Source organism: Exilibacterium tricleocarpae (assembly GCF_007004655.1).
In the GTDB taxonomy this organism is placed as follows: domain Bacteria; phylum Pseudomonadota; class Gammaproteobacteria; order Pseudomonadales; family Cellvibrionaceae; genus Exilibacterium; species Exilibacterium tricleocarpae.
Window position 1 is genome coordinate 153,730 of sequence record NZ_ML660096.1, and the last position, 57,671, is coordinate 211,400.

A 57,671-nucleotide genomic window follows, 5' to 3' on the forward strand; every position below is an offset into this window, starting at 1 on the left:
TCAAAAAAAATCTTTGTGAACGCATTCAAAGTAACCGCCTTTGAAATTCGGTTTCATCCGCACATCACTTCACTGTGAGCTGACTTATCTTTTGATCGTCAACAACACCTTATCTCAAAAATTCAATCCACAACCCAATCAATAATACTAAGGAGGTCCCATGAGGTGCTATTCGCAACGCAGAAGTTTGTGCGGCAACTTTATGCGATATGTTTCACTCATCGGCATGACCGGCATCTTGGCATTGTCTTCCTCTCTCGCGACAGCGCAGACCGACGACAATGTATTCAATTCAAGCGCAAGGACAATACTGGACGCCAGGGCTCTGGAGTTCAGTGAACCGGCTGCCGCCCGCTCGATCGACGGCGCCGCTGACAGCGTGCGGGTGGAGTTTTCCGCCTACGATCAGAAATTCTCGCTGGTGCTGAAAAAAAACACCCGTTTAGTGCGAGATATGCAAGGTGCCATGGGCTCAAACGTGCAACTTTACAAAGGCCGGCTCGAGGGTGTCGACGACTCCTGGGTACGCCTGACCCGCAAAAACGGCACCTTTAACGGCGCCATCTACGACGGCAATGAACTCTACCTTATCGATGAAACCGGCGATGCCAAAAGCGACATGGTGCCGTGGCTGCAAAGCAAGATCAGCGCCGAACAGCCGCGCTCGGTGATCTACAAGTTTTCAGACACTTCGGACACGGCGACCTGCGGCGTCGAGGACGACAAAAGCAGCGCCTATCAGCGCCTGGTCAACGAACTGAAAAACAGTGCCGCCAATGCCGATGTGGCCATGGCCGCAGACCTGCAGGTGAACCTGGCGATCGTTGCCGATACGCAATATGTCGCCAGCAGCAGCGGCGACACCAACGGCCAGATATTGTCGCAGATGAACGTGGTGGACGGGATTTTCTCCGAGCAGGTGGGTGTGCAGTTCGGCATCGAGCGAATCATCGCCCTGTCCAACAACGGCACGCTGACCTCCACCAACCCCTCCACCCTGCTCAACAGGTTTCGCTCCTACGTCAACAGCCAGGTCGGCAACCCGGGACTGGCGCATCTGTTTACCGGTAAAAACCTCAACGGCAATGTTATCGGCATCGCCTACCTCAGGGCCCTGTGCACCAGCAACGGTGTCGGCGTCACCCAGGCCGGCGGCAGGGGCAACCGGGGCGCACTGACGGCGGCCCACGAGTTCGGCCACAACTTCGGCGCACCGCACGACAACCAGGGCGGCTCGGCCTGTGCCAGCACCGCGGGGCGCTTTCTGATGAATCCCTCCATCAACGGCAGCGACCAGTTCTCTCAGTGCAGCCTGCGCCAGATTGCACCGATCGTGGCCAACGCCGGTTGCCTGGTGCCCGGCAACGGCGGCCCCAACCCGCCGCCGCCGGCACCCGACTGTGTTGCCGGCGCCCTGGACCTGCGCAATGTCACCGCCTACTCCGGCAACAACACGGGTAGTTTTTCCGTGGCGGACAACGGCTGCTCCATCACCCTCAACGGCAATATCTGGCGCATCACCGAAACCGGCTACGATATAACGCCGGAAACCGAGGTGACGTTCGAGTTTACCGCCAGTGGTTCAGGTGAAATTCAAGGCATCGGCTTCGACGGCGACCGCAGTGCCAGCTCCAACCGCGTGTTTAAACTGGCCGGTACCCAGAACTGGGGGATCGGCGGTTTCACTTATACCGGTAACGGCTCGCCGCAGACTTTCACCATTCCAGTCGGCGATTTCTATACCGGTGTCAACTTCGGCCTGGTCATCGCCAACGATAAAGACAGCGGCTCGGCCAACAATTCGGTGACCGTCAGCAATGTCGTGTTGTCCAACGGCACCTCGACGCCGCCCAGCGCCTGTATAGAACTCGAAGACGTGGTCCCTTTCTCCAGCAGAAATACCGGTTCTTTCAACGCCTCAGGATGCAATATGACGTTGAACGGCAATATCTGGAGAGCCACCAACCAAAACTTCGAGATCACGCCGGATACGGTGCTGACGTTTGATTTCTCCAGCAACGGCACCGGTGAAATTCACGGTATCGGCTTCGATGGCGACAACAGAGCCAGCAGCAATCGCATCTTCAAACTGACCGGCTCGCAAAACTGGGGCATCGCGGATTACTCTTACAGCGGCGGCAACCAGTCTTTTGAAATTCCCATCGGCCAATACTACACCGGCAGCAATATGCGGTTGATTCTCGTCAACGACAAAGATCGGGGCAGCGGCAACAACCAGAGCGTCTTCAGCAATGTGAAGCTCGTTACCCCGTAGGAAAGTGTTTATTAAATACCGATAACGGGTTACCCCTCGGTAAAATCGCGCACAGGGAAGTGCATCAAATACAACAGTTCATCGCCCTTCAACACAGCCAGGCACGTTGACGCAGGTTACTCATTCCTCGTTCAAAAAAAACGCTCCGGTAATCGCAATGATTCCCAGTTGCTCTGCGCACTGCGTCGGTTCTCTTGACGCGCGTCAATAAAATTCACGTTTGTGTTTGTATCCGAAATTTATAAAACACTATAGTAACCGGCGCCTTGGCCGGTCGCAGAACCGGCAGGTTTGCAGACAACAGGCTGGCATCCTGACGTTCATCTTAATATCCGAGGTCATCCATGAAGTTCAAAGCCTTTATCGGTAAACTGTTTTCAATCACACTTGTCACTGTCTCGCTATCGAGTTTCGCCAGTGAGCCCATCCAGCCGATCGAGCGCCCTGCCGATATCGATCAGTCCAAGGCGGCGCTCGGTATGAAACTGTTTTTCGATCCGCGCCTGTCGAAGTCCGGGTTTCTTTCGTGCAATTCATGTCACAACCTGAGCATGGGAGGATCGGATAACCTGAAGACCTCGATCGGCCACAACTGGCAACAGGGCCCAATCAACTCCCCCACAGTACTCAACGCCGGCCTCAGTCTCGCCCAGTTTTGGGACGGCCGGGCGGCAACGCTGAAAGAACAGGCGGGCGGCCCGATTGCCAACCCCGTTGAAATGGCATCCAGTCACAAACTGGTCGCCGACGTGTTAAAAACCATCCCGCAATATCGGGCGGAATTTCAGCAGGTATTCGGATCACCCGGCATTGATATAGACCGCATCACCGATGCCATCGCAGAGTTCGAGAAGACCCTGGTCACCCCCAACTCGCGCTTTGACCGCTGGCTGCTCGGCGATACCAAGGCAATCACGGCGCGCGAACTGGCCGGCTACGAACTGTTTAAGAGCAGTGGCTGCACGGCGTGTCACAGCGGCCCCGCCGTCGGCGCCAACAGCTATCACAAACTGGGGTTGGTCAGACCCTATAAGACGGAAAATGCGGCCCGGGGTCGCATTGCGGTTACCGGCAATAAAGCGGACGAGTTTGTGTTCAAGGTGCCCACGCTGCGCAATATTGAACTGACCTATCCCTACTTTCACGACGGTGAGGTCGCCACGCTGAGGGAGGCGGTGGCGCTGATGGGGCAACTGCAGTTGGGCAGGGACTTCACCGCCGACGAAGTGGATAAAATTACGGCATTCCTGAAGACGCTGACCGGCGATCAACCCACTTTTCCACTGCCACTGTTGCCGCCGTCAACCGAGCAAACGCCGCAGCCAGAACCCTTTGGCTAAGTAGAACCGGATGCGCCAAAGGACTGGCCTCCCAAGATAAAGGGGGCTGCGGTAAACCGCAGCCCCCTTGCACTATCGAAGGCGGGATTCGGGCGACGGCAGATGCCGCCGGTTCTAGGAACCGATAATCCCGCCGTCCTTTCGGGTAATCACAAACGTCGCATCCCGCGGCACAGTCACGCCATCCAAAGGCGCCGGGAAGTTGGTGACACTGGGATCGCCGTTGCCCGGATGCTGGGTGTTGATAAACATGGTACGCCGATCCGGGGTTACCGTAATACCGGTAATCTCATCGCCGGCGACCCCTGTAAACAGGCGGCGCAACTCACCAGTGCGGGTGTCGGCCACCAGCATCTGGTTGTTCAGACCGTCCTTCTGCCCGCCGTCAGTCTGGATAAACAGCCGGCCGGCAGGGTCGGCCCAGAGACCGTCGGGATCACTGAACGTGTCTTCGGTACCGTGGGTGTCGGCGGCGATCAGGAAAATCTCCCACTCAAAAGTGAGTCCCGTATGTTTATCGCTGTCGCGCCACTTGATGATATGACCGTCGGGGTTGGGTGCCAGCGGGTTGGCGGCATTGGCCTCGGTGCGGCGGCTGTTGTTGGTGAGCGTACAGTAGACGTCACCATTGGGCGCCACCGTCGTCCACTCCGGGCGATCCATGGGCGTGGCGCCGAGAATATCCGCCGCCATGCGCGCATAGGTCAGTACTTCCGCCTGGTCATTGAATGCCGCGGCCAGCTGCGGGTTATCGATGGTCAACTCCAGCCATTCACCGCTGCCGTCGTCGTTGAAGCGGGCCACGAACAACTGGCCCCGATCGAGCGGGCTCTCGCCCTGGTGCAACATATGCCGGTAATCGTCCGCTGATACAAACTTATAAATGTAATCAAAGCGCTGATCGTCACCCATATAGGCAACTGCGCGGCGGCCCTGGCCGATCGTCAGGGCGACGCCCTCGTGCTTGAAGCGCCCCAGCGCCGTGCGCTTGACCGGCTTTTGCGTGGCATCCATCGGATCGATTTCAACGACCCAGCCAAAGCGGTTTTCTTCATTGACATAATCGACGTCGGACAGATCGAAGCGGCGATCAAAATTGTACCAACCGTAGCCAAAGCCGGTTTCACTGAAACCGTAGCGCTCCTGCGCCGCGGTGGGCATCCAAACCGTATCCCGGTTGGTGGCGCCGAAATAACCATTGAAGTTCTCTTCGCAGGTCAGGTAAGTACCCCAGGGCGTATGCCCATTGGAACAATTATTGACGGTACCCAGCGGGATATTGCCATTGGGTGTCTGCAACAGCGGATGGCCGGCCACCGGACCGCTGAACGTGACCGGCGTATTGACATGAATACGCCGGGCATTGTGGCTTTTGACGGTTCTCCAGACGCCCCTGGACTTTTTGATTTCGACCACGGAAACGCCGTGGGCGTGCTGGGATACCCGCACATCTTCCAGGGACTCCGGGCTCTGTTTGCCGAGGACATGTGGGTTGGTGCCGAACTCGTGGTTGATCACCAACATACCGTGCCAGTTGCCGCGGCGCCAGCGATAGCGGCGAAAGGGATGCCGATCGTCATCCCAGTCATCGTCGCGATAGCCCCTGAAACGGTCGATGGGAAAATAGTGCATACCGTCGTGGCCGATGCCGATCTGCTTGGTTTGGTCGTCGGCATTGGGCGGATAGTTGAACTCGGGGCCGCCGGGCTCCAGAGGGTCGCCCCAGGGAATCAGTACCTGGTACTCGTAGTCCGCAGAGATAGTGGGCCAGGGTCCGTTGCCGTCGGCTACCGCCACCGGTTCAAAATCAATCAACTTTCTATGCCTTCGAAAGCCTTCCCGGTGCTCGCTCTCTCCCCAGCCCCCGGCCAATACCGTGTTCGAGGCAAAGAAACCGGTCGCTGCCAGACCGAGGCCGCCGGCCAGTACCTTTCTTCTGGAAGTGGCGGCATCCAGAATATCGGCAAACGGGCGATTGTCGGTTTTATTACAGATTTCATTATCGTGGTCATCACTCATATACTTATGCTCCAGGCTAGGCAATACACGCAGCTCTGGACTTTACCAAGCGTATATTTCACCTACATGTACGATATGTGACGGCGTACCACCTTTGGCGCAGCCGGTACAATCAGCGTTGTAGTCGCCCCAAAAGAGGGCGGCGCCGCACTTTCGATGAGGACAGAAAAATGAGGACAGACAATGAGTAGCGAGGTTGCATTTATCGGACTCGGGGTGATGGGATACCCGATGGCGGGACACCTCGCCAAGGCCGGGCATCAGGTTACCGTCTACAACCGCACGACGGCCAGGGCCGAACAGTGGGTGGCCGAACACGGCGGCACCCTGGAGGCTACACCGGCTGCGGCAGCCAAGGCCGCCGATGTGGTATTTGCCTGTGTCGGCAATGACGACGACCTGCGCCAGGTCACCAGCGGCATCGAGGGGGCTTTCGGTACCCTGCGGGACGGCGCCATCTTCGTTGATCACACCACCACCTCTGCTGAGGTTGCCCGCGAACTGTCGGCCGCCGCCGCCGAAAAATGTGTAAGCTATCTGGACGCACCTGTCTCGGGCGGCCAGGCCGGTGCCGAAAACGGCGCCCTTACCGTGATGCTGGGGGGGGCGGCGGGACCTTACGAAAAAATCGTCCCGCTGCTCAACTGCTATGCCAAGATGCACAGACTACTGGGGCCTGTCGGCTACGGCCAACTCACCAAGATGGTCAACCAAATCTGCCTGGCGGGCACGCTGCAGGGACTGGCCGAGGGCATCCATTTCGCCCGCGCCGCCGGCCTTGATGCCACCGATGTGATCGACGTTATCGCCAAAGGCGCGGCCCAGTCCTGGCAGATGGATAACCGCGCGGCCACGATGATCGAGGGTAAATTCGATTTTGGTTTTGCCGTCGACTGGATGCGCAAAGACCTGGGACTGGTGCTGGACGAGAGCCGCCGTGTCGGTGCGCACCTGCCGGTGACGGCGTTGGTGGATCAGTTTTACGGCGCAGTGCAATCACTGGGTGGCGGCCGCTGGGACACCTCGAGCCTGCTCACGGTGTTGGAGAAAATTCGCAACCACAGCGACGAAGAGTAAAACCTCGGCACCCGGGAGGCGCCGGCGGCATCTCACCGCTGCAAAGGCTCACCGGGTTGCAGGCCGCAGCCCGCACGGCAGTTTGTGTAAATGTAGTCAAACTACTCAGCGGGGTAAATAACCAGAATCTCACTTAACCCGGCAGCCACTTTGTTCAACCTTTTAACAGTATCGTGCAGCTGGCTATAATCATTCGTTACTTCAATCAGGCGATACTGGCCTTCGAGTTCCGCCAACTCACGCTGCAGATTGCCAAGTCGCATCTGAATGGCATTGAGCGAACTGCCGCCGGCCGAGGAGTTTTCGTAATGCTGGGCCACCAACACACTCACCGACCCCAGAAATGCCAGCAGCGCCATGTACAGCGCCGCATGGGAGAGTCCCTGGGTAATCACCGCCAACAGCCCCGCCGAGGAAGCCGCGGACACTACACCACCGGCCAGTCGAATTCTGTTGGCATAGCGCAAACGCCCGCCCACCAGCGCCACCAGCCCCGCCATATCGGTTCTTGCCAGCGCCATGGTCTGCGCCGCCAGCTCCATCAGCATCGCGGTATCGGGCTCGGCAACGGCACCGAGTCGCTTGCCCGGGGCCAGGGAGGGTTGCGAGCCCGGATAGTTGAGATTCAATGTATCGAGAACAGCGCGGTGACAGTGTGCCAGGTAATTAACGATGGCATCGAAACCCGGTAGTGTTTCATTTTCAGACTGCACGCTTTTTATCCTTGTACTGATAGTTTTTATACTGATACCTATGGAAGAACAAGCCGAGCAGGCCGACCACGCAATAGTCGACGACCTTCAAGGGAAACAAAAAACATCGGGAAAAGTAGTCGGCAAACCAGTTTCCTTCGCGCCGTTCACGCCACTGCAAAAACTTTACTACAGCCCAATAATAGAGTATCAACAACCCGAGATAAAACACATTCAGCCAGTCGTAGTCGTAACTCAGGTAGTTCTTAATCACTAAGAAGGCCGCAAACACCGGCAGGTGCCAACAGGCAATCTGAAAAGTTGTCAGCCACACATCGGTGATGTCACTGTAAAACGTAAATCTGACGGGTACCGACCTCCTGGCAATAACAGCAACCATTATCGCAGTCGGCAGGCAGGCAATTGAAGCAACCAGGGGCAAAAAGGCGCCTATAATAACCGCAAAAATCACCGCTGTGGCCAGCGGCGTGGCAATCGCGAGAAAGGCCAGAGCGCGAAATACCCATACCACCGCGGCAAACCCGCGGTTTCTGTCGGAGATATCGACAAACGCATCCCGGTAGTTCAAAAACGGCACCAGAGCAATAAAATAAAACAGCGACATCATAAAACTGACCAAGTAAAGCTTCTGGACGCCAACCGGAATAAAGAACACTAACCGCTCATCCATTTCCTCCGCTATCTTTCTGTTCAAAAGCTTCAGCCGTACCGACGCCACCACCGACGCACCGGCACCGTCCTTCAGCAGTGCGGAGCCCTTGATCGCCACCCGCTCGATGAAAATTCGGGTATCGGTCGCCACCGCCAGTTTCCTCGGCACGTAATACATATCGCCGCTGGCGCGGGCCAGAGCGGATAACGCCATGCCCATCGACCGCTGTTGTATAGCCGCCTGTAGACCCCGCGATACCGCCGCGGCATTGACATCATCCAGGTATCCGGTGGACGCCGACACCCGCCCGCTGGTGCAGCCGAGCAACATAAGCTCCGATTGGCTGCGCGCAGCAATATTTTCCAGATCGGCGATAGCGACACTCTTGACCAGGTTTCCCGCAGCATCCCGGGTAACAAAACGACTGCCTTCTATATGGCCGACCACAAACAGGTACTTTCTGCGTTCTTCGGCAACAGACGCCAAGATTTCCTGCTCGGAAAGTCGGCGGGTGGAAAGGTGTCGTTTACCGAGTCTGGTATCCAGATCGCGGTTTACATACACATCGTCATCATGAAACAGCGATATCACTCGCGTCCTGTCGGCACTCATGGTCCGGTTTATTGTCCATTCGAAGTCACCGCCGCGCCCCGACCCGATGTCGACGAATACCCGGGGAAAGTATTCCACGGCAATGGCAGTTCCCGGTCCGGCCCTGTTTGCCACCACTCTTCCCAGGGTGTTGTCTGACCTGAAAACATGCACCGATACGCCGTCAGCCAGCAATTGCTTTATCACCGGTTTAAAAAAAGGCAGGTGTTCCTGAAGCAAGACAATCGGGGAGGCAGCGGCGAAAATCGGCTGCAGCGTACCCCACCCCCGGGTATTGACGGTTTCAATATCAATGTCGAGAACCCGGTCGCCGCTGCGCAGGTGTATAGTCGGACCGTCGCGGTAGAGAATCCGGGCGCCGCCGAGGGCTGTTTCACCGCCTTCCAAAACGGCCCTGAGGCTATCCGCTCTCTGCAGGCTTTTGGAGGCGCCTTTGCCGGCGCCGGAAATCAGTGAGGCCAGGTCTTCCGCCCAGTGGGCGGCGGCGACAGGTGACCACAGGACTAAACCCGATAATATCAGACAACCGAGAGCCCGCCATGTCATCGCGGGGGGGAAACTTTCCTTAGTATTCATAATGGTTGTTATTATTTGCGCCGCTTTCGCCGCACCGCTTCAACAACCCGGTTACGTTACTTGATTAACCGGGTTCCGGGTCTTGCCACAGCGGTGTGAATGTGCACCTAGTGTTTCGACCAGAAAATGATTTCATTCGGTGGCACTTAGGTCTCGATCCGGGTATAGCCCTTCGGGACCTTCGCCGGCAGGGATGCTGGCGCAGAGCCTACAGGGATGTACTGGCGGCGTGTCCCGAAGGGCTATACCCGGATTGAGGCCGGGCTGGTTAAGGGGACCAAAACCCGTTTTGGGGTGAAAAGATTTCCTGGTCAGAGCACTAGGGCCTGTTAACAGGCCCTAGCTTAGCCCAGCCAGAAAATTTGTCCACCGGATCAAACGGCGGAACTGGCCTGCGTGCCGGACTTAAAAAGACAACCCCAGCGTCAGGAAGTACTGTATTTCATCCAAATCCACGACACCCGAGTCTTTGAAATCCAGCTCGCCCTCGACCCGGCGCGCATTGGCGCCGACAATAAAACCATTGCTGAGAATAATATCGAAACCCACCCGGGCATAGAGGCCCGCATCGACATCAGTTTCGCGGCCATCTGGGTCAAAGTCGATATCATCGCGGTTGCCCTCCACATCGCCATCGTCGATGGACATGGTGCCGAACATCACCGCCGGTCCGGCGGAGGCGTAAACCCTGAAACCCGGCCAGGGCCGGTAACTGACAAAACCGCCGAGCGCAAAATCCAGCAGCAAAAACTCGTTGTCAACTTCTATCTCTGCCTCCAAGCCGTCTTCGTCGGAGCGGCCAAAGACACTGGCATCGGTTTGAAAGGAAATCAGTCCGCTGGTTTCCAGGCCGTATTGCAGGCGGCCGCCGTTGCTGCTCAGTTGCACCGCCACGCCGCCGTAAATCAGTTCGTTCCAGTCGGTGCTGACGATGTCACCGGCACTGTCGGAGATGGTCCAGGCCTCGCTCGTATCCAAGGTACCTAACATCACCTGTAGATAACGCACACCGAACGCGTCGGTATCGGCGTTAGGTTGCGCGGTTGTGGCGGTGGCAACGGCCAGCCAAGTCGATAAAAAAATCAGGGGAAGTGGTTTCACAATCTACATCCTTAAAACCCGGTTCGGGAAAACTGAGATACATCTGATAACGGCAATCCGCACCCGCGCTAAAACGCCAAAAATTAGTGTTGCGATTGAAACTTGCAAGGTTCTGTCACAATGTTCTTTTACGACGTCCTGTCACAACGATCTTGTATCAAGACCTTCCACGGCGAGCTTTTGCAATAGACTTTCTTGACGGGCTTTCGCAACACGCTTTTGCCCTGGACTTTCCCAGTGGACTTTCGCCTCGGCCGCCTCGGCTTTTCATACCGACCGCCGGTACAGCGATCACAGGCTATTCACGGCTGTCCGGGCGCGATCGCCATTATATCTTAGTGAGTATTCACATTACTACAATCGACGTATTGCTGAGACATAATGACACAGGCGCAGGAAGTTGGATAATCCAACCACTGAGGGGAAACCTTTACCGAACGTCTCAGACAAGCGGGTTTTATTTACACCGCAAAAGTCTGTCACAATAGGGCACCCTTTCACCGGAATACAAGGAGGCACACCGAATGAATAAAACACTTTTTTACATTATCCTGGCAAGCACCTTCACCCTGGGCGCCTGCGCCGGCAACACGCCCGCCCCCGAGACCAAGACTGCTGCCGCCACTGCCGAAACCAGTGCAGCCGAGCCCAAGCAGGCGGCGGCTCCAAAAAGAAGCAAGCGGATTTGCAAAAGAATGGCGCCAACCGGTTCGCGGCTGGGGAAAAAGGTCTGCGGTACCCAGGAACAATGGGACAGAGCCGCCCGCGATAGCGCGGAGGCCCTGCGCGGCGTCACCCGCAAATCGGCACAAGGGGGTTACGAAGAGTAATCCCTTTTGCCATTGCGACAGATTATCGCACCCCACAAGTAAGGACATTGTGATCGCCGCCGCCCGGCGTCACAGTGGGCCTCTTCCACCGGAATACAAGGAGGCACACCGAATGAACAAAACATTTTTTTACATCATCCTGGCAAGCAGCTTCGCCCTGAGCGCATGCGCCGGCAACACGCCCGCACCCGAGGCCAAGGTCGCTGCCGCCAATGCCGACACCAGCGCCGCCGAGTCCAAGCGGGCAGCGGCCGAAAAAAGCGAAAAACAGATTTGCAAAAGAATGACGCGAACCGGCTCGCGGATGGCACAGAGGGTCTGCGGTACCCAGGAGCAGTGGGACAGAGCCGCGCACCAGAGCGCCGGAGCCCTGGGCAGCGATGCCACCCGCCGAACAGCACAGGGAACTTACCGGGAGTAGTCTCTTGTGCCATTGCAATGCTTTACCACACCCCGCAGGCCGCGACATTGTGACCGCCATCACCCGGGCGTCACAATGTCGTTGCCACAATACCCTCGTCATAAGGCGACAATCTTCAGACTGTAATTACAAGGTGTAGTCGCAAAGCGTTAAACAAATCCGTAATAAAGACAACACAGTATCTACACCGCAGTAACAAGCCCACAGCAACAGCACCGGCTTAGCAAGCAGGAACACTTTTTTACATTTGCCGATTCACCGCCCGCGGCGTCCCAACCAACCGCCACAATGTGGCAGGCGCCAGCCGGGTTCATCTGCACGCGATAAAAGTTCAAAAACCGGTAAATCTGCCGGCGATACCAAAATAGTCGTCAACAAAGTCGAAGCCCGCCTGCAACTGCTCCATATTTTATGCCGGCTGACGGCCGGACCAACACCGCGCCGCCAAACTGTCGGAGCGACAGCTCGCCTGTTTCCCGACGGCTCCCCGCCTATCCCCTGGAGACAGACAACCATGCAACCCAAACACTTATTACACGCAATCGGTCGGCGGACGACCCGGCTCGGTCTGGCGCTGATTGTCGCCGGCGTCCTCACATCGGCCTCAGCAGCGGAGCTTTACGAAAACCGTTTTACTGAAATTCGCAATGAAATATATGATCCGGCCAACGGCTACCTCAGCGCCGATGGCGGTCCCTACCACGCCATTGAAACATTTATCGTCGAAGCACCGGATCACGGTCACCAGTCCACCTCCGAAGCCTACTCCTATATTCTCTGGCTCGAAGCTCTGCACGGTAAACTGACCGGCGACTGGCAGCCCCTGGCCGACGCCTGGAACATTATCGAAACGCAGATTATTCCCACCACCCAGATGCAACCCACCGCCGACGGCTACAATCCGGCGGCACCGGCCACCTATGTACCGGAGGGCCCGCTGCCGTCGAGTTATCCACTGCCGCTGACCGCCAGCGCCGCCGTCGGCAATGACCCCATATCCCAGGCGCTGGCACAAGAGTACGGCACCTGGGAAATCTACGGCATGCACTGGTTGCTGGACCTGGATAACGTCTACGGCTACGGCAACCTCGGCGACGGCGTCAGCACCCCCTCCTATATCAACACCTTCCAGCGCGGCGAACAGGAATCGGTGTGGGAGACGGTGCCCCACCCCTCCTGGGACGATTTCTCCTGGGGCGGCCAGACCGGCTTTCTGGACTTGTTCGTACAGGAACAACAGGCGCCGGCGCAGCAGTGGCGCTACACCAATGCGCCGGATGCCGACGCCCGCGTGGTGCAGGTCATGTACTGGGCGCTGCAGTGGATGAAAGCGCAGGGCAAAGACCCGGAACAGGTGGCGCCGGGCCTGATGGCAAAAGCCGCAAAAATGGGTGACTACCTGCGCCTGGCCATGTTCGACAAATACTTCAAGACCCTGGGCGCCCAGAGTGAAAGCGGCGGCGCCGGCAGCGGTTACGACTCCGCCCATTATCTGATGTCATGGTTCTACTCCTGGGGCGGCCCGCTGGTTCCCCAGGGCTGGGCCTGGCGCATAGGTTCGAGTCACGTGCACTTCGCCTACCAGAACCCGATGGCCGCCTATGCGCTGTCACAGGTACCCGAGCTGATCCCCGCCACCCCCGGCGCCCGCCGCGACTGGGAAACCGGGTTGGAGCGCTCGCTGCAGTTCTTTCAATGGACCCAATCGGCGGAGGGTGCATTCTCCGGCGGCGCCACCAATAGTTGGAACGGCACTTACGATACCTACCCCCACAACCGCACCTTCTACGGCATGGTCTACACCCCGAACCCGGTCTACGCCGATCCCGGCTCCGGCACCTGGTTCGGCTGGCAGGCCTGGGGCACCGAAAGGTTGGCCGAGTACTATTACCTGACCGGCGAGCCCCGCACCAAAGCCATCCTGGACAAGTGGATCGGCTGGGTATTGGCGCCCTCCCCGGCGGTGGGCAAGGCGGTGCTGGATTTCAGCGACAATGATGTCAAGCTGGCGGCGGAACTGGCCTTCACCGGCCTGCCGGCAGCCTGGAATCCCGCCAACCCGCAACCGAATAACGATTTACACGTAGAGGTAATCACCCAAAACCAGGATGTGGGCGTGGCTCACAGCCTTGCCAAGACGTTGATGTACTACGCCGCCGCAGAGCAGTTGCACCAGGGCGCAGTGCATGTGGGCGCCCGCGATGCCGCCCAGACCATACTCGACCGTTTTTGGACCAACCACCGCACCGCCAAGGGTGTCGCCACACTGGAAACCCGCGGCGACTATAGCCGGGTCAATGATCCCGTGTACTTCCCGCCGGGGTGGACCGGTACCAATGCGGTAGGCGCCGCTCTCGGTGAGGGCACCACCTTTATCGGCATGCGGCCTTTCTACCAGAGTGACCCCGGCTACCAGGAAGTACTGAATGCGGCGGCCGAGGGTCGCGACCCGGCCTTTGTCTACCACCGCTACTGGGCACAGGTGGAAGTGGCCACCGCCAATGCGTTGTTTGCCGATCTGTTTCCGGTGGTGTGCCAGACCGACTGCCCGCCGCTGGCTCAACCGCAGGCGGTCAGCACCGCGGTCGACACCCCCGTCGCCGTCACCCTGGCGGGCACCGACAGCAACGGTTCGATCGTCAGCTATAACTACACCCAGCCCGCCAATGGCAGCGTCACCGGCACCGGCGCCACGGTCACCTATACTCCCGCCGGCGGCTTTAGCGGCAGCGATGCCTTCACCTTCACCGTGACCGACGACGAAAACCTCACCTCCGCGCCCGCCACCGTGTCGATCACCGTTACCGACCCCGCCATCAACCGGCCACCGGTGGCACAGGCAACGGCCGATCCCGACACCGGAGACGCACCGCTGGCGGTGAACTTCAGCGCTGCCGCCTCCAGCGATCCGGACAACGATCCGCTCACCTACAGTTGGGACTTTGGCGACGGCAACAGCGGCACCGGCATCAGCCCCAGCCATACCTACACCGGAGCGGGTAACTACACCGCTGTGCTGACCGTCGGCGATGGCGAATTCACCGATAGCACCAGTCTGGCAATCACTGTCACGGCCGCACCGACCGGTGTCAGTTGCGACTACGTCGTACAAAACCAGTGGAACACCGGCTTTACCGCAGTTATCCGCCTGACCAACAACGGCGCCACCGCCGTCAATGGCTGGCAGGTGGGCTGGCAGTACAGCGAGGGTTCGCAGGTGAGCCAGGTCTGGAATGCCGTTGTCAGCGGCGGCAATCCCTACACGGCGGCACCCGTGAGCTGGAACAGCACCATCAACCCGGGCCAGACCGTGGAGTTCGGTTTCAACGGCGTCAAGGGAAGCGCCGACACCCCGGCACCGGTACCGGCGGTAACCGGCGCAGTCTGTAACTAGCGGTCAGTAACGGCCTGCTACTCAATCGGCAGGCGATTCAATCACGAGCCCGGACAGTGTTATAACGCCACCGGCCGGGCTCCCAACCCAACCATGAGGTCAACCGATGAACAATCACCCGAGACACTTAACCGGCCCGGCAACGGCCCTGCTACTGTGGGTGGTGGCAGCTGCCTGCGGTGCCCAGACCGGCGGCCAGATCTGCGCAAAGTGGGGCACACTCAGCGTCGCCGGCGGCGAATATACGCTGCAGAACAATATCTGGGGCGCCGACACCGCCCAGTGCATCAGTCCGGTCGGCACCACCGGTTTTAAAATCGACAGCGCCAACCACAGCAACTTCGGCGGCCTGCCCGCGGCCTACCCCTCCATCTTCAAAGGCTGCCACTGGGAGGACTGTACCCCGGACAGCGGCATGCCGGTGCGGGTCAGCGACGTCAACGACGCCATGTTGAGCTGGAGTTTCAATACCATCAGCGGCGATACCTGGAATGCGACCGCCGAGGCCTGGTTCAAAACCAACGCCATTCCGGGCCCTCCCGACGGCGCCGAGTTGATGTTGTGGCTGGACCATAACGGCGGCGTGCAACCGGGCGGCTCGTTTACCGGCACGGTGTCCCTGGCGGGCGCCACCTGGGAGGTCTGGTTTACCGACAGCCCCGGCTGGAACTTCGTCACCTACCGGCGCCAGGTCCCTGCGAGTTCCGCCGCCCTCGATCTCAAACCTTTTATCGACGATGCCCGGGCGCGGGGTTATATCGACCCGAACTGGTATCTGATGGATATGGAAGCCGGCTTCGAAGTCTGGCAGGGCGGCGCCGGCCTGCAACTCAACGCTTTTTCCTTTGCGGTCAACTCAGAGCCACCGACCGGCAACCGACCGCCCCAGGCCGCCATCAGCGCCACCCCAGGCGCCGGTGCCGCACCTTTGGCTGTCAGCTTCAGCGCCGCCGCCTCCCGCGATCCGGATGGTGATCCGCTCACTTACAGCTGGGATTTCGGCGACGGCAACGGCGCCACCGGGGTCACGGCCAGCCACACTTATACGACACCGGGCAGCTACAGTGCCAGCGTCAGTGTCAGCGACGGCGAGGCGGCTGCGGTGGCCACCACCACTGTCGAGGTGGCGGGCAGCGGTGGTGTCAGTTGTGAATATATTCTGTTGAACGAGTGGAACACCGGCTTTACCGCCAGTATCCGCCTGACCAACAACGGTGCCACCACCGTCAACGGCTGGTCTGTCGGCTGGACCTACACGGACGGCTCCAGTATCGGCAATCTGTGGAACGCGAGCCTGGCTGGCAATAATCCCTATACGGCGACACCCGTGAGCTGGAACAGCACGGTCAATCCGGGCCAGACCGTGGAATTCGGTTTCAACGGCAACAAGGGGACAACCAATGCGCCGGCACCCCAGCCTGCCGTGACCGGCAACCTCTGTGACTGAGTGACCGGGGTGGCACTGACTTTAGTTATATGCGGTTAGTGCCACCCGGCACGGGCCGCGCCGGTGCAGGGTATTTTTAAGCCTTCCGGTAGCGGGACCTCGACGATCCGGCACTGCTTGCTGCTACACCCCCCTGCTGGTACGAGGTTCCAGTGTGGGGCTGAAAAACACCCTGCACCGACACGTCCCTGGTTGGGCAGATCACTGCAAATTGAAAGGTATCCAGTGGCACTGCACCAGGTTTGCGTCGGGGGTGACTGTGTTAGGCCCCACTCTCGAATTACATGCCAAAAGCGGGGTGTAGTAGCAAGCAGTTCCAGACCGCAGAGGTCCCGTTATTGGAAGGTCTAACACAGTCACCCCCGGCGTGAACCGGCCCGGATGGCACAACGTCTGCAACAGCCCCCAAAGAAACACGCTAGAGAGCAAAAAACACCGCAGACCGTATCCCTCTGCAAAACACTGGCAAAACCGCATCCGCTAAGTTGCCGGATATACATAACTCGACTGTATACCCAGCGGCAACCCGAGCCCCCAGTAAATCAGCAGGAATACCGTCCAGGCCAGTAATATGGCAATGGAGTAAGGCAGCATCAAGGATACTACCGTACCTATACCAGTCCCCTTCACATAGCGCTGGCAGTAAACCACCACCAGCGGGAAGTAAGGCATCAGCGGGGTCACCACATTGGAGGCCGAATCCCCCAGCCGGTAGGCGGCCTGGGTCAGGTCCGGCGAGATGTTCAACTGCATCAGCATGGGGACGAAAATCGGTCCGAGCAGGGCCCATTTGGCGGACGCCGAGCCGACAAACAGGTTGACGAAGGCGGTCAGAAAAATCAGCCCGACGATGGTCACCATACTCGGCAGCGCCCAGTCCCGTAGCACTTGTGCGCCTTCGATCGCCAGCAGCGCGCCCAGGTTCGACTTGCCGAAAGCGTCGATAAACAGCGAGCAGAAAAACGCCATCACCACGTAGTAACTCATGCCCTGCATGGCCTTGGTCATGGAATCGATCACGTCCTTGCTGGTTTTGAAGGTGCCGGCCATATAGCCGTAAACCACGCCGGGCAGCACAAACAGCAGGAAGATCAGCGGCACGATGGAGCGCATCACCGGCGCGGAAAAAGACGCGAGCTGACCGTCGGGCGCGCGCAACGGCGAAGTCTCCGGCAGTAATATCAGCACCAGCGCGACTATGCCCGCCAGCATCACCGCCACCGATACCCGCAGCGCCTTGCGCTCTTTATCGCCGAGATCGTCAAACTTGGGGATAGCGTCAGGATCACCGTCGACAACGGTTTGCTGCAGGCGCGGCTCGATGATCTTATCGGTCAGGTACCAGCCCAGCAGGATGATCAAAATGCTCGATGCCGAGGTAAACGCCCAGTTATTCAGCGGGTTGACCTGGATGTCCGGGTCGATGATCTGCGCCGCACTCTGGGTAAAACTCTGCAACAGCGGATCGATCGCCGAGGGCACAAAGTTAGCACTGAAGCCGCCGCTGACGCCGGCGAACGCCGCCGCTATCCCGGCCAGGGGATGGCGGCCCATTGCATAAAAAATAACCCCGGCGAGGGGAATCACCAACACATAGCCGGCATCCGTCGCGGTGTGACTGACGATCGCCACCAGGATGATCGACGGTGTCAACAGCGACTTGGGAGTTGCGTCGAGCATGCGTTTGATGGCAGCATTGATAAAACCCGAGTGCTCGGCAACCCCGACCCCCAACATCGCCACCAGCACCACCCCAAGCGGCGCGAAGCTGGTAAATATGGTAACCATGCGGGAGAGGAAATCGGCCAGATTGGCGCCGGTGAGCAGGTTATTGACCACCACCGGTTGCGCGGTGCGGGGGTCAATGGCATCGAAACTGAAATTGGACAGCAGGGCCGAGAGCACCCAGACAGCGACCAGACTAATAAGAAATATGACGGCGGGATCAGGCAGTTTATTGCCAACTACTTCTATCTTATCGAGGGCTCGGGTTGCCCAACTGTTTCCATCATTCATTAGATGACGTCCTGTGTTTTTTATGGTTTGCAGCCTCAGCGCCCGATAATGCCATAGGCTGTGGGAATAGAAAACCGGATGTAACGGCTATGACTTGCAGGGCGTCACCGCAACCTGATAGATTGCTGCCCGTTAATATAAACAGTTGCCCTTTAATATAAACGGCTGCCCTTATACTGTGAACGGCGGCCTTTTACTGTAAATTGCCGCTTTTTAATAATGACAGACAAATCCAAGCAGGGAGAGAGCCATGAAGAAAACTGTAGCCTACGCCGCGTTGCTATTGATCGCAGCCGGCCTGATCGGACCCAAGTTTATCGGCGCCAGCGCCAAGGAGCGGGTCGATACCTATGTCGAAGCCCTCAACAGCAACACAGTTTACAAGGCGAGTTGGAAAGAATACCGAAGCGGCTGGTTCGAGTCCGGCGGCACCTTGCAATTCGAGCTTAATATGCCGGCGCTTGCCGCCGCCCCGGACGCTGATGCAACTGCCGAGATCGATCCCGTCGCCTTCGGCTTCGATGCCGAGGTGACGATGCAACACGGCCCGGTGTTGACCCGCGAGGGTTTCGCCCTGGGTCTGGTCAACTGGCAGCTCGACCTGGTACAACCCCAGGGCCTGGAGGGTATGGTGCAGTGGGATGAATCCCTGCCATTGTACAGCGCCGCCGGCCAGGCGGGCCTGTTTGGCGATATGCGCTTTAGTGAACAAATTCCGGCGCTAAAACTGCAAATCGATGCCGGGGCGCCGCAATTCGACTTTAGCGGTTATACCTCCGGCGGCACCCTCAGCGGCGGGCAGGTCGAATACCGGGGCAGCTCCCGGGGTATGAGCACGGCCGGTCCTGAGGGCGGCATGGAGATGGGCGCTATCGACGTTGATTTTACCGCGCAGTATGACGGTGACCTGGTCGATCTGATGGCCGGCGCCCTTTACGATATGCAGGGGTCCGTCAAGCTGGCCTCTATCAAGGCCGCCGGCGACGAGCCCGTTTTCGATCTGCAAAACCTGGTGATGGATATCGACTCCATCCTCAGCGACAACGGCGACCTGGCCGATATCAAGCTCGGCTACGCCGCTGCCAGGGTCACCGCCGGCGATACGCGGGTGACCGATGCCGGCGTCGATATCATCGTCGAAAACTACAGTGCCGAATTCAACAAGCGCTACACCAAGCTGCTGGCAGACTCCACCGGCAACACCGACGTCGAGCAGATACAGGCACAGATGCAGACCTTCATGCAACAGGACCTGCTCCTGTTGTTGCGGGAAAACCCCGAACTGAAGTTGGAAAACCTGCGTTTCTCCCTGCCCGAAGGCGAGTTCAAGGGCCGGGCGCAGATCAAACTCGACGGCATCACCGAGCTGCCGGCCGACCCCAACGATCCGGAATTTTGGCTGCAACATATTGTGATGTCGGCCAACCTGGCTGCCGACAATGCGCTTGCCGAGCGCATTGCCGTCCAATTTGCGCAGATGCAACTGAGCAATAACGCCCCGCCGGAGACAACGCCCGAACAGCTTGCCGAGGCCGCGCAGCAACAGGGGCCGATGATGCTGGGGATGTTCGGTCAACAGGGCATACTGGTGCAGCAAGAGGGCCAATACCGCTTTGACTTTTCCTACAACAAAGGCGAGAGCGTGTTGAACGGCAACCCGATCGATCTGCCGATCGGCGCCATACTCAGCGCCAAATAAGGCTGCCGGCGTAGTTCGAGCCGAGATCGATTTGCGGGGATGCCTCTTTCGGTTTCGGTGGCACCTCTTCCAGCGGCACGATGCGGGGACAGGTTTTACCTGTCCCCTTCGAGAGGGTCCACTCCCCTGTGCTAATAGCACCCCTCACCGTGCCGGCTTAAGCCGGTTAGAACAAATAACTGAGACCAGTGGTGATCTGGGTATTGTGGGTGAACTTATCGTCCCCGATCAAATTCGTCTTATAGATGTAATCCCGGTAGTCGACCCGCAGCAATAGATCACGGGTCAAAGCCAACTGGTAGCCGACCCCCACAGTGTAGGTAAAACTGCCCTCGCCACCAAAATCCGTATCACCAATCCCGGCCACCACATAGAGCGATGACAGCATGGCGTTAGCTTCGGAAAAAAACTGCTCGGCCTGCAGCACATTGTAACCCACCAGAAAATCAAAGTGCCGAAACGTCCTGTCGTCGCCGGAGAATATTTTCCCCTGACTTTCTTCAAACGACGACAGCGAGGAATCCGCCTGCAGATAATTCAACTGCATAAAGAAATTTTCATCCGTGTTGAAGGTGGCATTGACGCCGAACACCCACTCGCTGCCGAAATCCTCGATATTCAGCACACCGGTAAACACGCCGACATCAAAGTATTCAGTATCTATGCGATCGGCCCCGGTGCCGGGCGCAGGCTGCCCGTCCGTATCGGCCAACACGGCCGCACCCTGACCGAGAAACCCGGCCAGCGCGGCACCCTTTGCTACTAAAAAAATGCGTTGAAACCAAGATTCCATCGGTCAAGTCTCTCGTCGTCGTCTTCGCCAGAAATGGTATAGCTCTGGTACCCTGTACGCACTACAAAGTTTCGGCCTATGTAGTAGTTGACGGATAAACCAAGGCTGTAAAAACTCTCGTCTTCGAACTCCAGTGGGGTAAGCTCCGGTTGCGATTCTATTTCGATCGAGCCACCACCCACTACCAGTGCCGGCGACAGTTTCCAGTGAGAAAAAGGCTCCACCAGCACATTCAGATTGTAGTAATCGCCCCTGATTTCATTGTCGTAGAGCTTGCCGCTCTCCACTTCCACGCCCAGCCAACTCAACGGCCGATAGCCGAGCGTAAAGCTGAACGTGTCCATTCCCTTGATCTCGTCGCTGGAAAGCTGGCCGGCGTTGAACCCGGCCCGCCAACTGTTTTTGAGATAGTCGCCATAACTCACCGACGGCAGATCGACCGGCTCACCGGTCGGTAGCAGCGTGCGGGCAACCTGGTCGGCGCGGGCCCAGCCTTTGCGCCCGTCGGCCGTGCTTATCTCATACCAGCCGGTTCTGCGGGTGATAACCTGAATGGTTTCACCCTGCTCCACCGTATAGAAAACCGGATAACCTCTGCCCGGTCCGGTGTGCATCTCGACAAAAGGGTCAATCACCTCCAGTTGCAATGGCGACTGGTCCGGTGCCCCGGCGGCCACCAGATCGATCTGGCAGGCCCAGGCGGCGAGCAATGCGCCGGTCATTTTCATAAACCGCATAACAGTGTTACCTATTGAGTCCAATGTTTCTGCCAACTATCGTTTCTGCTAACTACAGTTTCCGTCAACTACCGTCGTGCTCCGTTCAAAAGAACACAGTGAAGCCGACCCCAAATTCGACATTCTGTGTGGTCTTCTCGTCTGCTAAAAACTCTCTGTCAAAGATGTGATTGCGCAGGTCGATATTCCAGGTTAGCCAGTCGGTAACAATAATTTTATAGGTAGTCCCCAATACAATTCCCGTATTGCTCTCACCGGCAAACTCTACATCCTCCACACCGGCTATCAGGTACAGCCTGGAATTAAACTTGTTTCTCGCACCGAAAAACGAACGACCGTAAAACAGCCGATAACCCAGTGAAGCCGAAGTGTAGGTAAACTCCTTATCACTTTCGCTCAGGAAATCGGCGCCCAGGGCCTCCTCGAAGGCCGCGCGACCGACATCGGACTGTCCGTAGCCAACTTGCGCCATAAAACGCGGATTGATGTGATAGCCGACCGTAAAACCCATTACCGGACTGTTGCCGAAATCCTCGACCGACAGAGTGCCCCCAAACACACCCAGTTCAAAGCGTTCCGTATCGATTTCAGCAAACTCCGCTTTTTTTACTTCCTTGTCCGGCTGTATGATCGTGACAGTCGAGCTGTTGTCCTGCGTGTCTTGCCCATACACGGGACCGGATAGCAGGCTCCCTGTTCCCACCAGCAACGCCGGCAGTATCTTCAAGACTCTCAACATATTTCTTACCATGATTACTCTCTTATTCCACAGATCGCCGACTGCGGCAGGTTACAGGACAGTGTCCGCTACGGATTTTTGAGACTTTTTTCAAATTCCTTTTGAGACTTTCAGCAGGACTTCAATAACATCGACAAGTTCTAAAAAACCGTTTCCGATATTACCTGGCGTTCCAGAAAATGCCGTGACCCAAGGGTTAAAGCCGGGCTAACTCTATCGCCGTTAAATAGGGGCCTCCATAAAAAAAACCAGGTCCTGTGACAAAGTTCCGAATTTTCGCGGCCGGTGCCGCCGGTTATGTGACGAACATTGTTTTTTTCGTCAATACAACTATTGGCCTAGAACGCATGTGTTATAAGATCCTTACGGCTTGCATTTCAAGGGATGTGGTTGACTCCACAAGTGGCGTGCAGAAGGGCATAGAGACCAAGAGGAAATAGATGTCGCTGTTTCCTCGACTCAGAATCTGCACTTATCTACGGGAAAGAGAACAGACAGGCAAAGTCAGCAGCCGCGAATACAGACCGGAACGCTCATTCGACACCAAAACAGAGGCGTTGTCCGGACGAATCAATAAAAGTTTTCATTAGTTGATGCTGTCACACTATGCGAGAAAAGACTGCTTTATTACTTTGCACGGCTTTGCTGTCCACCGCCTTGACGCTATCGGGTCTCTCCACGCCCGCCCGGGGAGCAGCTAAAGAAAGCAGCGCCGGTCCGGTCGGCGGAGTGGTTGAAGAGCGGGCGCTGTCGACGCTCAAAGGCATATCCAGCGGGCTGCAGACACTGAAAGGCGATGTCGTCACCCTGAATAAAGAGCTGCGGGTGATGGAGGAAAAGTTGCTGTTTCCCTCCAACACCAAGTACTCGGTTTTCGTATCGCTGAGTTCCGGACTCTTCTTTACCCTCGAGAGCGTCAAGTTAAAGCTCGATGGCAAATTGGTCGCCACGCACATCTACTCCGAAAGCCAGCGTCAGGCGCTGGCTCGCGGCGGCATTCAAAAACTGTATGTCACCAGCCTTAACGAAGGGCGTCATACGGCAACAGCATTCTTTACCGGACTCGGCCCCAACGGCCGCGCCTACAAACTCGCCGAAACGCTGGAGTTTGAAAAGGGGCCCGCCGGGGAATACCTGGAACTGGCAATCGGCGATGACGGCGCGGCACAGGAACCTGTGGTTCGCCTGAAGCAATGGTAACAGCAGATGATAAGTATTCTCACATTACGACGCATTGCGGGCCTGCTCCTGCCGTTGCCCATCTGTATCAGTGCAGTCGCCAATACCTTCGAGTACAACGTCAGCTCCCGCGCGGATCTCGAGTGGGGCAATGTGCTGTTCGACTACTACCAGCAGGACTACTTTTCAGCGCTGATCGAATACGAGTACGCCCACGCCATCGACAACCCGCTGGCACACAGCAAATCGGGGCGCCTGCTGCAGGGGGGGATGCTGCTGTCCTACGGCATTCCCGATGACTCCCACGATATCTTTCAATCGCTGCTGAACGAAAACACCGACACCCCGGTGCGCAACGCGGCCTGGTATTACCTCGCCAACCTGCTCTACCACAAGTCGGATATCACGAAAGCCTACGAGGCGCTGCAGAAAATAAGCGGCGAGATTCCCAAAGAGCTGCATACTGAGTACCACTACCTGGCCACCCTGATCAAAAACAGCGGCGAGCACCTTCCCGGTACGGAGAAAATCCTCAGCACACTACCGAAAAACAATCCCCACTATGCGTACGTGCTGTTCAACTATGCCATCAGCCAGCTACAGGTAGGCAACGGCGAGGATGCGGTTATCAACCTGGAGCGAGTCGCCGGCCTTTCCAATTCCAGCCCGGAACTGGCCAACCTCGGCGACCGCGCCCGCCACGGTCTCTCTCAGCTCGCGCTCAAGCAAGGCAATCTGCCGGCCGCCTGGTCCCACCTGCAGAGCATCCGCACCACCGGACTTTACTCCAACCGGGGACTACTGACTTATGCCTGGACCGCCATTAAGCTCAAACAGTTCAACGATGCCATCGCGGCCCTGCAGATCCTCAACGACAGATCCATTGCGATTCCCGAAGTCCAGGAGGCCAAGGTACTCCTGGCCCACCTCTACGAACAGGAAGGCTCGCCCCGCAAGGCGCTGAAAAGCAACCTGCTGGCCATCGAGGCCTTTGACGAGGGACTGGCGGCCGTGACCGAGGCGCGGCGGATCATCGGGCTGCAAGACGTACCGAAAGAATTCATTTCCAACTTCGACGTCATCGTCGGCCAGTCCGACTGGTATGCCATAGAGCCGACGGTGGACTACCAGAAGCTGACGCCGTTTGTTATCGATCTGACCGCCAGCCACGCCTTTTCCGAGACGCTGAAAGAACTGTCTGATCTCTACACCATACAAAAGAATCTACAGTACTGGGACTTGCAATCCACCGAACATCGGTTGATTCTGGATAACGCCTCGAGAAAACGTCTTTACGACGATCAACAGGCCCTGATAGCGCAAAGAGACAAACTCAAAACCGCCCTGCAAAATCAAAAATCCGACTTAAAGCTGTTCTCCCTGACGCTCGAAGAGGACGATCAGGAAAAACTCACAGCCCTGATCGACTCTATCGAGAGCGAACTGACCCAGTTGAACAGTCGCGTCGAACAACTAAAAAAGATCAAGCGGCCCTACCAGCAGCCCGCCAGCTACAAAACCATGGTCGCCGGCAACCACCGGCATATTAAAAACAAGTTGAAAGAAACCAAAAAGTATATCGAAACCCTGGAACCCGTTATGCGCAACCTGGTGAATTCGGAATTGGACCGTCACGAAGAACGAATGCAGTACTACCTGGCCCAGTCGCGGCTGGCCAAAGCCCGCCTCTACGACACCACCTTGATGACGCTGGATAAAGCCAGGTCGAACAAGGCACCGGGCGAGGAGCAGTAGTCATGAAACGGTCGATCGTACTGAGCAGCCTGACCCTGACCCTCTACGCCTGCAGCTTCGGCGACACCCGCACCCTGGGCGATCTGCAATACAAACCTGAAAAGGAAAAGCAGATCGAGTTCGAGCGGCTGAGCCACCAGGAGGTGCGGGAGGAATACCAGGAACTGCTGGGGCTGTTCAAAGATGAGGAAGTCAAAGAGCAGATTGAACGGCGTATCGCCGATGTCTATATGATTGAAGGCGGCCGCAAGCAGGTCGCGCAGCAGGAAACCAAGAGCTACTATGTCGAGGCCATTAAAGGCTATCACGATATCCTGAAAAAATACCCCAACTCCCCCGACAACGCCGATGTGCTCTACCAGTTGGCGCGGGCCTACGAACTGGACGGCCACCAGGACAAGGCGTTGGAGATGCTGTTACAACTGACCACCCGGCACCCGAACTATAAAAACAACGCCGAGGCCCACTTCCGTATGGGTGATATCTATTTCAACCAGCAGGCCTATCGCAAGGCGCAAAAAGAGTATCTCACCGTAGCGCGCATGCCAGACCCCAAGTTGCATACTTACGCGCACTATATGTTGGGCTGGACCTACTACAAACAACTGAACTTCACCGCCAGTCTCAATGCCTTTGCACTGGTTCTGAATCAGTTGCTCGACGGCACTGCCGAGGCGCCCGCGGAGCTGGACAACGCCCAGGCCTCACTGGTCAACGACACCATCCACTCCATGAGTCTGGGTCTGGCGAAAAACGGCGGCGCCCAAGCGCTTGAAAAAATCGCCTCACTGCAGGGCAAACCCTATCTCTGGCGCATATACGACGACCTCGGTGACTACTTTCTGGAAAAAGAACGCTTCGAGGATTCGGCGGAAACCTTTCGCCACTACGTACAGCGCTACAACTTTTCCGCCCAGGCGCCGGATATGCACGGCAAGCTGATCGAAACCTACGTCAAAGGCGGATTCCCCCTGCAGGCGCTGAAGGAAAAAGAGGTTTACGTCGACTACTACGGCATCGACTCCAACTACGCCTCGGTCAATAACGGCGTACCTGACCGCGTTAAAAAAGCCCTGAAAATCTACTTTGACGAGTTGGCCGAGCACTACCACGGCAAGGCCCAGGTCACCCTGAAGCTGTACGAAAAGACCAGCCAGCAGAAAAACCGCAAGATGTCGGATAAAAAACTGGCCGCCATGAAAGCGGACTTCGTCACCTCGTTCCAGCGGGCGGCGCACTTCTACAGCCAGTATATCGCCACCTTCCCGCGCGACGCCCGCGTTCCCGAAATGACGTTCCTGAAAGCCGAGGCCTATCTGTCGGCCGGCCAGCACCCCCAGGCCATCGAGGAATTCGAGCGGGTTGCCTATCAACTGGACGACTTCAAGGATGCCCAGTACCGAGCCCGCGCCGGCTACGCCGCTATCGCCTCCTACCAGGACCATATCGACGGCCTGGGTCTACAACAACAAGACCAGAGCGAAAACCGCAAGAGCTGGCAGGCCAAAGCGGTGGAGAGCATGCTGCGCTTTGCCGAGGTGTTCCACACGGACAAACGCTCCCCCTCAGTGCTCACCAATGCGGCCGAATATCTGTTTGGCCTGGAGCAGTACCAGCGCGCGGTAGACGTATCGCAGAAACTGATCGACAACAATCCCGATCTCGACCGCGAACTCAAAAAGACCGCCTACGGTATTGTTGCCCACTCCTACTACAAGTTGGAGCAGTTCCAGTTGGCGGAAGTCAACTACACCCGCCAGCGCAACCTGATCGGTAAACAGTCGGAAGAATACAAGCAGGTTTCCGAACGTTTGGCCAATGCCATCTACAGGAATTCCGAAACACTGGTGGCCGCTGACGACAAAGACCAGGCCATTACCGAGCTGTTGAAAATCAAGGCGCTGACCCCGGGCTCCAAGGTGCGCGTGGCCGCCCAGTACAACGCCGCGACCCTGCTGCTGGCCACCGAGCAGTGGGATCGGGCGGTCGACGAGTTGCGGCAACTGGCAGGCCAATACCCGCAGCACGAACTGGCCTTCGAATTTCCCCGCAAGCTGGCGCTGGCCTACGAGAAGCGCCAATCCTGGAAATCCGCCGGCGATACCTACCTGGCCCTGAGCAAAAAAGACAAAGACCCCGAAGTGCGCCGCAACGCCCTGTTCCTTGCCGCGGAGATGTACGAGAAAAACAAAAGCTATGACATCTCGATAGAGCTGTTCAAGCAATATGCGCGGGCTTATGAGCAGCCCTTCGACGTGCGGATGGAAGCGCGTTATCGCCTGGCGAACCTCTACGAAACCACCGGCGATCCCGCCAAGCAACTGTTTTGGCTGCGCAGAATCATCGACGGCGATCGAACCGGCGGCAAGCAGCGCACCGACAGAAGCCGCTGGCTCGGCGCCTGGGCCAATATCAAGTACGGCGACCACTTCGCCACCGAGTTTCGCCGCAAAAAGCTGACCCGGGCCCTGGCCAAAAGCCTGGCGAAGAAGAACGAGGCGCTGAAAAACGCCGTGGCGCGCTACGAGCAGGCGGCGGACTACGGCCTGTTCGAATTCGTGACCATGTCGAGCTACAAAACTGCGCAGCTGTACCAGCAACTGGCGTTCGCACTGCGCAACGCGCCGCGTCCGAAGGGCCTGTCGGCGGAAGAGCGACAGATCTACACCGAGGTTATCGAAGAGCAGGCCATGCCGCTGGATCAGTTGGCGGTCGACCTGCATATCGGCAACCTGCAGCGCGCGTGGGACGGCGAGTTCGACCAGTGGATCGACAAAAGCTTTGCCGCAATGCGCGTGCTGGCCCCGGCAAGATTCGATAAACAAGAACTGCAAGTGAGCTATGGTGATGAAATTCGTTGAGAATGTCATAGAAAAAGTACTGTTACCGGTGGGCCTGGTGGCGTGTATCGGACTGAGCGGTTGTCTGTCAAATGTCAAAACACCCCAGGTCGAGCTGGCGCTGGACGACGCCAAAGCGGCGCGACTGCTGGACACCACCGGCTATATCCCGCAGCGCAGCACCGACGAGGAGACCGGTCAACTGCTGCCCTACCAACCGGCGCCGAATCCCTACACCGCACTGAAGGGCAGAATTTCCACGAAACACGTGCAGCAATTCGTACAGGCACGCCAGGCCTTGCAGGTGGGCGACCTGGCTCGATCGAAGCAACTGCTGGAGGCCCTGACCAAAGCCGACACCGATCTGTCCGGCCCCTGGGTAATGCTTGGCGATATCGCCGTCCAACAACAGCAACTCGATGAAGCGATAGGTCACTACGCCAAGGCGATCGAGGTCAACGAAGTCAACGTCAATGCCTATCTCAAACTGGCCAAGACCCAGCGGCTGCGCGGCAACTTCGTCCCGGCCCAAAACACCTACGCCAAGGCGCTGTCGGTATGGCCGGACTTTCCCGAGGCGCATCTCAACCTGGCGGTGCTGTACGACATCTACCTGAACAAACCGCTGCCGGCCCAGCGCCATATGGAATCCTACCAGTTCCTGACCGGCGGCAGGGACAAGGCGCGGGCGCAGTGGCTGGCGGAGCTGCAGCAGCGCACCGGCCAGGCCATCGAATTAGAGGCGGGCGTCACCCAGGCCGTCTCCACAACCTCGAGCCGGATATAGGGGATGACTATGCGTATTGCAACAATTCTGGTGACAGTGAGCGCGGCGGCGGGTTTGCACCTGCCGGTCCAGGCGCAGGAAGAGCCGCTGATCAAACTGGAGTCCAACTTTATCGGCGACAAGGAGCAACCCTCGGTGAGCTATTTCATTCCCTGGAAAGAGATAGGCACACCGGACAAGTTGCTGTGGAATATCGATTCAAAGTACGACAAAACACTGAACTTGGTAGACCGGCAAGTGCTGCTCCGGGCAACCGGTATGTACGACGAGATGAATCTCGAATCGGGCTTAACATTGGCTGAAGATAAATAATGAGGTGGTAAAAATGGACGGATCATACAGCTCCATCGTCAAGTTTTTTCAAGAGGGAGGGATGTTTATCTATCCCATCTCGATTGTGTTCGTGCTGGGCTTACTGATCAGCATCGAGCGCTGGTTGTTCCTGTCGCGGGAAAAAATACGTAACGTCAAGGCGTTCGACAGCTTTCTGCCGCTGTTGCGCACCACCGATATGGAGAAAATGCAGCTGTACACCCGCGAAAGCGGCGCGCCGATCACCCGGGTGATCGGTTGTGGTCTGGACATGATGAAAGTCACCAAACACCGCGCCGATATCGAGCACTCCATGCACGAGGGTATGCTTGAAACCATGCCGCGCCTTGAAACCCGCACCAACTACCTGTCGGTGCTGGCCAATATCGCCACCCTGCTGGGCCTGCTCGGCACCATTATCGGTTTGATCGGCGCCTTCACCGCGGTGGCCAGTGCCGACCCCGCCGAGAAATCGACGCTGTTGTCGCAATCGATATCGGTGGCGATGAACACCACTGCCTTCGGCCTGATGGCAGCAATTCCCCTGCTGGTGTTCCACGCCCTGCTGCAAAACAAGACCTCCCGGATCGTCAGCAGTATCGAAATGGCGGCCGTGAAGTTCCTGAACATCATGACCTACAATCGGCAGATTTACGCCGGTGCCGGCGCTCCGGCGGAGCAAGCGGTGCCGAGCGAAGCGCAAACGGATAACAATGGTTGATCCATGAACACCAAGTTTAGAAAGAACAGCGACGAAGAAGCCGAACTCGACGTCACGCCGTTTATGAACCTGATGATTGTGCTGGTGCCGGTCATGTTAATCACCATGACCTTTACCCAAATCACCGTGCACGAAATCAAGTTGCCGGACTTGACCCAGAGTGAATCCAGTGCCGAGGAAAACCCGCCGAAACTAGAGGTGTTGTTGTCCACTGAGGGTATCAAGGTCTTCTACCCGAGCAACGTCCAGATCAGCGATATCCCGCTGCGCGACGCCGGCGAGGGCCAGGCGTACGATTTCGAGCAGCTCTCGCTGGTGCTGCAGGAAGTTAAAAACCAACTGGGCGACAAACGGGACCTGTTGCTGCTGTCGGAAAAAGATGTCGACTACCAGAGCCTCGTATTTGCCATGGACGCCGTGAAGTCCTACCAGGCCGTAGTGGCAGCGAGTGTGGTGGAAGTCGAGCTGTTTCCCGAGGTCTCTCTAGCTGACGCGAGTGTTAAATGACATGATTCCTAACAGCATAAATACACCCGTACTAAGCGCCACCGAGGTCAAAAAGCCCAAGTTTGCCCCCAAACTCAACCTGGTGGCATTGATGGATATTTTCACCATCCTGGTTTTTTTCCTGCTGCTGAATACGGGCGACGCCGACCGGCTGCAAAACGCCAAGTTCGTCAGCCTGCCCGACTCCAGTTCAGCATCGGTTCCCCACGTGGAGGCGACCATCGTGATCGACGCGGAGGAAGTGTGGCTCAACGACGAGTTGGTCGTCACGGTGGCCGATATTGGCACAGACAGTAAATCCATCGAACCGCTCGCCGAGGCGCTGCAGTCCTACATCGCCAAACGGGGGGAACCGACCAACTACGAAAAGGTCAACGGCCTTGCCGTTACCATCATGGGCGACAAGTCAGTGCCCTTCTCACTGCTTGAACGAGTGATGAAGACCTGCAGCACAGAGAATTTTCGAGATATATCGCTGGCCGTGAATCGCGTCGTTGCCAGACAGATCGCAGCACAGCCGGCGAACGCCGAACCATTGGTGTCCCTGTCCAAAAGCGGCGCGGGAAGCCTGGGAGATAGGTAAGATGTCAGCCATAGCCATACAACCTCTATCGCCGGATCTGGCGCTGCCGTGGAGCCCGGATGAGCGACAGGAGCAGGCCTTTAAGCGGTGGACCAAAAACACGTTTATCGCGCTGCTGCTGATTTTCATCATCGTGCCCTTTTTACCGGTTTTTGAAGCCGAGTATGTGCCGCCGGAGCGGGAGATCATCAAAACCAAGGTGGTGCTGGAGCCGATCGAGGCACCGCCGCCACCGCCACCGAAGCCAAAACCCAAACCGAAAGTGCAACCGAAGCCCAAGCCCAAACCCAAGGCGACCAAACCCAAGCCGACTCAGGAGCGGGTCGCCAGCAAGCCGGCCAGTAAGCCGGTCGATACCCGCACCGCGCTGCGCGAGTCGACCGGCCTGTCGCAGGTATCGGCGGAGCTCAATGCACTGCGCGGCGCCCTCAATGTGGCCGGCATGAAAAAGAAGAAGGTTACCAATAAAGGCCAGGGCGTAGTGGCGACGGTCAATCGCAATATATTGGGAGAAAATCGTGCAACCGAGGCCAGCTTTGGCAACGACATCGACGATGCCACCATGAAGAGTTCAGCGGTGCGCCTGGCGTCTCACGAGACCACGAATGTCGAGGGCGCCGCCGGTTTGGCCGGCGCGTCCACCGGCGTGCAGTCCCACGGCACCTTTAAGGCCGGGCAGCGCGATATGGAGAGCATTCGCCGTATCTTCGAGGCGAAAAAAGGTGCGGTGTATACCCTGTACAACGAGGCTCTCAGCGACTATCCGGAGCTACACGGCAAATTTATTTTCAAGCTCATTATCCAGTCCGACGGCCATGTCACCGACCTGGCCCTGGTCTCCAGCGAACTGAGCATGCCCGAACTGGAGCGCAAAATACTGGGCCGGATCGCGAAGATAAACTTTGGCCCTGCCGATGTTGTAGCAACCTCGGTGGAGTATAAGTTTGTCTTTTTTCCGAGTTAGCACGGGTATTGCCGATATGCCGGACCGGCCAGCCTATTTGTGAATTCAGGTAATGAGGTAGGTTGCGGTTGACGGCTTGAATGGCTGGTTGGGTGAAACCCTCCGGCAGAAGGCAGAGCAGAATGGCACTCGCTGTGGATACCCACTTCTGGCACTTAGCGAGGGCGTGCTAATTGATTCTAAGGGGTCGGAGTGCTTGAATTTTGACCAGGAAAGGCCTGGTCAAAATTCAAGCACTCCGCCCCCTTAGAATCGAAAGCCCCAGCCTGAGGCAGACCTACCCTCGGTATTTTTAATCAATAGCGGTAAAGAGGGAGTGAGAGTCGATAAATTGTGCGAGCCCTCTTCAAATATCACCAAAAGTAGGCCCCTCAAGCGAGTACCATTCGGGCCTGACCCCACACTGTACCGACCTCGCTTCGTAACAACTTAAGTCAGCGCTATTCAAATCAGGCCGCCGTAACCGGATAGGACTGTGGGCAACTAAGCAGTTAGCGGAAAACTCGCAAATGTCGCCCGAGTTACTGCTCTATATCAGCGCCATCCCTGCTGCAAAAGTGCGCCAATGAAGACGCCGGCCGTGGACCAGATCACACTTTAAAATCCGCAACACGTCGCCCTAACCCACAGCTATCGCAGCCGTTTTTCGGCCGCCAAAAACTGACTGTCCATTGCGGCCAACCGCATTGAATCTGTGAAACACTACCGTACTTTTTACAAGGCGGGTGTCACCATGGCGTTCTTGTTAGAACAAAAACGGCGGAGTATTTATGAACGCCTCACCAGTGAAAGCCTTACCCATGAAAACCCGAACCCTTCTAGCTTGCGTGCTGATTCCATTGGCACTTTGGGGCTGCTCCGGCGAATCGTCACCCGATGCGGGTGACGATGGCGACAAAAGCGCGTTAAAAAATGAGACGCCTTTCGCATTCGTCCAGCGGAGTATAACGGACACGGCACAGAAAACACAAACCTTGTTCGACGCCAAGTTTTCCGACGCCGGGCAGACACCGCTGGAGCTGATGTCGCCCTACGATTTTAATCCGGGGGCCAAGCTCCTGGTGCGTTCGGGCCTGGACCCCGAAGCCGTCAACGAAGATATTCTGTCAACCTACTTCGGCACCGGCGTCTACGACGTGAAAGACCTGAACGTCTCGCCGGATGGTAAGCAACTGGTGTTTGCCGCCCGCGGCGCCGAGTCCCACCCCACTGATTCCACCTGGAATATTTTTCTCTACAACTTCGAGAGCAAGCGGCTCCGGCGGGTGATTGAGGACGACGCCTTTGCCAACGCCGGACAGGACACCAACCCGACCATCACCTGGGACGGCGACATTATCTTTTCCTCCGACCGCGACGCCGGCAACCCGGCCCGGCCGCGCGAAAATATCGAACTGGTCGGCACTCTGTGCCGCAAAATCGATCCGGTGGAAAACCCGTCGCTGTTGCACTCGATGAGCATCGACGGCGAGAACCTGATCCAGCTCACTTACGGTCGCTACAACCACGATATCAAACCCGGTACGCTGAAAGACGGCCGCGTTGCATTTGTGCGCTGGGAGCGCAGCTTTCAACCGGTAACCAACTGCCCGGCCGGCGCCAAGGGTGGCAGCGGCGATATTTTCGGGCCGCCCGAAACCTACCCCAATGGCCTCGGCAGCCCCGACCGCTGGGATTCCAACACCACCTGCCGCCTGTCGAAGTCGACACCCACCGGCCTGGTCGCCGTCACCAACCACTATAAGCTGCTGACCATCGGCGAAGACAAGGAGTCGCTGGAGCAACTGTACAACACGGTGACTGCGGTTTCCTCGGAAGAGGCCTTCCTCGCCATCGATCGCATATTCCAGGCCGAAAACGGCAACCTGTTCAGTCTGGTACGGCACCAGTACAACCCGGTATCGGGCGGTGCGCTGCTGGAATTGCAGCCCACTCACAACGCCAGCCAGGGCACCGTGTTTACGCAGTTGTCCGCCCGGGCATTGACCAGCAAAGAAGTCGATCTGTACCCCGGCCAACTGTCCGACAACGGTTGGTTCAGCGCTTTCTGGCCCTATCGCGACGGCACTTCCCGGCTGATGATAAGCTGGGCCAACTGCACCCTGCAGGACGGCGGTGTAAGTTCTTTCTGCAACGCGCAAAACACCGACGGCGAGTTGGACGTAAAATACGGCCTGTGGGTGTTCGACCCCGCCAGCGATACCCGCTCACCCCTGGTGCAAGCCAAACAAGACACCGTCTTCAGCGACCTGGCTATGGCCCAACCCCACACCGGCGATGACCTGAGCCTGACACCTTTCGATCCCAACTTCGTCGATAACGAAGATGCCACCCGCATCAAGTGCAGTTTCGACAACAACGCGCCGCTGGCGCTGGCCGGTCCCGATCGCAGCGGTCTGCTGGGCCAGAGCTTTACCTTTGACGGCTCCAACAGCAGCGATCCCGACGGCGATCCCATCACCTACTACTGGTCGCTTACCGCCCAGCCCGACAACAGCACCGTGGCACTGAGCAACGCCAACGTCGCCAACCCGTCACTGCTGCCGGATCAAGTCGGCGTCTACACCCTGCAGTTGGTGGTGAATGACGGCGAACTGGACAGCGCGCCTGACAGCGTGACGCTCACCGTGGTGCAGGCCAACAATGGCAAACCGGTGGCCAATGCCGGTCCCGACCAGCGCGTCCTGCTAGGCGCGACCGTCGCTCTGAACGGCTCGGCCAGTAGCGACCCCGACGGCGACCCGCTCACCTACCGCTGGTCGGTCATCAGCCGGCCCGCCGGCAGTAGCGCCGCGCTGAACGACGCCGCCGCGGCCATGCCGCAGTTCACACCCGACCGCCAGGGAGTCTACATTGTCGAGTTGATCGTCAACGACGGCGTCTATGACAGCGCCGCCGATACCGTTAACATCACCGTGGGTGTGGCGCCGAACAACAGCAAACCCATCGCCAATGCCGGCCCGGATGTCGCCGGTCTGGTGGGCACGCCGGTGGCACTTAACGGCAGTGGCAGCCGCGATCCCGACGGCGACAGCCTGTCCTATCGCTGGACCCTGATCAGCGCACCGGCGGGCGCCAATGCGATGCTGAACAACGCCGGCGCCGTCACCCCGAGCCTGACTTCCGACCAGGCGGGTAGTTATATCGTGCAGTTGATCGTCAACGACGGCCGCCTCGACAGCGATGCCGACACCGCAACGGTAACGCTCAATCCCGCCAACAGCGCACCGATTGCCAATGCCGGCGCCAACCGGCAGGTGCGCATCAACGAGTTGGTGATGCTCGACGGCACCGGCAGCCGCGATCCCGACGGCGATGCCTTGACCTACCGCTGGGCGCTGGTGTCACAGCCCGGCGGCGGCACCCTGGCCAATGCCAACAGCGCACAACCGAGTTTCACGCCGACCCAGCCCGGTGTATATACCGCGCGCCTGATCGTCAATGACGGCAGCCTCGACAGCGCACCGGATACCGTGGCCATTACCGTGACCGACCCCAATACCAAACCGGTGGCCAACGCCGGTGTTGACCAGACGGTAAACGTAGGTGATCGCGTGTCCCTGGACGGCTCGCGCAGCAGCGACGCCGACGGCGACCCGCTCACCTATCGCTGGGTACTCGCCTCACAGCCCAACGGCAGCAGCGTAATGCTGACCGATGCCGACAAGGTCAACCCGAGCTTTACCGCCGGCGAGGAAGGTATTTACACGGTGCAATTGGTCGTTAACGACGGCACCGACGACAGCGAGATGGACAGCGTCAGCATTACTGTCAACCAATTGCAGAACCGTCCGGTGGCCAATGCCGGCCCGGACCAGACCGGTCCCCTTGGTGATGTGTTCGTGCTGGATGGTTCCGCCAGCCGCGACGCGGACGGCGACCCGCTCACTTACGCGTGGACGCTGTTGACCCAGCCAGACGACAGCCAGGCGGTTCTGTCCGATCCCACTGCGGTGAACCCGCAGCTCGAAGCTGATGTGGCCGGTGCCTATACCGTGCAGCTGATCGTCAACGACGGTCAGGTCAACAGCGCACCGGACACGGTGACCCTCACAGCCGAGGCACCCAATAACAAACCGGTGGCCAATGCCGGGCCGGATCAGCATTTCGAGATCGACCAGACTCTGGTTCTGGACGGTTCCGGCAGCACCGATCCGGACGGCGACGCTCTGACTTATGCGTGGGAGATTGTCAGCCCGGCCAACCCGACCGCATCGCTGTCGGACACCACCGCTGTGGCTCCGAGCATCAAGCTCACCGGCCCGGAGACCTACGTGGTGCAACTGGTGGTGTACGACGGCAAGGCGTTCAGCGAACCCGACACCGTCACCCTGAATCACAGCAACACCAAACCGGTGGCCAATGCCGGTCCCGACCAGAAGGGCAACGTGGGTGAAGAGATTGTGTTGGACGGTTCCGGCAGTACTGATGTCGATGGCGACCCGCTTACCTATCGCTGGAGCCTGTTGTCGCAGCCGATAACCAGTCAGGCCGCCCTCGACGATACCACCGCGGTCAAACCGCGTTTTACCCTGGATGCCGCGGGCATGTACGAGGTGCAGCTGATTGTCAACGACGGTTACGTCGACAGCAATCCGGATATCGTGCTGGTGCACGCGGCAGAAAATACTGCACCGGTGGCCAGCGCCGGCCCGGATCAGATTGTCAACAACGGCAGCGTGGCCAATCTCGACGGCAGCGGCAGCTTCGACGCTGACAACGATCCACTGACCTACCGCTGGAGCTTACTGCGCAAGCCCGCCTCGAGCCAGAGCCAGCTGTCTGACACCAGCAGTGTGACACCTACGCTGGACATCGATGTCTACGGCGAGTACGTGGCCCAGTTAATCGTCAACGATGGCAGCGTCGACAGTGCCCCCGACACGGTGCGGCTGACCAGTGAAAACCTGCGCCCGGTGGCCAAAGCCGGTGACGACCGCGGCGTTGATGTCGGTAGAAAGGTAACCCTGGACGGCTCCGATAGCTACGATCCGGACGGCAGCAACCTGAGTTATCGCTGGAGTCTCATTCGCAAACCACAGGGCAGTACGGCGGACCTGCAAAACGCGGAAAGTGCGCAACCGGACTTCACTGCCGATCGTGAAGGTACCTACGTCGCCCAGTTGATCGTCAATGACGGCCTGCTCGACAGCCGTCCCGACACAGTCGCGATTACGGCGACCGAGGAACCCACGACCTGTGAGATATCCCATGAGACCAAGCGTACGCTGCCGATAACCATCAGGGATTTCAAACGGTCGCACCCGGACTTCGAATACCGCATCGGTGAAGACTATGGCATTGTCAAGTCGACCCTGGGCAGCGACGGCCTGCCGGTCTACTCGAAACGCAACGGTTCCACGCCGACCACCACCGGCAGGAGAAACTTCGATCAATGGTACCGGGACGTACCCGGGGTGAACATCAACATACCGAAGACGTTGACCATTTCGCGACAGCCGGATTCCACCGTCTGGTCGTACAGCAACGACGACTTCTTCCCGATCGATGGCGAGGGCTGGGGCAACACCGGACTCACTACACCGGATCACAACTACCACTTTACGTTGGAAACCCATCTGGTGTTCGACTACAAAGGCGGTGAAGTGTTTACCTTCGTCGGCGATGACGACCTGTGGTTGTTTATCAACGGCAAGCGCGTTATCGATATCGGCGGCGTGCACTCGGCCCTGACCAGGACAGTGAGAATCGACCAGGTCGCCAACAGCCTCGGATTGGAAAAAGGCAAACGCTACTCGTTCGACCTGTTCTTTGCCGAGCGCCACACCACCAAATCGGAGTTTGCTTTCCAGACTAATATGGACCTCGAGTGCGTGCCCACCGACGAGCAGTAACAGTCGGGGGCCGCTGCTCCTTTACAACGGGGTTCCCTCTTTACTTAGATAATAATTTCCATTGGCAATTCTCCCGGCTGAAGAAGATCAGGGCGGGAGATTGCCTCATCTATCAAACCGGTAAGCGCTAGCTAAAAAACTACCCGCCCTGCCCTTTGACTTCGCACTCGTTTTCACTAGTATTGCGTAAACAGGAGTGCGCCCATGAACCACATCGTAAAAAAAGGCGAAAACCTCACCCGTATCGCCGCCCAGCATAATCTCTCGTTAACCAGACTCCTGGCCGCCAACCCGAGTTTGAAAGCCGACCCCAACAGCCTCGGCATCGGCGCCAAACTGGTCATTCCCGAAGATGATGCCGGAGACGACAGCAACGAGTCCGCCGACTATTTTCGCGTCGCCGCCGGGCAATTGACTTTCGACGCCGAGGGCCTGGAGACGCCGGGTAGATTTTTCAGCCGCCGCCCCCATGTTCCCAGCGCCTCCTCCGGTGTCACCATCGGCCGCGGCTATGATATGAAAGAGCGCTCGGCGGAAGAGATTGTCGAGGACCTCACCGTCGCCGGCGTGGCGCCGGGGCAGGCCCAGAAGTTTGCCCAGTGTCGCGGCTTGCAGGGCGCGCGAGCAGAACAATGCCTGCGCGAAAACAACTACACCCGCCTGACTATCACCCCGCGCCAACAACAACGGTTGTTCGACATCACCTACGCCGAACTGATGGGCGATGTCGTGAGAATCTCCGGCAAACCCGATGTGGTGGCCAAATACGGAGAAACGGACTGGCAGCAGCTCCATCCCCTGCTGCGCGACGTGGTGGTGGATCTGCGCTACCGGGGCGACTACACCGGTGCCACCCGGGAGCGGGTACAGCCTGTCATGGTGCAAAATAACCTGACCGAACTGAACGAACTTATGGCCGATCGCGACTACTGGGTGGAGACCAGAGGGGTGCCGCTGGATCGTTTCCGGCGCCGCCGCGATTACCTCGCGAGTGCCTTGACCTGACCGGCCGGCAAGCCAGAGACATGGCCTCGCGGCGAGTGCCTCCGTATTCATTATAAGAATAATCGATAAATATATAACCAGCGCATATCGGTCGAGCCATCGCCCGCGGTACCACCATGTCAAACCGCGCGCCAGACCGGATACCGGGAGTCGTCCCCCAACACCCATTGCTGCCATGGCTGCGTGAATATTTACATTGTCATACCGCACTCAATTACTATACTGATCCGGAAAACTTCGGAAAACTTCGGAAAACTATAATTTATACCAATAACAAAAAGGAGATGTGGCCATGGGCTGGTTCAGCAGACTATTCAGCAATATCGGTGTGGATCTAACGGCAACTGTAGGCAAGGTCATCGACGACCTGGTAACCAGCGATGAAGAAATTGCCCTGACGGAAGTGCAGAAACTCAAGATCCAAACCGCCTATGAAATTGAAATGAAAGCCCTGCTGGTCCGCCTGGACAAACAGCAAGCCGAACACGAGCGCAATCTTGAGGCCGAACTCACCGAGCGACTGCAACTGGATATGAAAAGCGACTCCTGGCTGTCGAAAAATATCCGCCCAATGGCACTGATCTTTCTCACCGCCACTATTTCCATCCTGGCATTCTTTACGGTATTCGACGCCGATCTCACCGATGCCCAGCTGCGCGCGTTAAAAGAGTGGATTCCGTTTTTCTCCACCATCATGCTGACAGTTTACGCGTTCTACTTCGGCTCGCGCGGGCTTGAGAAGATCCAGAAGATTCGCGCCGCTGGTGCCGCCGATGTTGAAAAGGCCAAAAAACGACAGGTCGACCTGGAGCGTGAACCGCGGGGATAAGGCAATGGATAAGGGACGCGTCAAGTCGGATACCGGTTTAAACCTGCGCGATAAACCCAACGGTCATGTCATCGGTGTGCTGCGCCACAATGAAGAAGTTGAGCTGCTGGACGAAGTCAGTTTTTTTCGCGTCAGAAACCGGGCGGGAGAAATCGGTTACGTACACGGGGATTACCTGGAGCAACTGCCCGCCGGCACCGGCACCAGCGCCGCCGGCACCTGGTCTCCACACTTCGAGCCAGTCACCTACGCCAATGCCCGCTTCGTGGGCGAGAAGATTAGAGTCGACCGGGATTTCACCCCCGAGTTAGACAAGATCGCCGGCTTCGCCGAGCAGACCGACCTCCAGATATGGGTTACCTCATCCATCCGCCAACTCAACAACCAGGTAAACGGCGCCATCGTCAAGCCCGCGGCCAAGAGTTGTCATCATATCGGCCACGCCATCGATATGAACCTGTTGTATCGCAATGAATTGTACAACTCGAAAAAGCTGCGCAAAAGCCATCACCCAAAATTGCCCGGGCCGCTGCTCGATTTCATTCAACTGCTGCGTAAAGATGCGACACTGCGCTGGGGCGGCGACTTTACCACCGAAGACCCGGTACATATCGACGACAACCTCTACAACCGCGACACCGTTCTCTACCAGGCCAAACTCGATAACCGGGTCAACCGTTTAAACGCTTGATAGCACGGCTGTTATCTGGGCCGATCGACAACCAGTTTAAAGCTGATCGGCACGGTCAAACTAAATGTCTCGTCGACGGCGGGGGGCGGCGGAAAGGGACTGGCCTTTTTTACCGCGCGCACAGCGGCCTTATTCAGAAGCGCATGCTCGGATTCCTGTACGACGGTGACGGCCTGAACCCTGCCATCGCGATCGAGCGTCACATCGAGCAGCACCAACCCCTGCTGGCGGGTGGCCAGCGCGCGGCGCGGGTAACGGCTGTGCTTATTGGTCCAGATCAAGGCCTCGTTCACATACTGCTGGCGGCGCAGCAGTGCCGCAGCGGACAGGCCGCCGGCCGCTGCCCGCACCGGTTGCTGCGCCGCCGGCTGTCGTGCAGCGCGCCCCTGCCCGGGCGCTGCCTTGAGAGCCTGCTGTGTACCGCCGCCCGCAATCAGCGCCGGTGCTATCGGCACAGAGGCCTTTACCGGCGCCTGTCGCGGCAATGAAAGGGTGGCGGCAGCAGCGGTTTTCTCCGACCTCCGGGGCGCTGCGGTGGCTGCCGGGGCGACACTTGCGGCAACAGCAACAACAGTACCCTCGACACTATCGCGCTCAACACCAACACGCTCACCTGCCACACCTTCGACCAGGGTACCTCCAGCTACAGGCGCTTCAATGACTCCAGCTTCAACGACGCTACCTTCAACCGGTCCACCTTCAACCGGTCCACCTTCAACTAGTCCACCTTCAACTAGTCCACCTTCAACTACAGCCCCCCCAACGGCTGCATTTTCAGCAGCAGTGATATCGACATTCGCTTGCGCAACAGCGCCTGCGGCCGCTTCAGCATTAGCGGCGACAGCAACAGCCGGTCTCTGTGGCGCCGGCGTGAAACTGGCGAACTCCCCCTGCAGCGCCGCATCGACCTTGCCACCGGCCAGCAACGCGGTGCGAAAGTCCGTGGACAGGCTTACCTCGCCAATCCAGCTCGATAACAGGAGACTAAAAAAATCCGCGTCCTCGACCCGGCCGATCGGTTGCCCGTTAAAAAGAAACTCAACACCAGCGCCGGGCACCCGTTCGATAACGATACGATCGCCGCGCAGCAATTTGAAATCAAACAAGTTGGTAAAGTAAGAGAAGTTATCGATATGGTGCTGCAAAACCGCCGGGCGGTTATTGATCGCTACACCATCAATCCACCACTGGCGAAATCGCTTGGCGAAGATACGGGGCTTGACAACCCGAATCTCCATCCGCTGGTGTCGATCGGCGGCGAGCAGCTCGGCGGCCGTTGTCGACGGCTTTTCACAGTAGAGCGCCCCCATAAACTGCACTTCCCGCAACTGCACAAAGCGGCCAATACCATTGAGTTCCACCGCCGCTATGGCGTGGGCCGAAAACACAACGGCGGCGATAACAGCTAGACAGCGCATGGGTACCCAATCGATAGACGCAGGACATCCCGCAAGTGGGGCCGCAAACCCTCGACAGCAGGGCCTGAACAAACTCCTGGACCCAGACTCCGAGACCTAAAAATACAGGACCTCGGATTCTAGAAGCATTCTATGACGGTTTTTTGAACGCCCGATAGAGTCCAACGCCAGGCATCGGGGCCCCCGGTGGCGGCGATAAACCCCATCAATGGTGGCAATAGTGAGAAAGCAATGGACTTGGGTTGGGCAATCACTACAATTCAGTCCTACAGCCGGCGGACAGCCCAACCGCCCGCAACCCAAACAGATGAGGAAAACCGATGAAGGCAAGCTGGATAAAGCGGATATGCGCAATGGTAGCACTGGTGGCGACAGCCGGAACCGCCGCGGCCGACTGGCAATTGGACCCCAGCCAATCGGCACTCTATTTCGCATCGGTCAAAAGCGACACTATCGGCGAGATACACGCATTCAAAACAATCAGTGGCACCATGACCAAAGACGGCCAGGTAGAGCTGCTGATCGATCTGGCCAGCGTCGAGACCTCAATACCCATCCGCAACAGCAGAATGAAAGACATGCTGTTTGAGGTCGCCAAATTCCCCCAGGCACGGGTCTCAGCCAAAGTCGACTACCCGCGCTTCAACCAATTGGGGGCGGGTGAATCCCTGACCCAGGCGTTGAGCATCGACCTCGAACTACACGATCGCCGCCAGACGCTGCAAACCGAAGTGCAGGCGGTAAAACTGGCCGGCGACCGCATACTGGTTACCGCCGTGCGACCGATTCTGCTCAATACCGGGGACTTCGGCCTCACTGAAGGTGTGGAAAAACTACGTGCTATTGTGCAATTACCATCGATTAGCCCGATGGTGCCAATCACAATCAACCTGGTGTTTGCGCGCCACACCGCACCCTGATCGCAGTACACAAAACCTAACCGGCCGCTGCCGCGGCCTCGGGTAACCTGAAGCTTCAGTGCAGGTTGTCGGCGATATCCTCCAACACTTTTCGCGCTGTTTCGATATCGCGACCGTCAATTCCCCGCGTGGCGGCGGCGATGGCCTGCTGCGCCACCGGCATCAGGCGAGACCGCAACTGATCGCCGGCCTTGGTAATCAACACCACCTGCTGGCGACCGCTGGTTTCATGCTGGGTGCGCTTCAACAGACCTTTGGCCTCCATGCGCGTCAACAGCCGGGTCACATTGGTTTTGTCCTTCAATGACTTACGTACCAGTTCACCCTGGTTGATGCCCTTAGCGGGCAGCATAAACAACATCACGAACTCTTCCGGGGTCACATCAAACCCCGCCCCCCCAAATGCCTGCTTCATCGCACCTTTGAACAGGTAACTGGCGTGGTGCAGAGCAAACCCTATAGTGTCTTCAATAATATTACTACTCAATGCTTTCTCGTGGCTCCGTGTACTTGGCAAATTGCCGGTTTCAATCCCGCTCAGGCGTACAATGGCGCCTCCCCCTTGCGATATGGCCATCACATCCTCCGTTATCCACAACCTTCGTTATCCACAACCTTCGTTATCTTAGTACCGGTCTTTCCCGCACTAGTTGACACTGATCAACACTCAGGTCTGACAAAAGCGATACCTTGTGCCCAAGTAGATAAAACAACAGCTCTAACCCATCCCGCACCTCTAATAGAGTGACGGACAAAAAAAAGGGGGGGATCTTGGCCGATCAGACCGCAAACAAAAGAGACGAAAGGGTGGCCTTTCTGATCCTGGCTGTTTTTCTCGCGCCGATTCTCACCGTGATCATTGTCGGCGGTTATGGTTTTATCGTCTGGATCACCCAGCTCCTTACGGGACCGCCGGGGGCCTGAGGCCCGGCAACCACGCCCCGCGCCAGAAATGACACACTCACCGCCCAGAGATCACGTCACCAGCCTCGTGGTGCACGCCAGCGCGGCGGCCCTACAGGACGTTCTCGCCCGGGTTCGGCGACTGCCGGCAACCGAGGTCCACACCGGCGAACCTCCGGGCAAGTTTATCGTCGTGTTGGAAACCGAAACTGAGCAGCAGATTTTGCAGACCATCGACCGCATTCGGGACATCGACGGCGTGCTCAGCGCCGCCATGGTTTATCACCATGTAGACCCATAAAACAACAGTCGACCAAACAACAGGCAGGATACCGGTATGAAACAGACGCGACGGGACTTTATCAAACAAAACGCCATCGCCAGCGCCGCGGCGGCGGCGGGTATCACGCTCCCGGGGCAGGCGACCAACCTCACCACCGACGCGGAGGTCACCCGGCTCAAATGGTCGAAGGCCGCCTGTCGATTCTGTGGCACCGGTTGTGGCATCAACGTCGCCACCCGGGATAACCAGGTGGTTGCCACCCACGGCGATATCAACTCACCGGTCAACAAGGGACTGAACTGCGTAAAGGGTTATTTTCTGTCCAAGATTCTCTACGGTAAAGATCGCCTCACCCAACCGCTGCTGCGCAAAACGAACGGCAAGTACGACAAAAACGGCAGTTTTACCCCGGTCTCCTGGAACGAGGCGTTCGATATCATGGAGGAAAAATTCAAAGCGGCATTAAAAGAAAAGGGCCCGCGCGGCGTCGGCATGTTCGGCTCGGGTCAGTGGACGGTCTGGGAAGGCTATGCTGCCTCAAAATTATACAAAGCGGGCTTTCTATCCAATAATATTGACCCCAATGCCCGACATTGTATGGCCTCAGCAGTGGCAGGTTTTATGCGCACCTTCGGCATCGACGAACCTATGGGCTGCTACGACGATATCGAAAACGCCGATGCCTTCGTGCTCTGGGGCTCGAATATGGCGGAGATGCACCCGATCCTGTGGACCCGCATCACCGACCGCCGCCTCAGCCACCCCGGTGTTAAAGTCGCCGTGCTGTCAACCTTCGAGCATCGCAGTTTCGAGTTGGCGGATTTACCCATGGTCTTCACGCCGCAGACCGATCTCGCCATCCTCAACTACATTGCCAACTACCTTATCCGCAAAGATAAAGTGAACTGGGATTTCGTCAAACAGCACGTCAACTTTCGCGAGGGCAACACCGATATCGGCTACGGCCTGCGCCCTGAACACCCGCTGGAACAAAAAGCCAAAAATGCCGATAAAGCCGGGGGTTCCAAACCCATCGACTTCGACCGCTTCGCCGAGTTTGTAAGCCGCTACGACGCCCAGTACGTCGCCCGACTGTCGGGCGTAAGCGAACAGAAGCTGGAGCAACTGGCCGAACTCTACGCCGACCCCGACACGCGGGTAATGTCGCTGTGGACCATGGGCTTTAACCAGCACACGCGCGGCACCTGGGCCAACAACCTGGTCTACAATATCCACCTGTTGACCGGGAAAATCTCCACCCCCGGCAACAGCCCGTTTTCACTGACCGGACAGCCCTCCGCCTGCGGCACTGCCCGCGAAGTGGGCACCTTTGCCCACCGTTTACCCGCCGATATGGTGGTTAACAACCCCGAGCACCGCAAAATTGCCGAACAGAAGTGGAAACTGCCGGAAGGGTTGCTGCCCGGCTGGGTCGGCGCCCACGCGGTGGCGCAAAGCCGGCAATTGCGCGACGGCGAGATCAATGCCTACTGGGTCCAGGTAAACAACAATATACAGGCCGGCCCGAATATGAACGAAGAGGGCTTGCCGGGGTACCGCAACCCGAAAAACTTTATCGTCGTCTCCGATGCCTACCCGACTGTCACCGCACAGGCGGCCGACCTGATCCTGCCCACCGCCATGTGGGTGGAAAAAGAAGGCGCCTACGGCAATGCCGAGCGCCGCACCCAGTTCTGGCGCCAGTTGGTGGATGCCCCCGGCGAGGCGAAGTCCGATGTGTGGCAAGTGGTGGAGTTTTCCAAACGATTTAAAACCGACGAGGTCTGGCCGGCGGATATCCTGAGCAAAAATCCCGCTTACAAGGGTAAGTCGCTCTATGAGGTGTTGTTTGCAAACGGACAGGTCAATCGCTTTCCCCTCGACCAAACGGCCAAGGATTACAATAACTCCGAGTCCAAAGACTTCGGCTTCTACCTGCAAAAAGGGCTGTTCGAGGAATACGCCGCTTTCGGCCGCGGCAAGGCCCACGACCTCGACGATTTCGACAACTATCACCAAAACCGCGGCAAGCGCTGGCCGGTGGTCGGCGGCCGGGAAACGCTGTGGCGCTTCCGCGAGGGCAGCGACCCCTATGTGAAAAAGGGCAAGGGGTTCGATTTCTACGGCAAACCGGACGGCCGTGCAGTCATCTTCGCCCTGCCCTACGAAACGCCGGCGGAATCCCCCGATGACGAATACGATCTGTGGCTGTCCACCGGGCGCGTGCTGGAACACTGGCACTCCGGCTCCATGACCCGGCGGGTACCCGAGCTGCACCGCTCGTTTCCGAGCGCCGTGGTCTATATGCACCCCGAAGACGCCCGCAGCCGCGGTGTGCGCCGCGGCGATGAAGTTCGGGTGCAATCGCGGCGCGGTGAAATCCGCACCCGCGTTGAAACGCGGGGTCGCAACAAACCGCCGCGCGGGCTGGTGTTCGCACCCTGGTTCGACGCCAGTCAGTTGATCAACAAAGTCACGCTCGATGCGACCTGCCCGCTGTCAAAAGAAACGGATTTTAAAAAGTGCGCCGTCAAAGTCACCAAAGTGTAAGGGGATCAATAATGACTATCAAAATACCGGCACTGGCGTGCCTGTTGCTGGCGGGGTTTTCCGTTATCGCCGCCGACAACATCGCCACCCTCAGAGGCGATGCGGCGTTGCACGAACAGGGTAAGGCCACCGCCCTCACCCCGGTAGAAAACAAAGACCTCAGGCGCAAGCGCAACTCGCCCATGGAGCCGCCCACCATCCCCCATAAAATCGACAATTACCAGGTCGATTTGCGCACCAACAAATGCCTGACATGCCACAGCCGCAAGCGCGCCGCCGACAGCCAGGCGCCGATGGTGAGCGTCACCCATTACATGGACCGCTACGGCAACTTCCTCGCCGCGGTGTCCCCGCGCCGCTACTTCTGCCAGCAGTGCCACGTGGTGCAGCACGACAGCAAACCCCTGGTGCAAAACACGTTCAAGGATATCGATGAACTGCTGCAAAAGCAGGGGGACCCGCGGTGAAAAAAAAGATTCAATTTTATTGGAATATCATCCGCAAACCCAGCGTGCACTACAGCCTTGGCTTTCTGAGCTTCGGCGGCTTCCTGATGGGCATCATATTCTGGGGCGGTTTCAATACGGCAATGGAGTTTACCAACACCGAGGCATTTTGCACCGGCTGCCACGAGATGCACGACAATGTTTACGTAGAACTGCAAGACACCGTTCACTTCAACAACCGTTCGGGGGTGCGGGCCATGTGTTCCGACTGTCACGTTCCCCACAACTGGACCGATAAGATCGCCCGCAAGATGCAGGCCTCGAAGGAAGTGTGGGGAACGATTTTCGGCACCATCAACACGCGGGAAAAATTCGAGGCAAAACGCCGCGAACTGGCTGAGCACGAATGGGCGCGACTAAAAGCCAACGACTCGCTGGAGTGTCGCAACTGCCACAATTTCGACTATATGGACTTCACCAAACAGAGCCCCCGTGCGGCACAACAACATTCGACGGCCCTGGCCAGTGGCGAGAAGACCTGTATCGACTGCCACAAGGGTATAGCCCACCAGTTGCCGGATATGTCGGGTGTCGAGGGCTGGGACTGAGCAGCCCCCAATTACAGCAAAACTACGACAGAATTACGACAGAGTAACCGGGGAGACAAAACCTTCCGGTTTGACGGCCAGCACCGAGCAGTTGAGCCGGTTGAGAATGGTTTCCGCCGTATTGCCCATCAAAAAGCCGGGAATACCACTGCGCGCCAGCGTGCCCATCACCACCAGGTCGGCCTCTATGCTTTTGGTAAACGCCGGTATCTCCTCGCGCGGCCAGCCTTTAATCACATGTATCTGCGGCTTGATATACTCCAGCGCCTGCCCCACCGAACCGGTCACCTCAGCCAGTAGACGATCCAGGTTATCGCTGTATTGTTGCTTCACCTGATTGACATAAGCACCGACTTTCTCCTCCGGCATATTCATAAAGCCGCCCTGCATGGCCGACTCGTAGCGGGCTCGCCAAACGGCGACAATATGCAGGCTGGCAAATTCCGACAGCGCCAGGGAGCTGGCCATTTCGAGAATCTGGACATTGAGTTGATGGCGGGTGTTCAACTCGTCTTCGTCATAAAACTCATCCACATCCACCGGTGCGACTATGCGCTGGTAAGCCCGGCCGACCTGCGGCTTGACCAGCCAGACCGGGCACGGGCACTTGCGCAACAGGTGCATGTCGTCGCTGCCAAAAACACGATCCAGCAACCCGCCGCTTACCGGCGCCTTGATCACCAGGTCGCACTGATCGCGCAGTACCGCGCGAATGATTTCCAAAAACGCCGGTCCCATCAAGACACGGGTGTGCACATCGAGGTTTTCACCCAGGCGGGCCACCTGCGAGTCCAGCGCCTGTTGTTGTGCGGCGAGGAAATGTGTGCGCAGATCGGCCAGAGTCGGGGCACCCGTCGGCAATTCCAGGTCGGGCTCTATCTCGTCGGCCACCATCACCACGCGCAGTTGTGCCTGGTTGCTGGCGGCCAGCGCCGCCGCCCGCTGCAGGGCCGTGCCGTTGTCCGCGTCGGGCGACAGGGCACAGAGAATATTTTTAAATCTTCGCATAGGACCGTGCTCCACTTTAGTAGACTCCCCCATTAAGACTCAGGTTTCACGTGCGAGTTGCAGCTCCTCGGCTGCAAACATCTTGTCCACGGCTTCCGTCGCCGCATCGACAAACGGGGTCAGCACCCGGTCGGCGCCGGCTTCGCGCAACAGTGCCGCATCGCGGGCGGAGTTGGCGGTCACCGCCACCCGCCCGCGGTAACCGCAGTCGCGCAGGCCGTGTATCAAGGCGATGTTTACCGCCGCATCGCGGATACTGCTCAACAGCCAGGTCACCTGCCCCAGGGGCAGGGTGGAAAGAAATTCCGTCGCTTCAGCGTCACCGTAACGCACCGGGTAATCGAGGCCGTGGCGACGGTGCAGCAGATCGGGGTTGAAGTCCACCCCCAGCACCCGCTGGCCGCGACGGCGCAGCTCCTGGGCGATGCCGGCACCAAAGCGCCCCAGACCGAACAGCACCACATCGTACTGATCCTCATGCAACTGGCCGGTATGGGTGTCTTCCCGATAGGCCCGCTTGCGCTCAAAGACCGACAACAGCGGCGCTACTCGCTCATAAAGAGGGTGGGAGTACAAAATCATGTAAGTGGAGGCGCTGATGGTGATCAACCCCACCAGGGTGATCAGTCCCATGGTATCGCTGCCGATATGCCCCAGACTCATCCCCAGGGCACCAAGGATGAGCGAAAATTCACTGATCTGCGCGACCGCCAGGCCGGCCAGGAACCCCGTGCGCTTGCGATAACCCATAGCGCCCATGATGGCCACCACGATCAAGGGGTTGCCGATCAGCACAAACAGCGACAGGATAATGGCCGGCACGACCTGCGCACCGAGTGTCGCCAGGTCCAGCCCCGCGCCCAGGTCGATAAAGAAAAACAACAGCAGAAAATCCCGCAGGCTCACCAGGCGCGCGCCTATCGCCTCGCGGTAGGGCGTCGAGGCGAGCGAGACGCCGGCGAGAAAAGCGCCTACCTCTTTACTAAAGCCGAGATACACGCCGAGCGCACCCAGCGCCACCGGCCAGGCGATGGCAAACAGCACCAGCAGTTCGGTGGAGCGGGCCAGTTGATGCAGCAGCGGGGTCAACACATAGCGCATCAACAGGCCGATGGTGCCAATGAACAGGCCGCCTTTGATCAGGACTTCCACCGCCTCGGCACCGAGGCCGACGATATCGCCGGCCTCCCCCAGAGCCGTCAGCCCGATCATGACCAACACCACCACAATGTCCTGAACAATCAGGAAACCGATGGCAATGCGCCCGTGCAGGGCGTCCACTTCACGTTTATCGGACAGCAGTTTGACAATAATAATGGTGCTGGAGAAGGTCAGTGCCACCGCCACATAGAGCGCGGTCACCGGGCTCATACCGAGGGCAAGGGCGATGGCGTAACCGATCACTGCCGTGAAAAACACCTGACCCAACCCGGTGGCCAGCGCTACCGGTCCCATGGTGCGGATGATATGCAGATCGAGCTTGAGCCCCACTACAAACAACAGCAGCGCAATACCCAGCTTGGCCAGCAGGTCGACCTGGTCGCCCGCCGACACCCAGCCGAGCACCGACGGGCCCACCAATATCCCCACCGCAATAAAGGCGACAATCAGCGGCTGGCGCAGCCGCATGCCCAGGGCACCGATAACAACGGTGACAAACAGCAGCACCGCCATCTCAGTGAAAACGTCGCCAAAAATGGATGTCATAATTCAATCAGCCGGTCGATGACAGCACCTTACCGCGCTCCTACTCTTGCGTCCAGAGTGCACGGTAACATCGCTGCGCCGTGAGTTTTTGATCTGTATCAGACAGAGTTTTCAAGCCACAGACCCGCGGCTATTATTGACCTGTATCACTGACTTTTTCGCCCCTGTAGTTAGCATGGTTATCAACTGAGGAGGTCGGAAATGCACAGCTCTAACCCGCCACTGCAACACCCGGTTGCGTGTCTTCTGCTAGCCGTTTTGTTTAATGCGCTTGCCGCTGCCGCCGCAGCGCAAAACGACATCACCTTCGATGGCTTGCAGCGCGTCCCGCACAGCAAACTGGACGAAGTCTATGTCAACCCTGATGCCGACTTCGCCCGCTACCGGCGCCTGATGCTGGTAGAGCCGACGGTGGCGTTTCAGAAGGGGTGGAAACGGGAACACCGCTCGGTGTCGGACCGCGATATCGAACAACTCAAACACCGGGTGGCGAAGCTGTTTCGCGAGGTGATGGTAGAGGAAATGGAAGCGGGTGGTCACCCCGTGGTTACTGAGCCGGGCGCCGATGTGCTGTTGGCGCGACCCGCCATTATCGATCTCGACATCACGGCGCCCGACGTCACCACGGCGGGGCGGGTGCAGACCTACGTCACCAGTGCCGGCGCGGCGACGCTGTACCTGGAGTTATTCGACTCTTACTCCGGTGCTATTCTGGCGCGCATCATCGACCGCAAGGCCAGCCGCGACGATCGCATCTTCCATTTGAGTTCCCGGGTTTACAACACCGCCGAGGCCCGGCGAGTTGTGCGCCGTTGGGCGAAGCTGCTGCTGGAGCGCTGGGACGAGATACACGGCGCCACACCCAGGGAACCCTGACGGCCTGATCTGGAGGAGAATTACCGCCCCACGCCGGCAAGGGAGATCGGGGGCAAAGTCGAACTAAACGCCAACCGTCTCACTTTACCGCTTTCGGCGAATCGGCGGCCTGTAGCCGCCGATCGAAGATCGGGGCGCGGGGCTGCAGCGCCGCGCGATGGGCCTGCAAAGCTGCTAATACCTCCGCCACAGCCTGCGGATTGCGTTTGCCGATATCGAAACGCTCGCCCGGGTCCTGAGTCAGGTTAAACAGCGCCGGCGGGCTGTGCTCCACCCGCTGCGGCGGCAGACCATAGGCGCCGGCCGACACCAGCCGCAGCTTGTAAGGACCTTTGCGGAACGCCTGCAATTCATCCGCCCGATAGTAAGCCACTTCATCGCGAGGACTGGGCGCGCCCTGTTTGAGGGTGGCGGTGAGATCAAAACCGTCGCTATCGGCCGGGGCAGTCGCACCCGCCAGGGCCAGGGCCGTATTATAGATATCGAGGGTAGAGCCTATACCACTCACCACCGCAGGCGCCACGGTACCCGGCCACCAGAACAGCGCCGGCACCCGCATACCGCCCTCGAAGGTAGTGCCCTTGCCGTTGTGGAGCAACCCGGCGCTGCCGCCGTGATGCCGCATGGGCAGCCAGGGGCCATTATCGCTGGTAAATATCACCAGCGTTTGCCGTGCCTGTCCCTCGGCTTCCAGCACCCGGCGAATCTCCCCCACACTCCAGTCCAGTTCCTCGATGACATCGCCGTAGGGACCGCCGCGACTGCGACCCGCAAATGCGTCGCTGGTAAACAGTGGCGTGTGAGGCATGGTATAGGGCAGGTACAACAGGAAGGGGGCCTTGTCGCCGGCACGGATAAAATCCAGCGCCTGCCGGGTGTAATCCCGGGTCAGCGTGCGCTGGTCGACCGGCCGCGCCAGCACCTCGTCGATATAGCCGTTGTCAGCAGTCCGACTGCGAATCAGCGGTACATCCCAGTCTTCAGGGCGCGGCTCCAGGTACTGCCCCCGCCTGGCCGCCAGCTCACGCCGCAGCGCCTTGGCGTCTCCCGCCGCCACCTGCGCCAACAACTGTGGGAAATCCGGACCCCGGGCCCAGCCCATGTCGTTGGAATAAGGCAGCCCGTACCAGTAATCAAATCCGTGGCGGGTGGGGTATGCCGGCGGGGCATCGCCGAGATGCCATTTGCCGATAATGGCGGTGCGATAACCCACCCCGCGCAGGGCCTCGGCCAGGGTCAGTTCCGCCTCGGGTATACCCGCCACCGTATCTCCCGGGAACATCACACCGAGGCGGCGTCCGTAAAGACCGGAGCGCACCGGCAGTTTACCGGTCAGCAGCGCGCCGCGGCTCGGCGAGCATACCGGGGCGGCGGCGTAAAAGTCGGTCCAGCGCTGGCCTTCGCGGGCCAGTTGGTCGAGCGCGGGGGTGCGGTTGTAGGGATGGCCGTAGCTGCCGAGATCGCCGTAGCCGAGGTCGTCGGCAAACAGAATCACGATATTGGGTCGCATGGGCTCGGTGCCCGCCACCCGTTCCGGCGCTGAGGTGTGCAGGCCGCAGCCGCCGAGCAATAGCCAGCCCAGCCAAACCAGTCGCCTTATCACCTTATCCCTCCCGCCACAGACAGGTGCCGTTTTACACCAGTGACTATATAAACAGCGACACTGACGACAGGGAGGCTCGGCAACTGCCAGGCTGGATAACTCGATACGATGGCGTCGAGGTCAGGTAACTGCAAAACCGTTACTGACTGCCGGCCACCACTCGTCCCTGCCCACTGCTTGCTTCTGCCCACTACTTACTTCTATAGGTACCAAAGTGCACATAGGGCGCCCTCGATCTCTGGCCGGGCCATACATGTTCCGGCACTTCGTGGGCGACCGGCTCCAGGGACAGGAGATAGGCGGCGATAGCCCGGGCATCTTCCTCCGACAACTTCGCGTAGGCGGGCCAGGGCATCACCGGCAGGCGGCGCGAGCCGTGGCGGCTGATACCGGTTTTGATCATACGCACCAACTGCTCCTGCTCCCAGGCGCCAATGCCGGTTTCAGGGTCCGGCGTGAGGTTGGCCGGGTAGACAATCCCCGGTAATGTGCCTTCAAAAGGGCTGGTATAGGCGATGCCAACCCTGGAGCCGGCCAGGCGTCGCTCCGCGTTGGGCTGCCCCACCAGCGCCCCGTCGGTATGGCAGGTGGCACAACCCAGAATCTCCACCAGATAGCGGCCTTTGACAGTATCCGGGTTGTTTCTGAGCGGCACGGGCGCTTCGAGAATGGTGGAGGGTTCAAGGGCTTCGTATTCATCCAGGGGATTGAAGGCCGTACTGCAGCCAAACAGGACTGAGAACACACCCGCGATAGTGATAAACCGGCCGTCGATTTTCATAGTGCCTCACAGTTAAGTGACCTTATTTGCTCCGTAATATACAACATCTTATTGCTGTGTCGTTGATCTGGGTTGTCTTTGCGTCGTAAAGCGGCACCCCGGGGGCCTTTTGCAATGGCCTATAATGACCGGTTATTTTGAGAGGCGGGAGCTGAGGGAGTACCCCCCTATATTAAGCGATTGCCTATTGTCACTTGTTAAAAAACACCGTAGCTACTGGGGAATTATCCTTTTTATCCGATTAACATTTATATCGACAGGTAAGCTGTCCCGACTCCGAAGGGGCGAACTGGACACACTTTTTATGGATAGCCACACCAGCAAATCACATGAGATTAAGCCTTACCAACTAACGCATCATCGGTTTTACATAGGTGCTCGATAAGATTTATGGTCCACTGGTATAAACGTTTTTCAGGCACTGGAACATCGAATACCCGAGGGGTTGTACCTGTACCTACTTCGATCCAAGAACTCGTATCGAAAACCAAATTCCAATTGCCCTTTGCAAATGAAAACTTGGATTTTTTCTCGCTCCAACCGTTTTCTTTTAGCGCATCTTCAAAAGACATGTTTCATTCCTTTTGGCCCATAGGGTCGCCATAAAAAGCGAGCAGCTTGTTGCGATTCCAGCGCTGACAGCGCGATTTTCAATGGCCTTATTAGCTTCTCGCTCGGATAGCTTGATATAAGCTACCCAGACATTTTAGAAAACAAGGTATCCCCAGTATAATACCAACAAACATGGTTACTAAAGCAAAGCCTTCGAACTTGCTAAATAAGAAAGCAAGAGCTATACATACCGGAAATAACAGAGAACCCGCGAACCACCACTTTGCCATTTTTAAATGATACTGCCTCTGCGTTTCCTCGACCTCCTCTACGGGCCCAATTTCATGCGTAAAGGCAAAATGCCCTAACCCAGCACGAGGAAAGGCGACAAGCAGTACAAAAGCAATAAAAGGTAATGACGCAAAGGTTGCTGCCCACGCATTTCCTTGACTCAAAAAATAAGTCGTGAGTGCTCCCCAACACAGGAAAGGAAAAGCCAATAAAATAATGGCTCGAATCTTTTTCATACCTGGACAGCTACCGTTTACAGCAGCGGACTGAGCAAGCCGGCTTGCGTAGGCTCGACTGTCTGTGATTGTTAGATGATGAACTTGACCTCATAAATTAGCACACACCAGTCAGTTAATGTTGTTTGATTCGCCTGTCTCTTGAAGTATAAACCCGCAATACAAACCAGTATAGAGATAGGCTTTCTCCGTTCGTATGCTGTAGCCCCGAAGGCGTCTATCTCTGCATAGCGATGCGATAAATGGGCCTGCCGTCCTTGTCTGCCTTTTTGTGTACGCCAAAAACACTGTATATTTACACAATCCATTTAACTATTGTCAAATAGATTTCTCCCTTTATACTACACCGCAGCCCGCTTTTTGCCAGGCAACAGGTAAATAGGCGGTGTTATCAATAATTTAGATATTTTGTACCGGAAGACAGTGGAGCCTGTTATTTCGAATAACGGGAAACACTCGCCTTGCAGCGGACAGGATAAGAGCGCTTCGATAAACCCGCTTCCGATCAGAGACTTAGAGTCGGCGCTCGAATGCGCTAAAAAAGTTATCGAGAACGACCTAAAAGGCACTGAGTTTGAAAGTTATACAAGAATATACGACGAAGAAGCGGAGTAAGCAGTAAACCAATCAAAGCACGCGGACTTGGTAAAGCTGTCGCCTTCTTCGATTGCACAAAAATCCGCTAACTTTACCAGCCTGGCGTTTGAGGCGTTATGCAAATTAAGTAGGCTAATCCATGCAAGAGCTATTTGAAAAGTTAAAAGATAGTAAATCTGCGAAAAGACGCTCGGCAGCAAAGAAACTTAGAAAACTCGGAAATTCTGCAGCCGGCCCTTATTTGTTAGAGGCCCTCAAAAAGGAATTGAAAGACTCTCGCACTTGGGAAACCCAGTATCAAATGATTATGGCTATCGGTGAGTGTGAGTATTCAGCAGCTCTTCCATTCCTGGTTGAATTAATTGAACAACGATTCGAAGCAACGATGATTTACATGGCTGCCGGAGATGCAATAGTCAGGCTTTCTAAAAAAAATGAAAATGATGCATTGCCTGCGATTACGCTTTTTACAACAGGTAATCAAGCCTTGATTGAAGGTGGGCTCCAGGCTGTTGCAATGTTACGTATGTGCCCGCCCAAAGATCAAATATCTAAAATTATCGATTTTGCATCTAATTATGGCGTGGATGAGTACGTGCGATTCTATGTTGCTGTCGCCGCATCTGGTTGGGAAGGCCCGGAAGTAGAGGCTTTTCTAAAGCAGTGTATGGACTCCACCCAGGAGCATTTTAAATCAGCAGTTGAACATGCCCTGAAGAATAAGTATAAAAAATGGGAACCGCTGTAAACGCATAACGAAGCGTTATATCTATGGAGAGGTTTAATGAGCAATAATCCCTATGAAACACCTAGAAGTGAGGTAGGAAGAAGCGGTACCATGACGGGAGACCAACGGCTTACTCCAGGGTCGCTGTTCAAACTCTTATTTATTGGTTTTTTATTTGGGTTGGGTCCGCTTCTTCTAGCTAATGGAATTTATGATCTTGTCACAGGTGGTGAGAGTATGGTTTCGCTAAATGAATCAACATTAAGCGGTACTTCCGGGTTTATAGGGACTTTGGTGTTTATACCTATAATGGCTCTAATTTTTTCTGGAATAACGTGGGTATTTGTAAGTATTGGGACTTGGGTATATTCCCTTTTTTGGAGGCTCAATCTTCAATTTAAAGAATAAACATAACAAACCAAATCAGAGCCGATAGAGACAGAAGTTGCGATGGTTGTTTAAACTTACATCGAAGTAAATTTGGTATCAGGACAACAGAAAGATAAATACAGCTCCAACTTGAACAGCAATTAAACACCATGACAAAACCTTAACCCGGCCCGGTAACTGCCGGTAGAGGGCATACCAGATTGCAACCAGCAGCGCCAGTGAAGTCACCGGGCCCGACAGGTAGATCACAAACACAAGTACTGACCCCGGATTGACGCCCACATCACCGGTAAATACCAGGGGGCTGAATACGATAACCATCAGCCAGAATGGCGCTGCTAGCAGGAGAGAAAGGTGGGCTACTGCGGGGAGTACCCAGGATTTGGAGGTTTGTTCAGGCATAGAGTGTATATACTCACACTTGACCTGGCTTTATCAAGGAAAATTTTCGCGAACCTCTTACCAGCGACCTTGTGCCAATGACAGGCATTGGCACCTCTTGCCGTGGCATGGTGCAGGGACATGACCCCAGTTGTGTCCACTTCGACCTAACGAAAGAAAGGAAAATACCCACCGCGAACCCTGATATCCATCCACACCAGATGGTGATCGGAGGAAATCACCGGGAAGCCTGCGCCCACCAGGTAAAAACTCTCGTCGTTCTCAGTCGGTCGGAACACACCTCCGCAGACAGGCTGCAGACCACGGCGCGACGGTAAGACGTAATCCACCCGTAGGTTGCCGGGATTATTGGGATTGAAATCAGCCGTGTCGAATGCCGGATTGCCGGCGTGCAACTCGTTGGCCAATCCCTCTGCCGCCGCATCGGCAAAACCGCCGAGACTGGCGGGCGTTATCTGCGCATCCACCGCCGGATGTTGCAGGAGCTGGTTGATGGCGCCATCGAAACTGTCGCCGTCAAACGGGTCGGCATTGTAGTCGCCCATAATCACAAACGGTCTATAACTGCCGAGACCACCGCGGCGCCCGGCGTCGTCGCGGATATAGCGCGCGCCCCGATACGGCCCCACATAGTCGGCCCAGAAGCGGATCTCATCGTGGTTGCGGCGACCGTTGCGATCCTCCGGCCCGTCGAAAACCGGCGGCGTCGGGTGAGCGGCCAGCACATGCACGGTGCGACCGCGAATAGAGACTGGCACGTCCCAGTGGCTTTTCGAGGACAACCGAAACACCGCCTGCTCATCGGCACTGTAGTAATCCCCGGGTGCCGGCGTGGTATCGTCGTCCGGCAGCAGGGCATCGGGCATATCGCGCCAGAGGAAGTGCCTGAAGGTCCTGGCCCGAT

At 57.5% G+C, this 57,671-nt stretch carries 48 protein-coding genes (1 of these 48 running past the window's edge); 30 read left to right on the forward strand and 18 right to left on the reverse strand.

Annotation, left to right across the window (positions count from 1 at the left end; genetic code table 11):
• Positions 1-202 precede the first annotated feature (202 nt).
• Positions 203-2,275 (forward strand): M12 family metallo-peptidase, encoded by a 2,073-nt coding sequence (locus tag FKG94_RS16430; protein ID WP_179957682.1) that lies wholly within the window; start codon positions 203-205, stop codon positions 2,273-2,275.
• A gap of 344 nt (positions 2,276-2,619) precedes the next feature.
• The gene (locus FKG94_RS16435) at positions 2,620-3,615 is read left to right on the forward strand and encodes a cytochrome-c peroxidase (protein ID WP_142905416.1); all 996 of its coding nucleotides are present in this window, start codon (positions 2,620-2,622) and stop codon (positions 3,613-3,615) included.
• A 114-nt stretch (positions 3,616-3,729) separates the two neighbouring features.
• Here FKG94_RS16435 and FKG94_RS16440 read toward each other — a convergent pair whose 3' ends face one another.
• Positions 3,730-5,634: a PhoX family protein gene (locus tag FKG94_RS16440; protein WP_142905417.1), complete on the reverse strand. Its 1,905-nt coding sequence runs from the start codon at positions 5,632-5,634 to the stop codon at positions 3,730-3,732.
• A 183-nt stretch (positions 5,635-5,817) separates the two neighbouring features.
• Between FKG94_RS16440 and FKG94_RS16445 the strand changes: the two genes are divergently transcribed.
• Positions 5,818-6,711: an NAD(P)-dependent oxidoreductase gene (locus tag FKG94_RS16445; RefSeq protein WP_142905418.1), complete on the forward strand. Its 894-nt coding sequence runs from the start codon at positions 5,818-5,820 to the stop codon at positions 6,709-6,711.
• Between the two features lie 101 nt (positions 6,712-6,812).
• On the opposite strand, the gene FKG94_RS16450 is transcribed toward FKG94_RS16445, so the two are convergent.
• The 3 genes from FKG94_RS16450 to FKG94_RS16460 all read right to left on the reverse strand — a co-directional run bounded on the left by FKG94_RS16450 (position 6,813) and on the right by FKG94_RS16460 (position 10,365).
• The gene (locus FKG94_RS16450) at positions 6,813-7,424 is read right to left on the reverse strand and encodes a hypothetical protein (RefSeq protein ID WP_142905419.1); all 612 of its coding nucleotides are present in this window, start codon (positions 7,422-7,424) and stop codon (positions 6,813-6,815) included.
• A complete protein-coding gene (locus FKG94_RS16455; RefSeq protein WP_142905420.1) occupies positions 7,414-9,234 on the reverse strand; it encodes a hypothetical protein in 1,821 nt (606 codons plus the stop codon). Before FKG94_RS16455 ends, FKG94_RS16450 begins: the two co-directional genes overlap by 11 nt.
• 435 nt (positions 9,235-9,669) lie before the next feature.
• Positions 9,670-10,365, reverse strand: coding sequence for an outer membrane beta-barrel protein (locus FKG94_RS16460; protein ID WP_142905421.1), 696 nt, complete (start codon positions 10,363-10,365; stop codon positions 9,670-9,672).
• 524 nt (positions 10,366-10,889) lie between these two features.
• Here FKG94_RS16460 and FKG94_RS16465 point away from each other — a divergent pair.
• From FKG94_RS16465 to FKG94_RS16480, 4 genes are all read left to right on the forward strand, one after another.
• Positions 10,890-11,195 (forward strand): hypothetical protein, encoded by a 306-nt coding sequence (locus tag FKG94_RS16465; RefSeq protein WP_142905422.1) that lies wholly within the window; start codon positions 10,890-10,892, stop codon positions 11,193-11,195.
• Between the two features lie 112 nt (positions 11,196-11,307).
• Entirely contained in the window at positions 11,308-11,616 is a 309-nt protein-coding gene (locus tag FKG94_RS16470; protein ID WP_142905423.1) for a hypothetical protein, read from the forward strand.
• A gap of 514 nt (positions 11,617-12,130) precedes the next feature.
• A complete protein-coding gene (locus FKG94_RS16475; RefSeq protein WP_142905424.1) occupies positions 12,131-15,010 on the forward strand; it encodes a glycoside hydrolase family 48 protein in 2,880 nt (959 codons plus the stop codon).
• A 106-nt stretch (positions 15,011-15,116) separates the two neighbouring features.
• On the forward strand, positions 15,117-16,457 hold the full coding sequence (locus FKG94_RS16480; protein WP_142905425.1) for a cellulose binding domain-containing protein: 1,341 nt from the start codon (positions 15,117-15,119) through the stop codon (positions 16,455-16,457).
• A 480-nt stretch (positions 16,458-16,937) separates the two neighbouring features.
• On the opposite strand, the gene FKG94_RS16485 is transcribed toward FKG94_RS16480, so the two are convergent.
• Positions 16,938-18,473 (reverse strand): AbgT family transporter, encoded by a 1,536-nt coding sequence (locus FKG94_RS16485; RefSeq protein WP_142905426.1) that lies wholly within the window; start codon positions 18,471-18,473, stop codon positions 16,938-16,940.
• Positions 18,474-18,723: 250 nt separating this feature from the next.
• On the opposite strand from FKG94_RS16485, the gene FKG94_RS16490 reads away from it, so the two are divergent.
• Positions 18,724-20,172, forward strand: a complete 1,449-nt coding sequence (locus FKG94_RS16490) for a DUF945 family protein (protein WP_142905427.1) — start codon at positions 18,724-18,726, stop codon at positions 20,170-20,172.
• Positions 20,173-20,338: 166 nt separating this feature from the next.
• On the opposite strand, the gene FKG94_RS16495 is transcribed toward FKG94_RS16490, so the two are convergent.
• The 3 genes from FKG94_RS16495 to FKG94_RS16505 form a co-directional block, all read right to left on the reverse strand.
• The gene (locus tag FKG94_RS16495) at positions 20,339-20,965 is read right to left on the reverse strand and encodes an outer membrane beta-barrel domain-containing protein (RefSeq protein WP_142905428.1); all 627 of its coding nucleotides are present in this window, start codon (positions 20,963-20,965) and stop codon (positions 20,339-20,341) included.
• Positions 20,935-21,702: an SH3 domain-containing protein gene (locus FKG94_RS16500; protein WP_142905429.1), complete on the reverse strand. Its 768-nt coding sequence runs from the start codon at positions 21,700-21,702 to the stop codon at positions 20,935-20,937. Before FKG94_RS16500 ends, FKG94_RS16495 begins: the two co-directional genes overlap by 31 nt.
• Before the next feature lie 85 nt (positions 21,703-21,787).
• Positions 21,788-22,453: an outer membrane beta-barrel domain-containing protein gene (locus FKG94_RS16505; RefSeq protein WP_142905430.1), complete on the reverse strand. Its 666-nt coding sequence runs from the start codon at positions 22,451-22,453 to the stop codon at positions 21,788-21,790.
• Between the two features lie 594 nt (positions 22,454-23,047).
• Between FKG94_RS16505 and FKG94_RS16510 the strand changes: the two genes are divergently transcribed.
• From FKG94_RS16510 to FKG94_RS16570, 13 genes are all read left to right on the forward strand, one after another.
• Positions 23,048-23,641, forward strand: a complete 594-nt coding sequence (locus FKG94_RS16510; protein ID WP_142905431.1) for an AraC family transcriptional regulator — start codon at positions 23,048-23,050, stop codon at positions 23,639-23,641.
• A gap of 6 nt (positions 23,642-23,647) precedes the next feature.
• Complete coding sequence (locus tag FKG94_RS16515; RefSeq protein ID WP_142905432.1) at positions 23,648-25,375, forward strand: tetratricopeptide repeat protein; 1,728 nt, start codon at positions 23,648-23,650, stop codon at positions 25,373-25,375.
• 2 nt (positions 25,376-25,377) lie between these two features.
• Positions 25,378-28,236 carry a tetratricopeptide repeat protein gene (locus FKG94_RS16520; RefSeq protein WP_142905433.1) on the forward strand — a complete coding sequence of 953 codons (2,859 nt, stop codon included), beginning with the start codon at positions 25,378-25,380 and terminating at the stop codon, positions 28,234-28,236.
• A complete protein-coding gene (locus FKG94_RS16525; RefSeq protein ID WP_246125208.1) occupies positions 28,223-29,002 on the forward strand; it encodes a tetratricopeptide repeat protein in 780 nt (259 codons plus the stop codon). The genes FKG94_RS16520 and FKG94_RS16525 overlap by 14 nt, the downstream gene beginning before the upstream one ends.
• Positions 29,003-29,011: 9 nt before the next feature.
• Positions 29,012-29,314, forward strand: a complete 303-nt coding sequence (locus tag FKG94_RS16530; RefSeq protein WP_246125210.1) for a hypothetical protein — start codon at positions 29,012-29,014, stop codon at positions 29,312-29,314.
• Between the two features lie 13 nt (positions 29,315-29,327).
• Positions 29,328-30,035, forward strand: coding sequence for a MotA/TolQ/ExbB proton channel family protein (locus FKG94_RS16535; RefSeq protein ID WP_142905435.1), 708 nt, complete (start codon positions 29,328-29,330; stop codon positions 30,033-30,035).
• A gap of 3 nt (positions 30,036-30,038) precedes the next feature.
• Positions 30,039-30,542 carry an ExbD/TolR family protein gene (locus FKG94_RS16540; RefSeq protein WP_142905436.1) on the forward strand — a complete coding sequence of 168 codons (504 nt, stop codon included), beginning with the start codon at positions 30,039-30,041 and terminating at the stop codon, positions 30,540-30,542.
• A gap of 1 nt (position 30,543) precedes the next feature.
• On the forward strand, positions 30,544-31,125 hold the full coding sequence (locus FKG94_RS16545) for an ExbD/TolR family protein (RefSeq protein ID WP_142905437.1): 582 nt from the start codon (positions 30,544-30,546) through the stop codon (positions 31,123-31,125).
• Between the two features lies 1 nt (position 31,126).
• Positions 31,127-32,089, forward strand: coding sequence for an AgmX/PglI C-terminal domain-containing protein (locus tag FKG94_RS16550; RefSeq protein ID WP_142905438.1), 963 nt, complete (start codon positions 31,127-31,129; stop codon positions 32,087-32,089).
• A gap of 770 nt (positions 32,090-32,859) precedes the next feature.
• Entirely contained in the window at positions 32,860-37,944 is a 5,085-nt protein-coding gene (locus FKG94_RS16555; protein WP_142905439.1) for a PKD domain-containing protein, read from the forward strand.
• A gap of 204 nt (positions 37,945-38,148) precedes the next feature.
• Positions 38,149-38,949 (forward strand): LysM peptidoglycan-binding domain-containing protein, encoded by an 801-nt coding sequence (locus FKG94_RS16560; protein ID WP_142905440.1) that lies wholly within the window; start codon positions 38,149-38,151, stop codon positions 38,947-38,949.
• Between the two features lie 292 nt (positions 38,950-39,241).
• Positions 39,242-39,778, forward strand: a complete 537-nt coding sequence (locus tag FKG94_RS16565; protein WP_142905441.1) for a 3TM-type holin — start codon at positions 39,242-39,244, stop codon at positions 39,776-39,778.
• Between the two features lie 4 nt (positions 39,779-39,782).
• Positions 39,783-40,469 (forward strand): SH3 domain-containing protein, encoded by a 687-nt coding sequence (locus FKG94_RS16570; protein ID WP_179957683.1) that lies wholly within the window; start codon positions 39,783-39,785, stop codon positions 40,467-40,469.
• An 11-nt stretch (positions 40,470-40,480) separates the two neighbouring features.
• On the opposite strand, the gene FKG94_RS16575 is transcribed toward FKG94_RS16570, so the two are convergent.
• A complete protein-coding gene (locus FKG94_RS16575) occupies positions 40,481-41,887 on the reverse strand; it encodes a TonB family protein (protein ID WP_142905443.1) in 1,407 nt (468 codons plus the stop codon).
• A gap of 353 nt (positions 41,888-42,240) precedes the next feature.
• On the opposite strand from FKG94_RS16575, the gene FKG94_RS16580 reads away from it, so the two are divergent.
• Positions 42,241-42,807 (forward strand): YceI family protein, encoded by a 567-nt coding sequence (locus FKG94_RS16580; RefSeq protein WP_179957684.1) that lies wholly within the window; start codon positions 42,241-42,243, stop codon positions 42,805-42,807.
• Positions 42,808-42,862: 55 nt separating this feature from the next.
• Here the strand turns inward: FKG94_RS16580 and FKG94_RS16585 are convergent, their stop codons facing one another.
• The gene (locus FKG94_RS16585; protein WP_142905445.1) at positions 42,863-43,384 is read right to left on the reverse strand and encodes a MarR family winged helix-turn-helix transcriptional regulator; all 522 of its coding nucleotides are present in this window, start codon (positions 43,382-43,384) and stop codon (positions 42,863-42,865) included.
• 167 nt (positions 43,385-43,551) lie between these two features.
• Here FKG94_RS16585 and napE point away from each other — a divergent pair, with 167 nt between their 5' ends.
• The 5 genes from napE to FKG94_RS16610 are packed head-to-tail and all read left to right on the forward strand — an operon-like array spanning position 43,552 to position 47,597.
• Positions 43,552-43,731, forward strand: coding sequence for a periplasmic nitrate reductase, NapE protein (gene napE / locus FKG94_RS16590; protein ID WP_425460053.1), 180 nt, complete (start codon positions 43,552-43,554; stop codon positions 43,729-43,731).
• A 28-nt stretch (positions 43,732-43,759) separates the two neighbouring features.
• The gene (locus FKG94_RS16595) at positions 43,760-44,011 is read left to right on the forward strand and encodes a chaperone NapD (RefSeq protein ID WP_142905446.1); all 252 of its coding nucleotides are present in this window, start codon (positions 43,760-43,762) and stop codon (positions 44,009-44,011) included.
• Between the two features lie 36 nt (positions 44,012-44,047).
• Positions 44,048-46,543 (forward strand): nitrate reductase catalytic subunit NapA, encoded by a 2,496-nt coding sequence (gene napA / locus FKG94_RS16600; protein WP_142905447.1) that lies wholly within the window; start codon positions 44,048-44,050, stop codon positions 46,541-46,543.
• An 11-nt stretch (positions 46,544-46,554) separates the two neighbouring features.
• A complete protein-coding gene (locus FKG94_RS16605; protein ID WP_142905448.1) occupies positions 46,555-47,010 on the forward strand; it encodes a nitrate reductase cytochrome c-type subunit in 456 nt (151 codons plus the stop codon).
• Complete coding sequence (locus FKG94_RS16610; RefSeq protein WP_142905449.1) at positions 47,007-47,597, forward strand: cytochrome c3 family protein; 591 nt, start codon at positions 47,007-47,009, stop codon at positions 47,595-47,597. Before FKG94_RS16605 ends, FKG94_RS16610 begins: the two co-directional genes overlap by 4 nt.
• A 33-nt stretch (positions 47,598-47,630) precedes the next feature.
• Here FKG94_RS16610 and FKG94_RS16615 read toward each other — a convergent pair whose 3' ends face one another.
• Both FKG94_RS16615 and FKG94_RS16620 read right to left on the reverse strand, forming a co-directional pair.
• Positions 47,631-48,605, reverse strand: a complete 975-nt coding sequence (locus tag FKG94_RS16615) for a universal stress protein (protein ID WP_142905450.1) — start codon at positions 48,603-48,605, stop codon at positions 47,631-47,633.
• Between the two features lie 39 nt (positions 48,606-48,644).
• Complete coding sequence (locus FKG94_RS16620; RefSeq protein WP_142905451.1) at positions 48,645-50,312, reverse strand: cation:proton antiporter; 1,668 nt, start codon at positions 50,310-50,312, stop codon at positions 48,645-48,647.
• Positions 50,313-50,513: 201 nt separating this feature from the next.
• Between FKG94_RS16620 and FKG94_RS16625 the strand changes: the two genes are divergently transcribed.
• Positions 50,514-51,188, forward strand: coding sequence for a DUF3313 family protein (locus FKG94_RS16625; RefSeq protein ID WP_142905452.1), 675 nt, complete (start codon positions 50,514-50,516; stop codon positions 51,186-51,188).
• Between the two features lie 79 nt (positions 51,189-51,267).
• Here the strand turns inward: FKG94_RS16625 and FKG94_RS16630 are convergent, their stop codons facing one another.
• The 4 genes from FKG94_RS16630 to FKG94_RS16645 form a co-directional block, all read right to left on the reverse strand.
• Positions 51,268-52,791, reverse strand: a complete 1,524-nt coding sequence (locus FKG94_RS16630) for a sulfatase family protein (protein WP_142905453.1) — start codon at positions 52,789-52,791, stop codon at positions 51,268-51,270.
• A 190-nt stretch (positions 52,792-52,981) separates the two neighbouring features.
• A complete protein-coding gene (locus FKG94_RS16635; protein WP_142905454.1) occupies positions 52,982-53,572 on the reverse strand; it encodes a c-type cytochrome in 591 nt (196 codons plus the stop codon).
• Between the two features lie 335 nt (positions 53,573-53,907).
• Positions 53,908-54,144 carry a hypothetical protein gene (locus FKG94_RS16640; protein WP_142905455.1) on the reverse strand — a complete coding sequence of 79 codons (237 nt, stop codon included), beginning with the start codon at positions 54,142-54,144 and terminating at the stop codon, positions 53,908-53,910.
• Positions 54,145-54,234: 90 nt separating this feature from the next.
• Positions 54,235-54,651, reverse strand: coding sequence for a hypothetical protein (locus FKG94_RS16645; protein ID WP_142905456.1), 417 nt, complete (start codon positions 54,649-54,651; stop codon positions 54,235-54,237).
• A 736-nt stretch (positions 54,652-55,387) separates the two neighbouring features.
• On the opposite strand from FKG94_RS16645, the gene FKG94_RS16655 reads away from it, so the two are divergent.
• The gene (locus tag FKG94_RS16655) at positions 55,388-55,996 is read left to right on the forward strand and encodes a HEAT repeat domain-containing protein (protein WP_142905458.1); all 609 of its coding nucleotides are present in this window, start codon (positions 55,388-55,390) and stop codon (positions 55,994-55,996) included.
• A gap of 36 nt (positions 55,997-56,032) precedes the next feature.
• The gene (locus FKG94_RS16660) at positions 56,033-56,383 is read left to right on the forward strand and encodes a hypothetical protein (protein ID WP_142905459.1); all 351 of its coding nucleotides are present in this window, start codon (positions 56,033-56,035) and stop codon (positions 56,381-56,383) included.
• A gap of 78 nt (positions 56,384-56,461) precedes the next feature.
• Here the strand turns inward: FKG94_RS16660 and FKG94_RS16665 are convergent, their stop codons facing one another.
• Together FKG94_RS16665 and FKG94_RS16670 are read right to left on the reverse strand one after the other, a co-directional pair.
• Positions 56,462-56,767, reverse strand: coding sequence for a hypothetical protein (locus FKG94_RS16665; RefSeq protein WP_142905460.1), 306 nt, complete (start codon positions 56,765-56,767; stop codon positions 56,462-56,464).
• Between the two features lie 146 nt (positions 56,768-56,913).
• A protein-coding gene (locus FKG94_RS16670) for an endonuclease/exonuclease/phosphatase family protein (RefSeq protein WP_218943555.1) crosses the window boundary here: on the reverse strand, positions 56,914-57,671 show its 3' portion. The gene runs 553 nt beyond the window's last position; 758 of the gene's 1,311 nt are visible here — the last part of the coding sequence; its start codon lies off the right edge, out of view; it ends in the stop codon at positions 56,914-56,916.

Excerpts from the sequence above, each read along its gene's own strand:
- FKG94_RS16430 (WP_179957682.1), top strand. The coding sequence starts at position 203 with ATGCGATATGTTTCACTCATCGGCATGACCGGCATCTTGGCATTGTCT.
- FKG94_RS16435 (WP_142905416.1), top strand. The coding sequence starts at position 2,620 with ATGAAGTTCAAAGCCTTTATCGGTAAACTGTTTTCAATCACACTTGTC.
- FKG94_RS16440 (WP_142905417.1), bottom strand. The coding sequence starts at position 5,634 with ATGAGTGATGACCACGATAATGAAATCTGTAATAAAACCGACAATCGC.
- FKG94_RS16445 (WP_142905418.1), top strand. The coding sequence starts at position 5,818 with ATGAGTAGCGAGGTTGCATTTATCGGACTCGGGGTGATGGGATACCCG.
- FKG94_RS16455 (WP_142905420.1), bottom strand. The coding sequence starts at position 9,234 with ATGACATGGCGGGCTCTCGGTTGTCTGATATTATCGGGTTTAGTCCTG.
- FKG94_RS16465 (WP_142905422.1), top strand. The coding sequence starts at position 10,890 with ATGAATAAAACACTTTTTTACATTATCCTGGCAAGCACCTTCACCCTG.
- FKG94_RS16470 (WP_142905423.1), top strand. The coding sequence starts at position 11,308 with ATGAACAAAACATTTTTTTACATCATCCTGGCAAGCAGCTTCGCCCTG.
- FKG94_RS16475 (WP_142905424.1), top strand. The coding sequence starts at position 12,131 with ATGCAACCCAAACACTTATTACACGCAATCGGTCGGCGGACGACCCGG.
- FKG94_RS16480 (WP_142905425.1), top strand. The coding sequence starts at position 15,117 with ATGAACAATCACCCGAGACACTTAACCGGCCCGGCAACGGCCCTGCTA.
- FKG94_RS16485 (WP_142905426.1), bottom strand. The coding sequence starts at position 18,473 with ATGAATGATGGAAACAGTTGGGCAACCCGAGCCCTCGATAAGATAGAA.
- FKG94_RS16490 (WP_142905427.1), top strand. The coding sequence starts at position 18,724 with ATGAAGAAAACTGTAGCCTACGCCGCGTTGCTATTGATCGCAGCCGGC.
- FKG94_RS16495 (WP_142905428.1), bottom strand. The coding sequence starts at position 20,965 with ATGGAATCTTGGTTTCAACGCATTTTTTTAGTAGCAAAGGGTGCCGCG.
- FKG94_RS16500 (WP_142905429.1), bottom strand. The coding sequence starts at position 21,702 with ATGCGGTTTATGAAAATGACCGGCGCATTGCTCGCCGCCTGGGCCTGC.
- FKG94_RS16505 (WP_142905430.1), bottom strand. The coding sequence starts at position 22,453 with ATGGTAAGAAATATGTTGAGAGTCTTGAAGATACTGCCGGCGTTGCTG.
- FKG94_RS16510 (WP_142905431.1), top strand. The coding sequence starts at position 23,048 with ATGCGAGAAAAGACTGCTTTATTACTTTGCACGGCTTTGCTGTCCACC.
- FKG94_RS16515 (WP_142905432.1), top strand. The coding sequence starts at position 23,648 with ATGATAAGTATTCTCACATTACGACGCATTGCGGGCCTGCTCCTGCCG.
- FKG94_RS16520 (WP_142905433.1), top strand. The coding sequence starts at position 25,378 with ATGAAACGGTCGATCGTACTGAGCAGCCTGACCCTGACCCTCTACGCC.
- FKG94_RS16525 (WP_246125208.1), top strand. The coding sequence starts at position 28,223 with ATGAAATTCGTTGAGAATGTCATAGAAAAAGTACTGTTACCGGTGGGC.
- FKG94_RS16530 (WP_246125210.1), top strand. The coding sequence starts at position 29,012 with ATGCGTATTGCAACAATTCTGGTGACAGTGAGCGCGGCGGCGGGTTTG.
- FKG94_RS16535 (WP_142905435.1), top strand. The coding sequence starts at position 29,328 with ATGGACGGATCATACAGCTCCATCGTCAAGTTTTTTCAAGAGGGAGGG.
- FKG94_RS16540 (WP_142905436.1), top strand. The coding sequence starts at position 30,039 with ATGAACACCAAGTTTAGAAAGAACAGCGACGAAGAAGCCGAACTCGAC.
- FKG94_RS16545 (WP_142905437.1), top strand. The coding sequence starts at position 30,544 with ATGATTCCTAACAGCATAAATACACCCGTACTAAGCGCCACCGAGGTC.
- FKG94_RS16550 (WP_142905438.1), top strand. The coding sequence starts at position 31,127 with ATGTCAGCCATAGCCATACAACCTCTATCGCCGGATCTGGCGCTGCCG.
- FKG94_RS16555 (WP_142905439.1), top strand. The coding sequence starts at position 32,860 with ATGAACGCCTCACCAGTGAAAGCCTTACCCATGAAAACCCGAACCCTT.
- FKG94_RS16560 (WP_142905440.1), top strand. The coding sequence starts at position 38,149 with ATGAACCACATCGTAAAAAAAGGCGAAAACCTCACCCGTATCGCCGCC.
- FKG94_RS16565 (WP_142905441.1), top strand. The coding sequence starts at position 39,242 with ATGGGCTGGTTCAGCAGACTATTCAGCAATATCGGTGTGGATCTAACG.
- FKG94_RS16570 (WP_179957683.1), top strand. The coding sequence starts at position 39,783 with ATGGATAAGGGACGCGTCAAGTCGGATACCGGTTTAAACCTGCGCGAT.
- FKG94_RS16575 (WP_142905443.1), bottom strand. The coding sequence starts at position 41,887 with ATGCGCTGTCTAGCTGTTATCGCCGCCGTTGTGTTTTCGGCCCACGCC.
- FKG94_RS16580 (WP_179957684.1), top strand. The coding sequence starts at position 42,241 with ATGGTAGCACTGGTGGCGACAGCCGGAACCGCCGCGGCCGACTGGCAA.
- FKG94_RS16585 (WP_142905445.1), bottom strand. The coding sequence starts at position 43,384 with ATGGCCATATCGCAAGGGGGAGGCGCCATTGTACGCCTGAGCGGGATT.
- FKG94_RS16595 (WP_142905446.1), top strand. The coding sequence starts at position 43,760 with ATGACACACTCACCGCCCAGAGATCACGTCACCAGCCTCGTGGTGCAC.
- napA (WP_142905447.1), top strand. The coding sequence starts at position 44,048 with ATGAAACAGACGCGACGGGACTTTATCAAACAAAACGCCATCGCCAGC.
- FKG94_RS16605 (WP_142905448.1), top strand. The coding sequence starts at position 46,555 with ATGACTATCAAAATACCGGCACTGGCGTGCCTGTTGCTGGCGGGGTTT.
- FKG94_RS16615 (WP_142905450.1), bottom strand. The coding sequence starts at position 48,605 with ATGCGAAGATTTAAAAATATTCTCTGTGCCCTGTCGCCCGACGCGGAC.
- FKG94_RS16620 (WP_142905451.1), bottom strand. The coding sequence starts at position 50,312 with ATGACATCCATTTTTGGCGACGTTTTCACTGAGATGGCGGTGCTGCTG.
- FKG94_RS16625 (WP_142905452.1), top strand. The coding sequence starts at position 50,514 with ATGCACAGCTCTAACCCGCCACTGCAACACCCGGTTGCGTGTCTTCTG.
- FKG94_RS16635 (WP_142905454.1), bottom strand. The coding sequence starts at position 53,572 with ATGAAAATCGACGGCCGGTTTATCACTATCGCGGGTGTGTTCTCAGTC.
- FKG94_RS16640 (WP_142905455.1), bottom strand. The coding sequence starts at position 54,144 with ATGTCTTTTGAAGATGCGCTAAAAGAAAACGGTTGGAGCGAGAAAAAA.
- FKG94_RS16645 (WP_142905456.1), bottom strand. The coding sequence starts at position 54,651 with ATGAAAAAGATTCGAGCCATTATTTTATTGGCTTTTCCTTTCCTGTGT.
- FKG94_RS16655 (WP_142905458.1), top strand. The coding sequence starts at position 55,388 with ATGCAAGAGCTATTTGAAAAGTTAAAAGATAGTAAATCTGCGAAAAGA.
- FKG94_RS16660 (WP_142905459.1), top strand. The coding sequence starts at position 56,033 with ATGAGCAATAATCCCTATGAAACACCTAGAAGTGAGGTAGGAAGAAGC.
- FKG94_RS16665 (WP_142905460.1), bottom strand. The coding sequence starts at position 56,767 with ATGCCTGAACAAACCTCCAAATCCTGGGTACTCCCCGCAGTAGCCCAC.